50 protein-coding genes and 12 pseudogenes (2 of these 62 cut by a window edge) are annotated in these 57190 nt (G+C 60.5%); 26 read left to right on the forward strand and 36 right to left on the reverse strand.

Features of this window, described 5'->3' with window-relative positions:
* Window positions 1-165: the 3' end of a TetR/AcrR family transcriptional regulator gene (locus tag OKW28_RS19700; RefSeq protein WP_429448175.1), read on the forward strand. The gene continues 417 nt to the left of window position 1, outside the view; the window shows 165 of its 582 coding nt (coding positions 418-582); the start codon falls outside the window, past its left edge; its stop codon occupies window positions 163-165.
* Between the two features lie 129 nt (window positions 166-294).
* Window positions 295-801: pseudogene (locus tag OKW28_RS19705) on the forward strand (transposase); the annotation flags it as partial.
* Between the two features lie 133 nt (window positions 802-934).
* Here the strand turns inward: OKW28_RS19705 and OKW28_RS19710 are convergent.
* The 3 genes and pseudogenes from OKW28_RS19710 to OKW28_RS19720 form a co-directional block, all read right to left on the reverse strand.
* On the reverse strand, window positions 935-1318 hold the full coding sequence (locus OKW28_RS19710; RefSeq protein ID WP_429448177.1) for an MFS transporter: 384 nt from the start codon (window positions 1316-1318) through the stop codon (window positions 935-937).
* Window positions 1203-2180: an MFS transporter gene (locus OKW28_RS19715; RefSeq protein WP_429448179.1), complete on the reverse strand. Its 978-nt coding sequence runs from the start codon at window positions 2178-2180 to the stop codon at window positions 1203-1205. The genes OKW28_RS19710 and OKW28_RS19715 overlap by 116 nt, the downstream gene beginning before the upstream one ends.
* A 34-nt stretch (window positions 2181-2214) precedes the next feature.
* Window positions 2215-2421: pseudogene (locus OKW28_RS19720) on the reverse strand (transposase domain-containing protein); the annotation flags it as partial.
* Window positions 2422-2438: 17 nt separating this feature from the next.
* Between OKW28_RS19720 and OKW28_RS19725 the strand changes: the two are divergent.
* Window positions 2439-2657 (forward strand): annotated as a pseudogene (locus tag OKW28_RS19725) (transposase domain-containing protein); the annotation flags it as partial.
* 7 nt (window positions 2658-2664) lie between these two features.
* Here OKW28_RS19725 and OKW28_RS19730 read toward each other — a convergent pair.
* From OKW28_RS19730 to OKW28_RS19750, 5 genes are all read right to left on the reverse strand, one after another.
* Window positions 2665-3390 (reverse strand): response regulator transcription factor, encoded by a 726-nt coding sequence (locus tag OKW28_RS19730; protein ID WP_429448181.1) that lies wholly within the window; start codon window positions 3388-3390, stop codon window positions 2665-2667.
* Between the two features lie 10 nt (window positions 3391-3400).
* Window positions 3401-3754, reverse strand: a complete 354-nt coding sequence (locus OKW28_RS19735; RefSeq protein WP_429448810.1) for a MipA/OmpV family protein — start codon at window positions 3752-3754, stop codon at window positions 3401-3403.
* Window positions 3755-3766: 12 nt separating this feature from the next.
* Window positions 3767-4162: a hypothetical protein gene (locus OKW28_RS19740; protein WP_429448183.1), complete on the reverse strand. Its 396-nt coding sequence runs from the start codon at window positions 4160-4162 to the stop codon at window positions 3767-3769.
* A gap of 184 nt (window positions 4163-4346) precedes the next feature.
* A complete protein-coding gene (locus tag OKW28_RS19745; RefSeq protein ID WP_429448185.1) occupies window positions 4347-5129 on the reverse strand; it encodes an alpha/beta hydrolase in 783 nt (260 codons plus the stop codon).
* A 159-nt stretch (window positions 5130-5288) separates the two neighbouring features.
* Window positions 5289-5786 carry a hypothetical protein gene (locus tag OKW28_RS19750; RefSeq protein WP_429448187.1) on the reverse strand — a complete coding sequence of 166 codons (498 nt, stop codon included), beginning with the start codon at window positions 5784-5786 and terminating at the stop codon, window positions 5289-5291.
* A 141-nt stretch (window positions 5787-5927) separates the two neighbouring features.
* Here OKW28_RS19750 and OKW28_RS19755 point away from each other — a divergent pair, with 141 nt between their 5' ends.
* The gene (locus OKW28_RS19755; RefSeq protein WP_429448189.1) at window positions 5928-6824 is read left to right on the forward strand and encodes an AraC family transcriptional regulator; all 897 of its coding nucleotides are present in this window, start codon (window positions 5928-5930) and stop codon (window positions 6822-6824) included.
* 84 nt (window positions 6825-6908) lie between these two features.
* Here OKW28_RS19755 and OKW28_RS19760 read toward each other — a convergent pair whose 3' ends face one another.
* Entirely contained in the window at window positions 6909-7646 is a 738-nt protein-coding gene (locus tag OKW28_RS19760) for an IS6 family transposase (protein WP_429448191.1), read from the reverse strand.
* 30 nt (window positions 7647-7676) lie between these two features.
* Between OKW28_RS19760 and OKW28_RS19765 the strand changes: the two genes are divergently transcribed.
* From OKW28_RS19765 to OKW28_RS19775, 3 genes are all read left to right on the forward strand, one after another.
* Window positions 7677-10406 (forward strand): hypothetical protein, encoded by a 2730-nt coding sequence (locus OKW28_RS19765; protein WP_429448192.1) that lies wholly within the window; start codon window positions 7677-7679, stop codon window positions 10404-10406.
* A gap of 153 nt (window positions 10407-10559) precedes the next feature.
* Window positions 10560-11996 (forward strand): helix-turn-helix transcriptional regulator, encoded by a 1437-nt coding sequence (locus OKW28_RS19770; RefSeq protein ID WP_429448194.1) that lies wholly within the window; start codon window positions 10560-10562, stop codon window positions 11994-11996.
* A gap of 309 nt (window positions 11997-12305) precedes the next feature.
* Window positions 12306-12746, forward strand: coding sequence for a lytic transglycosylase domain-containing protein (locus OKW28_RS19775; protein ID WP_429448812.1), 441 nt, complete (start codon window positions 12306-12308; stop codon window positions 12744-12746).
* Between the two features lie 174 nt (window positions 12747-12920).
* On the opposite strand, the gene OKW28_RS19780 is transcribed toward OKW28_RS19775, so the two are convergent.
* Window positions 12921-13493 carry a hypothetical protein gene (locus OKW28_RS19780; protein ID WP_429448195.1) on the reverse strand — a complete coding sequence of 191 codons (573 nt, stop codon included), beginning with the start codon at window positions 13491-13493 and terminating at the stop codon, window positions 12921-12923.
* 385 nt (window positions 13494-13878) lie between these two features.
* Here OKW28_RS19780 and OKW28_RS19785 point away from each other — a divergent pair, with 385 nt between their 5' ends.
* Window positions 13879-14760, forward strand: coding sequence for a phage tail tip lysozyme (locus tag OKW28_RS19785; RefSeq protein WP_429448197.1), 882 nt, complete (start codon window positions 13879-13881; stop codon window positions 14758-14760).
* Window positions 14761-14785: 25 nt separating this feature from the next.
* Here OKW28_RS19785 and OKW28_RS19790 read toward each other — a convergent pair whose 3' ends face one another.
* From OKW28_RS19790 to OKW28_RS19815, 6 genes and pseudogenes are all read right to left on the reverse strand, one after another.
* Window positions 14786-15169 (reverse strand): LysR substrate-binding domain-containing protein, encoded by a 384-nt coding sequence (locus OKW28_RS19790; protein ID WP_429448198.1) that lies wholly within the window; start codon window positions 15167-15169, stop codon window positions 14786-14788.
* Between the two features lie 12 nt (window positions 15170-15181).
* A pseudogene (locus OKW28_RS19795) lies at window positions 15182-15349 on the reverse strand (IS6 family transposase); the annotation flags it as partial.
* Between the two features lie 90 nt (window positions 15350-15439).
* On the reverse strand, window positions 15440-15757 hold the full coding sequence (locus tag OKW28_RS19800) for a CcdB family protein (RefSeq protein WP_429448200.1): 318 nt from the start codon (window positions 15755-15757) through the stop codon (window positions 15440-15442).
* Complete coding sequence (locus tag OKW28_RS19805; RefSeq protein WP_429448202.1) at window positions 15757-15999, reverse strand: type II toxin-antitoxin system CcdA family antitoxin; 243 nt, start codon at window positions 15997-15999, stop codon at window positions 15757-15759. The genes OKW28_RS19800 and OKW28_RS19805 overlap by 1 nt, the downstream gene beginning before the upstream one ends.
* Window positions 16000-16227: 228 nt before the next feature.
* Window positions 16228-16383: pseudogene (locus OKW28_RS19810) on the reverse strand (transposase); the annotation flags it as partial.
* A gap of 79 nt (window positions 16384-16462) precedes the next feature.
* Window positions 16463-17001: pseudogene (locus OKW28_RS19815) on the reverse strand (IS630 family transposase); the annotation flags it as partial.
* 100 nt (window positions 17002-17101) lie between these two features.
* On the opposite strand from OKW28_RS19815, the gene OKW28_RS19820 reads away from it, so the two are divergent.
* Window positions 17102-17296, forward strand: a complete 195-nt coding sequence (locus tag OKW28_RS19820) for a hypothetical protein (protein WP_429448203.1) — start codon at window positions 17102-17104, stop codon at window positions 17294-17296.
* A 672-nt stretch (window positions 17297-17968) separates the two neighbouring features.
* Entirely contained in the window at window positions 17969-20419 is a 2451-nt protein-coding gene (locus OKW28_RS19825) for a glycoside hydrolase family 15 protein (protein WP_429448204.1), read from the forward strand.
* A 391-nt stretch (window positions 20420-20810) separates the two neighbouring features.
* On the opposite strand, the gene OKW28_RS19830 is transcribed toward OKW28_RS19825, so the two are convergent.
* The 3 genes from OKW28_RS19830 to OKW28_RS19840 form a co-directional block, all read right to left on the reverse strand.
* Complete coding sequence (locus OKW28_RS19830; RefSeq protein ID WP_184012647.1) at window positions 20811-21614, reverse strand: transglutaminase-like domain-containing protein; 804 nt, start codon at window positions 21612-21614, stop codon at window positions 20811-20813.
* 309 nt (window positions 21615-21923) lie between these two features.
* Window positions 21924-22160, reverse strand: a complete 237-nt coding sequence (locus OKW28_RS19835; protein WP_429448205.1) for a hypothetical protein — start codon at window positions 22158-22160, stop codon at window positions 21924-21926.
* A 523-nt stretch (window positions 22161-22683) separates the two neighbouring features.
* Entirely contained in the window at window positions 22684-23583 is a 900-nt protein-coding gene (locus tag OKW28_RS19840; protein ID WP_429448207.1) for a LysR family transcriptional regulator, read from the reverse strand.
* A gap of 101 nt (window positions 23584-23684) precedes the next feature.
* On the opposite strand from OKW28_RS19840, the gene OKW28_RS19845 reads away from it, so the two are divergent.
* From OKW28_RS19845 to OKW28_RS19855, 3 genes and pseudogenes are all read left to right on the forward strand, one after another.
* Window positions 23685-24548: an SDR family oxidoreductase gene (locus OKW28_RS19845; protein WP_429448209.1), complete on the forward strand. Its 864-nt coding sequence runs from the start codon at window positions 23685-23687 to the stop codon at window positions 24546-24548.
* Window positions 24549-24797: 249 nt separating this feature from the next.
* A pseudogene (locus OKW28_RS19850) lies at window positions 24798-24986 on the forward strand (IS110 family transposase); the annotation flags it as partial.
* Window positions 24987-25241: 255 nt separating this feature from the next.
* Window positions 25242-26717: an ATP-binding protein gene (locus OKW28_RS19855; protein ID WP_429448211.1), complete on the forward strand. Its 1476-nt coding sequence runs from the start codon at window positions 25242-25244 to the stop codon at window positions 26715-26717.
* A gap of 468 nt (window positions 26718-27185) precedes the next feature.
* Here the strand turns inward: OKW28_RS19855 and OKW28_RS19860 are convergent, their stop codons facing one another.
* Window positions 27186-30212: an ankyrin repeat domain-containing protein gene (locus OKW28_RS19860; RefSeq protein ID WP_429448213.1), complete on the reverse strand. Its 3027-nt coding sequence runs from the start codon at window positions 30210-30212 to the stop codon at window positions 27186-27188.
* A gap of 300 nt (window positions 30213-30512) precedes the next feature.
* The gene (locus OKW28_RS19865; RefSeq protein ID WP_429448215.1) at window positions 30513-30935 is read right to left on the reverse strand and encodes a TonB family protein; all 423 of its coding nucleotides are present in this window, start codon (window positions 30933-30935) and stop codon (window positions 30513-30515) included.
* A 385-nt stretch (window positions 30936-31320) separates the two neighbouring features.
* Here OKW28_RS19865 and OKW28_RS19870 point away from each other — a divergent pair, with 385 nt between their 5' ends.
* From OKW28_RS19870 to OKW28_RS19895, 6 genes and pseudogenes are all read left to right on the forward strand, one after another.
* Entirely contained in the window at window positions 31321-31539 is a 219-nt protein-coding gene (locus OKW28_RS19870; protein ID WP_090811471.1) for a hypothetical protein, read from the forward strand.
* A gap of 196 nt (window positions 31540-31735) precedes the next feature.
* The gene (locus OKW28_RS19875) at window positions 31736-32044 is read left to right on the forward strand and encodes a hypothetical protein (protein ID WP_429448216.1); all 309 of its coding nucleotides are present in this window, start codon (window positions 31736-31738) and stop codon (window positions 32042-32044) included.
* Window positions 32045-32628: 584 nt separating this feature from the next.
* On the forward strand, window positions 32629-33426 hold the full coding sequence (locus OKW28_RS19880) for an alpha/beta hydrolase (RefSeq protein ID WP_429448218.1): 798 nt from the start codon (window positions 32629-32631) through the stop codon (window positions 33424-33426).
* Between the two features lie 3 nt (window positions 33427-33429).
* Window positions 33430-33801, forward strand: a complete 372-nt coding sequence (locus OKW28_RS19885) for a hypothetical protein (protein ID WP_429448220.1) — start codon at window positions 33430-33432, stop codon at window positions 33799-33801.
* A gap of 71 nt (window positions 33802-33872) precedes the next feature.
* A complete protein-coding gene (locus tag OKW28_RS19890) occupies window positions 33873-35252 on the forward strand; it encodes an IS4 family transposase (RefSeq protein WP_429443705.1) in 1380 nt (459 codons plus the stop codon).
* Between the two features lie 214 nt (window positions 35253-35466).
* A pseudogene (locus OKW28_RS19895) lies at window positions 35467-35572 on the forward strand (DDE-type integrase/transposase/recombinase); the annotation flags it as partial.
* Between the two features lie 1003 nt (window positions 35573-36575).
* Here OKW28_RS19895 and OKW28_RS19900 read toward each other — a convergent pair.
* On the reverse strand, window positions 36576-37196 hold the full coding sequence (locus OKW28_RS19900; RefSeq protein WP_429448222.1) for a phosphatase PAP2 family protein: 621 nt from the start codon (window positions 37194-37196) through the stop codon (window positions 36576-36578).
* Between the two features lie 955 nt (window positions 37197-38151).
* Here OKW28_RS19900 and tnpC point away from each other — a divergent pair.
* Window positions 38152-39027 (forward strand): annotated as a pseudogene (gene tnpC / locus OKW28_RS19905) (IS66 family transposase); the annotation flags it as partial.
* A 100-nt stretch (window positions 39028-39127) separates the two neighbouring features.
* On the opposite strand, the gene nirD reads toward tnpC, so the two are convergent.
* Genes nirD through OKW28_RS19945 form a run of 8 tightly spaced genes read right to left on the reverse strand, consistent with a single transcriptional unit; the run spans window position 39128 to window position 45615 of the window.
* On the reverse strand, window positions 39128-39448 hold the full coding sequence (gene nirD, locus OKW28_RS19910; RefSeq protein WP_090811477.1) for a nitrite reductase small subunit NirD: 321 nt from the start codon (window positions 39446-39448) through the stop codon (window positions 39128-39130).
* 1 nt (window position 39449) lies between these two features.
* The gene (locus tag OKW28_RS19915) at window positions 39450-39818 is read right to left on the reverse strand and encodes an SUF system Fe-S cluster assembly protein (protein WP_429448223.1); all 369 of its coding nucleotides are present in this window, start codon (window positions 39816-39818) and stop codon (window positions 39450-39452) included.
* An 8-nt stretch (window positions 39819-39826) separates the two neighbouring features.
* Window positions 39827-40282, reverse strand: a complete 456-nt coding sequence (gene sufU, locus OKW28_RS19920) for a Fe-S cluster assembly sulfur transfer protein SufU (protein ID WP_429448225.1) — start codon at window positions 40280-40282, stop codon at window positions 39827-39829.
* Window positions 40279-41532 (reverse strand): SufS family cysteine desulfurase, encoded by a 1254-nt coding sequence (locus tag OKW28_RS19925; protein ID WP_429448226.1) that lies wholly within the window; start codon window positions 41530-41532, stop codon window positions 40279-40281. The genes sufU and OKW28_RS19925 overlap by 4 nt, the downstream gene beginning before the upstream one ends.
* Window positions 41529-42851 carry a Fe-S cluster assembly protein SufD gene (gene sufD, locus OKW28_RS19930; protein WP_429448228.1) on the reverse strand — a complete coding sequence of 441 codons (1323 nt, stop codon included), beginning with the start codon at window positions 42849-42851 and terminating at the stop codon, window positions 41529-41531. The genes OKW28_RS19925 and sufD overlap by 4 nt, the downstream gene beginning before the upstream one ends.
* Window positions 42848-43639, reverse strand: coding sequence for a Fe-S cluster assembly ATPase SufC (sufC, locus tag OKW28_RS19935; RefSeq protein ID WP_429448230.1), 792 nt, complete (start codon window positions 43637-43639; stop codon window positions 42848-42850). The genes sufD and sufC overlap by 4 nt, the downstream gene beginning before the upstream one ends.
* Before the next feature lie 27 nt (window positions 43640-43666).
* Window positions 43667-45115: a Fe-S cluster assembly protein SufB gene (gene sufB, locus OKW28_RS19940; RefSeq protein ID WP_429448231.1), complete on the reverse strand. Its 1449-nt coding sequence runs from the start codon at window positions 45113-45115 to the stop codon at window positions 43667-43669.
* Window positions 45112-45615 (reverse strand): SUF system Fe-S cluster assembly regulator, encoded by a 504-nt coding sequence (locus OKW28_RS19945; RefSeq protein WP_429448233.1) that lies wholly within the window; start codon window positions 45613-45615, stop codon window positions 45112-45114. Before OKW28_RS19945 ends, sufB begins: the two co-directional genes overlap by 4 nt.
* 261 nt (window positions 45616-45876) lie before the next feature.
* Between OKW28_RS19945 and OKW28_RS19950 the strand changes: the two are divergent.
* The 3 genes and pseudogenes from OKW28_RS19950 to OKW28_RS19960 all read left to right on the forward strand — a co-directional run.
* Window positions 45877-46569: pseudogene (locus tag OKW28_RS19950) on the forward strand (transposase); the annotation flags it as partial.
* 664 nt (window positions 46570-47233) lie between these two features.
* Window positions 47234-47656, forward strand: coding sequence for a DUF4148 domain-containing protein (locus OKW28_RS19955; RefSeq protein ID WP_429448235.1), 423 nt, complete (start codon window positions 47234-47236; stop codon window positions 47654-47656).
* Between the two features lie 155 nt (window positions 47657-47811).
* The gene (locus tag OKW28_RS19960; RefSeq protein ID WP_429448237.1) at window positions 47812-48210 is read left to right on the forward strand and encodes an RcnB family protein; all 399 of its coding nucleotides are present in this window, start codon (window positions 47812-47814) and stop codon (window positions 48208-48210) included.
* A gap of 208 nt (window positions 48211-48418) precedes the next feature.
* On the opposite strand, the pseudogene OKW28_RS19965 reads toward OKW28_RS19960, so the two are convergent.
* From OKW28_RS19965 to OKW28_RS19990, 6 genes and pseudogenes are all read right to left on the reverse strand, one after another.
* A pseudogene (locus OKW28_RS19965) lies at window positions 48419-48844 on the reverse strand (IS6 family transposase); the annotation flags it as partial.
* A gap of 95 nt (window positions 48845-48939) precedes the next feature.
* Window positions 48940-49212: a group II intron maturase-specific domain-containing protein gene (locus OKW28_RS19970; protein ID WP_429448239.1), complete on the reverse strand. Its 273-nt coding sequence runs from the start codon at window positions 49210-49212 to the stop codon at window positions 48940-48942.
* A gap of 41 nt (window positions 49213-49253) precedes the next feature.
* Complete coding sequence (locus OKW28_RS19975; RefSeq protein WP_429448241.1) at window positions 49254-49586, reverse strand: reverse transcriptase domain-containing protein; 333 nt, start codon at window positions 49584-49586, stop codon at window positions 49254-49256.
* Between the two features lie 192 nt (window positions 49587-49778).
* Window positions 49779-50195 (reverse strand): hypothetical protein, encoded by a 417-nt coding sequence (locus OKW28_RS19980; protein WP_429448243.1) that lies wholly within the window; start codon window positions 50193-50195, stop codon window positions 49779-49781.
* A 369-nt stretch (window positions 50196-50564) separates the two neighbouring features.
* Window positions 50565-50819: pseudogene (locus OKW28_RS19985) on the reverse strand (IS6 family transposase); the annotation flags it as partial.
* A gap of 217 nt (window positions 50820-51036) precedes the next feature.
* On the reverse strand, window positions 51037-51969 hold the full coding sequence (locus tag OKW28_RS19990; RefSeq protein ID WP_429448244.1) for a LysR family transcriptional regulator: 933 nt from the start codon (window positions 51967-51969) through the stop codon (window positions 51037-51039).
* A 189-nt stretch (window positions 51970-52158) separates the two neighbouring features.
* Between OKW28_RS19990 and OKW28_RS19995 the strand changes: the two genes are divergently transcribed.
* From OKW28_RS19995 to OKW28_RS20005, 3 genes are all read left to right on the forward strand, one after another.
* Window positions 52159-52959 carry a putative hydro-lyase gene (locus OKW28_RS19995; RefSeq protein WP_429448245.1) on the forward strand — a complete coding sequence of 267 codons (801 nt, stop codon included), beginning with the start codon at window positions 52159-52161 and terminating at the stop codon, window positions 52957-52959.
* Window positions 52960-53109: 150 nt separating this feature from the next.
* Window positions 53110-54417, forward strand: a complete 1308-nt coding sequence (locus OKW28_RS20000; protein WP_429448246.1) for an MFS transporter — start codon at window positions 53110-53112, stop codon at window positions 54415-54417.
* A gap of 50 nt (window positions 54418-54467) precedes the next feature.
* On the forward strand, window positions 54468-57190 hold the 5' portion of the coding sequence (locus OKW28_RS20005) for a hydantoinase B/oxoprolinase family protein (protein ID WP_429448248.1). It continues 910 nt past the right edge of the window; only the first 2723 of its 3633 coding nucleotides appear in the window; its start codon is at window positions 54468-54470; its stop codon lies beyond the right edge, outside the window.

The following is a 57190-nucleotide window of genomic DNA, read 5'->3' on the forward strand; positions in this document are numbered from 1 at the left end:
TTCACGGGGTGCGGTTTCGCTTCCGCGCGCGCGTCCTCTACCGCAGCCGCATTGGTGGCCGCCCTCGAAGGCGCGCGGACGATCGCCCGCCTGGAACGCTCGCCGGCTGTATTTGAGGCACTGGCAAAGGTTAGTGCCCAAAGGTGGACTGCCCCCGAGGGATGATCCGGTCCGATGTTCTCGGTCGGACGAGAATGGCAGCGATCACCCTATGACGAGCGTCGGTCTTTCACGTGTGGTCGGCTGAAAAAAGTGGACGCCAACATTCCGTAGAATTGAGGAATGGAGGCGTTGATGAACCGAATCCCCAAAGCCGTATCCACGAAAGGAATTTCGTGAAGAAGCAGTCAAGCTGGCAGTGACTGACGGCGTGGGCGTGTCTGAAGCTGCATGTCGACTGTATATTTCGATGAAGACGTTGGCGAACTGGGTTCGCGCGGCAAAGGACGGCAAGCCGGAGAACGTCGGGCGAACCCAGAAACCACTGACAGAGATCGAGCCGGAGCGGGGGGCGGTTCAAGCGACGGTTGGCAGAAGCGAAGATGGAGCGCGATCTGTTAAAAAGTCTTCGGCGTACTTCGCTAAGGACTCGCGGCGAAGTACGGCGTTATCGAACAGATGCGACAGTATTACCCCATGCCGCCGATGTGCCGGTTCCCGGGCGTGTCCATCAGCGGCTACTATGCCTGCCGCACACGGCCGCTGTCGCTACACGCTGAGCAAGAGCTTCAACTCGAAGCACAGGTGCGCGCAGCTCACGGGCTGACCCGACAAACCTTCGGCGCGGAACGGCTACAAAAATCACATCATAAAACTGTTAATCAGTCAGCGAGCAGCCGTTCGTCTCCTTCATACGCCAGACCGTCACGAGTGTGATGAATGATCCGACCGACACATAAATCAGGAAGTAGTTGTCATGATGGACGGATTGCAGCTACGCCATCAGGAAAGGTGTGGTGCCGCCAAGAACCGCAATGACGATGTTGATCGGCAGGCCAATACCCACGGTGCGGATCTCCGTCTTGAACATTTCCGAAAGGACTGCGGGGACGACGGACGAAAAAAACGCATAGAGCACCAGACCGAAAATCTCGATGCCTGCAATTGACCAGAAGGTCGAATGCACAGACAGCACCACTGGGTATAAGAACAGCGTATAGCAGCCCGCACACACGAACATCTGCGGGCGACGGCCAAACTGGTCAGAAAACATGCCGAAGAACGGGTGCACCGCGGTGTAGATCGCGAGCGAAAACGAACTTGCCGCGTAGGCCGTGGACGGTGCAGCACCTGCGCGCTGGATCGCATAGACCGGCACGTAGACGGCGAACAGATAGAAACGCAAACGTGTCGCAGATGGAGACGCCGATCAGCGTAAAGACTGACCTACGGTGCGTCGTGAATAGTGCGCGGACCGAACCCATCTCCCGTTTGCCCTCAGCGCGCGCCTTTTCGAAGATCGCGGTTTCCGCGACGCGACGGCGCAGCCACCAAGCATAGATGCCGCTAAGCGTAGCGATGACAAACGGGACACGCCAACCGTATGCAATCATCTGACCGTACGTCAGGAATTCGTTAAGTAGCCACACAATGCCGGATGCGCACATCAGGCCGATGCCGGTGCCGAAAAACAGGAAGCTGCCATGCAGGCCGCGCTTGTTCGAGGGTGCCGTTTCGCCAAGGAAGGTAATGGCCGCGCCGAACTCACCGCCCGTGGACAGCCCTTGCATCAGGCGTGCAATTGTCGCAATAACCGGCGCGGCAAAGCCGATTCTGTCATAGGTAGGCACGACGACGAGCAACAGAGAGCCGAGCGCCATTAGTTGCACGGACAGAGACAGCGCCGCTCGTCGTCCATGACGATCTGCAAGCACACCGAGAAGCCCGCCCCCCAACGGGCGCATTATGAAACCGAGTGCGTAGACGCCAAAGGCTGCAAGCAGCTTTGCACCTTTGCTGTCGCCAGTCACGGCGAGTAGAGCAATCTTGAAGTGCGAACTGTCCGGGGTGAATACATTGCCCCCTAGCGTCGCCTGCCTATCTCGCGTGCCATTCGTGTGCCAGGCAACCACTTCGTTTTCATTGATCCTTGTCCGGCCTCGGTCGCAGCCAGTGTGGCACTGATCTGCCGGGATGCGCCCGGGATCGATCGTGTGGAGATTCATCGCCAGATCGACCATGAGGTCGTGGATTTCCTACGCGCAAATCTATAACTCATCCAAGCTGAGCTGGCATGCCCCCAGGGAAGCAGCGCAGCGTAGTGGTCGACAGTCTTGCCAGAGGCAATCGCTGGAACAGCAAGGTGAGGTAACGGTACGGATCGATTCGACAGGCTTTGCAGGTTTCGACGAGAGAGTAAAAATTGGCGCTCGCAGTCGCGCCGCCGACAGTGTCCGCGAACAGCCAGCCGCCCCTGTTTAGAGAAGCATTTGCATCAAAGGTCCTCCTGGATGTTCAGCGATACAGTCGCTGGCGCGAAAACCCGTGCAATGGTCTACAGTCTGATGCTCACGTGCCGCGCCTGCAACGTCGAGCCGTGTGCCTATCTCCTGCACGTACTCACCGAACTGCCGCAGCGCTCCCCGGATGCCGATATCACCGATCTGCTGCCATTCAACTTCGCGAAGCTCTCGCCTGCAGCACCTCACCCAGTCTGATCCATAACTATTGCATTCGTGCGGATTCGTCGATCGCTGCGGTGTGCTGAATTGCGCGCTTACAAATGACCAACCTTTTGGCACCTTGTTGTGGCAAATTGCAAGACAAAGCGGCCGACGCCAGCAGCACAAAGCCCACTCCTCGGATGCTCGCGAGCTGATGCTTCGTGCCTACTGAGGCCAGCTTCTTGCGTAAGCGACGCATTGCAACCGCCAACGCGCTCTCTGTAACGACTTCGCCCGGCCCCGACGCCGCGCGCCTGAGCATTGCATAGCGAACGGTCCGGCCGCCCGCCTTCATCACGCACAGCATGATTTGCAACACGGCCCGCGCGAGTTGCACTGAGCGGTGTGCGCAACGCATTGCGTGCTGCCGAGAATCGATAGTGATGTCTCCGGCCTCGGTGACAGGCGCTGAGAGCGATACCGCTCGACGAACAGCTTGCGCACACGTGCCAAAGCTCGTGCATGGCGAATGGTTTTGACAAAACGTGGTCGACGCCGCTTCCCAGGCAATCCGACCAGCGGTGCGCAAGGTCCGCAGAACAGTAAGACCTTCGCCGTTCGGCAGTCCGCGCTCGACGATCAGCGCTGCGTATTTGCTGGCGTCAATTCCAGAACCGGCTTCAGAAGCGCTACGGAACACGTCAGACTCGATTCCCGCATCTGCAAGAGCCCGATGTATGGTCTTTGCACGCACCACCTTGTCTTCGACGATCGCTACCCGGAACATGACGGCGCGCTCATTCGAACTGGTAAGCATAACCGAGCGCTAGTGCAGGCAGGTACCGCCGCCCCACGATGGGACTTTCAGTGATACCGTCTGTGAAATGCTTTGCAGCGACATCCAGCGTGACTTTCTGCTTACGCGTGAGGCTGTAGTTGATTCGCGTACCGATCGACACGGCGTACGCGGACGAAGCCGTATACTCGAGGCGTCCTGCACGAGCTTCCGATGCCCGCACGCCATAGTAGTAGTTGATGTAGTCGTTGCTGAACCATTCCACGCTGCCGTACGGTTCCACTGAGAACTTGCCAAAGTCAAACGATCGGCTGTAGTCGATCTTAGCCCGTTCGCCGCGATTACCACCCAGCAGATAGTCAGCCGACTATGTGCCAAATCCAGTCTTCCAGGCGAGTGCCGTACCATACCAGAAGGCGGGGTTGCGGTTCTGCATTCCGCTCAGGATGGGAGCATCATCGTTTCTGTTGCCATCGGCGAGCGCGTAGTAACCACGCAGTGCGACGCTAATGTTGCTCCAGTTGCCGATTTTCAGGTCGATCGTTGTGCCGTACGCGTGAACCCATTTATCATCAAAATAAATGAGCGGTATCGGTGTGTATTTGGTGTCGCCGCTGACATACGGCGAACCCGCAATGCCAACGCCTGCACATAGGCCCCAATGTGTCACGTTGGTTGCGCTGCTAAGGACCGTAAGGCCGGAATCATCGGCGCCAGATTCGGCTTCTACGCTGTCTGCCCACACATCAGTCGAGATGTACAAGAACGGATGCGGCTACTATCAGAAAAGAATGTCGTAGATAAAACGTTTGCTTCACAGGCGATCCAAAAATGATAAGCGTGGTGTGTACAAAGGCCAGCACGATGTACCGAGCCGGGCCCGGGGCCACGGAGGCGGTATCTCTTCACGAATCTATCTCGTAGCGCAACGCGAGACGATTACAAGCCTACTTCTGCGCATTGGTCGCTTCGAGAATCAGATCTGCGACCTCGGTCGGATGCGATATCAGCACAATATGGCTCGCCTTGACCTCGATCGTGTGTGCGTGCATGCGATTTGCCATGAAGCGCTCCAGATCCGAGTTGATGGTGCGATCTTCCGTCGACACCACGTACCACGTTGGCTTGTCGCGCCATGCGGCGACCGTTGTCTTTGCCATTGTGATGGCCTTGCCCATCGGCTGTTGAACGGCGTAATACGTTTCGGCTTCTGACTTCGGCAGGTCGCCCGCGAAGTCGTTAATGAAGGTCTGCTCGGAGAGTTTGCCGTAGCCGTCATCCGACCACTGCAATCCTGCCGATGCCGGCGCCGGCGGGAATTTCTTTGTCAGCGCCGAATAATCCTCGCCCGCATCGGGCGCACGCGCAGCAACGTATACGAGCCCGGCCACTTTGGGATCGTCGCCTGCCTGGCTGATCACCATACCGCCATACGAGTGCGCGACGAGCAGCGTCGGGCCATCCTGTTGTGCCAGCACGCGCTTCACGGCGGCAACGTCAGCCTGAAGCGACGTAGTGGGATTCTGTACCGCGGTGACGCGCAAGCCTTTCGTCTGCAATAGCGGAATCACCTTTTGCCAACTGGATCCGTCGGCAAAGAGACCGTGCACCAACACGACATTTTTGATGGGAGCAGAAGGAGCTACGCTCTGGTCTTTCGCCAACGATAGCGCGGTGCCGAAAAGTGCGCCGCAAGCAATTCCTGCAAAGACAAACGCATTCAACTTCATCAGACTTCTCCAGAAAGCGTATGGGATCAGATTGGCAACTTCGTTAATGGGTTCGGGAATCGATCAATCAATCTCTGGCAGTCATCCGTGCGGTCGGTTCGCTGCAGACGGTACTACCACGGCAGATAATGAAGACGGAAAGACGGTCTCCAGGCAAACCTATGCTTGTGTCGAACGACGTGCGAGGGATTTTCCGTGCAGGCAGTAGGCTTGAGCTATCAGGCCCAGGATGAGCCCAGCCACAAGCACACCATGCGCACCGATAAGTAGAGGCGACTTAAGATTGGTCACCAATGGATGTCCGTTAGGCACGCGCTTTAAAGTTTCGGTAACCGTAGGAAACATCAACACAAAGGCGGTCAGTGTCAGACAGAAGGTTTCGGCATAGACACCGATTCGACCGGGCAACGGTATGCGCCCGACGCCATAACCGGCGAATAGCAACACAAGTGCAGCGACACCGATTACGTAACTGATGCTTTGATGTGCGACGAGAAACACGGTCAGAGAACCGATCAGCATGGCAAAGAAGTACACCGCTCCCGGAATCGAGCGGGGCACGATTCGACCATGACGGACGAACATATACACGGCCACGGGGATCGCAGGTAGACTGCCAAGCGTGTGAACCCAGCCCAGCGACGAAATTCCAAACATAGTCAAATCCTTCTTGCATGAAAGGCAGATAAGATGGCCAGGCTAGGCTAGGCCAATCCGTGGGCCGGATTAGCCATACAATCCACGTACAGTTCTCTTGTTGACCGAGGCTTACTTTAGGCTCACGAAGCTCAAATTGACATGACCGAACTTGGGAAAAATTTGTCCATTCTTCCGGAATTGGCACTTGCTGGCCTAGCTAATGGCGATCTCCTGTCGCAGGTGCTCGCGCGCATGCGTATGACCGGTGACTGTGCCTATTCATATAAATTGCCGCCGCTCGCCCAGCTGGAAATGTCAGCGCGGAGCCCGTACGCGTGCGCAGTCACCGAAGGCATCGTAAAAATTGCAGGTGATCATGTAACCTCTTCCGAAATTCAATCGGGCGAGTTGGTATTGTTACCGCGTGGGCCTTGCGACTTACGAATCGCGGCTTGCAATGAACCGGCGACCGTAGTCGTCTGCAGTTTCTGGTTTGATCCTGGCAGTCTGCAGGATTTACTTTTCGGGCTGCCTTCCCTGATCCACCTTCGACACACGGAGACAGAGGGATGGCTCGACAACCTCATGAAGTTTCTTCTGCATGAAGCCGGCAATGACCAACCAGGCTCCGCGCTGATGGTCTCGCGAATGATCGATCTCTTTGTTGTTCGCGCGTTGCGGGCTTGGGTTCATCACGGTCACGCATCCAGCTGGCTGGGCGGATTGGCAGATCAGCGCATCGCTCGGGCTTTAAAGGCAATCCATGAGCAGCCCCCGCGAGGGCTGACTATTGATGGGCTCGCCGCTGTCGCTGGAATGTCCCGTTCGAGTTTTTGCGAACGCTTCACGGCGCTTGTGGGCAAATCCCCGCTGCGTTACCGCAACGAATTTCGTCTCACCGTCGCCCGGGACATGTTGGCCAAAGGCAATGCGCGTGTGGGAGAGGTTGGCATGTCTGTTGGCTACGAGTCCGAGGCCGCTTTCAGTCGCGCGTACAAGACGTTTTTCGGCCACACACCTCGAGACGCGAGACCGACGACCGCAGTGCCTCAATAATTTCCAAGACACCTTGGCGAGAACTGGGCAGGGCGCTGTCACGTTACTGTCCCCTGACGAGATATCGGCAAGGACAGTCGTGTCTCAGAACACGGTGGACGGAGCTTGGGCAATGCCAGTGAAGAGACGCCAGGTTTCAAATCGCGCGGCGAGCTGTTTGCGATAGAGCGAGGCGCGTAGCAGATGACGCTTGAGCGCGAAGTGCTGGCGGATCGGACCGAAGCACGACAGGAATGACTGCGTGCGTTCTGGCAAGCAAAAACCTCGCATCCGGCGCTCGCGTGCACGCGTGGGTTGATGGCTGTTTTCAGCGCGGTTGTTCACGCGTGCGCAGGCCTTGACGAATACGTGCTTCACATTTGCGAGCTCAGGGATCTCTGTTTTCGCGGCCGGGTAGCTGCGCAACCGGTCAGTGACGATTTTCTTCGGCGCGACAGAACAGGCCGCCAACACCCGTTTGAAGAAGCGTTTGGCCGCGGCCTTGTCGCGCCGCTTCTGAAGCAGGATGTCGAGTTCAATGCCGTGCTCATCGACTGCACGCCACAGCAGCCAGGGCTCGCCGCGTAGTGTCACGAACATTTCGTCGAGGTGCCATGTGCTGCCCGGCTTGCGCCGGGCAGTCCTGACCTGATGCGCAAAACCGGCGCCGAACTTGTCCGTCCACCGCCGGATCGATTCATGGCTGACAACCACGCCGCGCTCGAACAGTAACTCCTCGATATCGCGCAGGCTAAGTTGAAAGCGGAAATACCACCGAACGGCGCGGCTGATGACTGACGCCGGGAATCGATGGCCATGGAAGAGCGATTTCGTCTTTTTCATCACTTCATCTTAGCCGACCAGCCCGCGAACGTGACAACGCCGAGCAAGGATACCTTCGAGAAGGCCTTCGACGCGTTCCTCGGCCGCGCCTTCCGTACCGGCGAGGGCGAGGCCGGACCCGCGCACCTCGATCGCGCCCGCGATCTGGCCACGCAGCTCGATGCACTCGCAACGGAGCTGGGCAACGGCGGCCGCGTCACCACGGTGCCCGATGCCACGGTGGCGAAGATGAACCGCATGATCCAGGCCGCGTCGAAATCGATCCGGGTCGCGACGACAGCCGCCGAGGCGGGCGAGCCGATCAACTTCGCGATGCAGGACGTGCGCAACCGGCTGCGCGATGTGCAGGCGCTGATCCTGCAATCGCAATACCAGGTCGGCGGACCGGACGGCGCACTGGCCGACGAACGCGTGATGCGCGCCGGCGTTCAGCTTGCGCCGGTGTTCGCCGCGCTGCGCCAGTTCGACCGCATGTCGGCGGCCAACGGCTTCGTCGACAAGCTGGTCCAGCACAGCATCGGCAAGGCGAGCGCGCAGCAGGTCGGCGCGTCGTTCGACCCGACCGGACGCCGCAACCTGCTCGTCAAGGACGTGATGATCCGCCTCGCCGGCCGCATGCAGGCCGCGCCGGACGATGCCGACAAGCTGCGCACGGAGCTGGATCGCGTGATCGACGAATCGCTGAAGCCCGGCACGCCGCCGGACCGCAGCGGCGCGAAGCTGCTGATTCTCGCGAACGTGCTGTCCGGACAGAGCCGCCCTGGCGAAGAGCCGGAAGCCGACGAGCAGCAACTGGCACACCGCCTCGTGCTCGGCTTCGCGAACGTCGCCGATCCGGCCGTGCTGAAAGACAAGATGAACTATTTCGTCAACGCGTTCCGCGAAGGCCGCGTGACGATCAACGCGCTGCAAAAAGAGCTGGACCGTGCGGGCGAAATCGAATACGACCCGACTCTCACGATGCCGGGCGCGATGCCGCTCGCGACGCTCGCGCACGATGACGACGACCTCGAAGCGGGCCGCTCGACGCGCGCGTATCGCGAAGCGGTGGCCGGTTTCAGGAAGGCAGTCGGTCCCGCGTTCCTCGCGGCGCTGGCCGAGGAAAGCACGCTGCGAGCGGAGGCGGTGCCGAGTGCGGACGGCGCCAACCCCGGCGAGGCGCAGGTGAAGGAAATGGTCCTGGCGATGTGGCGTGATGCGGAGAACATGCCCGAAGTCCATCGCGGCCTGATGGCGGGCGCGATGAGCCTGAAGATCCGCATTCCCCACCTCCCGAAGTATCTGACGCATGACGCGCACTTCCATCCGACCAGCTATTCGGGGCGCGTCAACTCGCTCAGTCATCTCGTCGAATTCATGAAAGCGAGCGGCGTCGAGCGCACCAACCTCGCCGGCATTCCGTCGCAGCAGCGCAATCCGCGGCCGGATCGCAAGTACTACGCGAACTCGGAAGAAGACATCTACTACCGCGACCACGACAAGCCGCTGATGGATCAGTACCGCGAACTGTCGCCCGAGCAGAAGGCCCGCTTCGACCTCAGCATGACCGGCTTCGACGTGACCGACGGCAACACCATCGGCGACGAAATGGACAGCCGCATGCGCACCGACCCCGGCGCGTACAAGGCCGTCGGCGAGGTTACGTGGAAGAAGGAGATCGTCAGCGGCAAGAATCCGCGCGAACCGGATCTCGACAGCCCGGCCACCGCGCAGCTGCTGGAAGGCGCCGCGCAGCGCGGGCTGCCGGTGATCCTGCACTGCGACCGCGGCACGCCGGAAGACAAGAACCGCTACGCGCAGCAGGTGATGAACAACATCCGCAACGCGGTGAAGTCGCTCAACTGGCAGCAGAACGACATCCTGCGCCAGAAGGGCATTCTCGACGCGCCGAAAATCAAGCCGCGCTTCATCTGGGCGCACGGCGCGGGCATCTCGCGCTTCACCGCGGAATCGACCGATCACACGCGCAGCCTCGATTCGCTGCTGTCCGAAGAGGATCTGAAGGACGTGTTGTCGCTCGATCTGTCGTGGGACTTCATCGGCCACGACATCATCGAGAACGTGCACGATTCGCTCAAGCGCCGCAATCTCGCGCCGGAGTTGTGCGACGGCCTGCAGAACCTGCTGCGGACCTACAAGGCGTTCGCCGAGGAAGGCGGCCGCGCCGACAAGTGCGACGACATGGGCGATCTGAATCTCGCGTCGGTGCACCGGGTGGCGGCGGAAAACATCCGCCAGACCTATCTGCTCGCGCTGCGGGACTTCGAGCACCGGCTTGGCAAAGCGCTCGACGACGAGGCGACGCGCGATGCGTTCTACGAGCTGATGGACAACCACGGCAACGACAACAACAACTGGCTCTATCTGTTCAACAAGCATCAGGACCGTCTGCTGTTCGGTACCGACGCGCTCGCCATCGGCATCAAGGCGCACGGCGACGCGGCGTATGCGATGAACGTGCGCGTGCTGAACCCGCTCTACATGCTCTGCGACGAACTCGGCAAGCGCGCGCAGACCGACGGGCATCCGGACAGCTACTCGGGCATCAGCGAGAAGATCACGCTGCGCAACTACGAGCAGGTTTTCGACGACAAGGACGTGAAAGCCCGCCGCGACAGCTACGAGCGTTATCTGCGCACCGAGAAAAAGGCCGATCACTCGACGAACCGCGTGCCGGATCCGCTGTTCATGACGGTCAGCGAAGAGCGGCCTTCGCAGCTGCGTCGACGGTTGCCGACCGAGGCCGACCTGGACGCGTAACGGCAGCTCGCGGCGCGCCGGCATCGGCGCGCCGCCCCAGAACGTAACAAACCATCACAAAACGGCGTCAGGCGCGGCGGCGAATGAAAAGATTCACTCACCGCTTCACAAGTTCGTATCGCCTAACGCCCCCTTCTGGGTCAGGAGCTTGCCATGTTCTCGACGATTTACTTCGCTGCGTCTTCGGTTCTCTCGTCTGCCGGCCTTCCCGCCGAGCTTGTCACCCGCGTGCTGGACGGCCGCCTGCAGGAAGCCGCTCAACGCGCCGCCCACCTCGTCGAAGGCGACGACGTCGCCCCCGACCACGCCGCGCTGCAGATTCACGGCGACCTCGAACTGGTGCTCGGCCGCGACGAGGAAGCGGAGGAGATCTACCGCCGCGCGCAGAAAGCGATTCGTCACTCGCGCGACGCGATCCGAATCGTCTCGTGCCGCAATACCGGCTGGCAGGCGATCTTCCGCAGCCAGTTCAACGTCGCGCTGACCTGCTTCAAGCGCGTCGCCGAAGACAAGGCCATCACGCCGAACGGGCGTCTCGATGCGCTCGTCGGCACCGCGCTCGTGCTGTTCCACCTCGGCTGCGTGCAGGCCGCGTGGGACCGCGTCGCCGAACTGACGACGCTCGCGCGAGCAAGCGGCGACCCGCGCTGGATCTATCTCGTCGACGCGCTGCGCCGCGACCTGCTCGCGCAGCACCAACTGCAAGGCGCCGAATTGTTGGCGGACCACATCTACTGGCGTTCGGTGACGGTCGACGCGCTGCCGCGCGACGAACGCTCGCAGCCGGCGCTGCCCGCACACGCGGTGCTGCCGCTGCTGGCGTCTCGCCTCGACTATCTGCGCGAACTGCTCGCCTTCGCGGGCGGCAACGGCAACGGCAACGCGGCGCAGGCGCTGCGCGAGTACGCGAACGACTTCCGGAAGATCGGCCTGCTTGCGTATCACCGCGGCCTGTGCCTCGAAATCGCGCTCGCCGGCATCGCCGGGCGGGCGACGCTCGTCGCCGAGCAGATGCTCGAAGCGTCGAGCGCCGCCGCCGGTCACGGCAGCCAGCATGCGCGCTGGTATCTCGACTACCTGTACTGCCGCGCGAAGATCATGCAGCAGCAAATGCGCGTGCAGGAGTTCGCGCAACTCTATGGACGCTACGCGCTGGCGTCGATCCAGCACGTGCGCGCCGACAACGTGTCGATGCCGATCGTCGTCTCCGATCTCGTGCAGCCGGCTGCTTCGCAGCAGCGCAGCGACGACGTCAGCGCGCGTTTGCCCGCCCGCTACCGTCGCGCGTACCGATATCTGATGGACAACCTCGACCAGAAGGATCTGTCGGTGCGCGAGGTGGCTTCGCACGTCGGCGTGACCGAGCGCGCGATGCAGGCGGCCTTCAAGAACCACCTCGGGCTGTCGCCGAGCGAGCTGATCCGCCGCCAGCGCATGGAGCGCATCCGCGACGACCTGCTCGACGACGACGCGCCGGTCGCACACGTGCTCGACGTCGCGAAGAAATGGGGCGTGCAGCACCGTTCGACGCTGATCAACGGCTATCGCCGCGTGTTTCACGAGGCACCGTCGGCCACGCTGGGCCGCTGAGCGGCGACTGGCTGTGCGCGAGCTGCGCTGCGCGAAGTTCGAGTTGCGTCGTCTTCAGTAGGACGCAGGTTCACACCTTCCCCTGTTGCGCCGGCCTCGACTGGCGCTTTTCCGGCCGTCCGCGGCGTCTTCGCCAGCCGGACGGCGCTTTGTTTGCGCGCGCGTGCCCGCCGGCCGCGCGCTGCGGAGCCGATCGCGATGTTTTCCCTGCCCCGCCAGCGCACACTGCGTTGTCCGCACACTCCGCTGTTGCGCGTCGCGCGTGCGCGGCCGGCACGTTTCGTTGCGTCGCCGACTTCCCGTCAAGCGATGCTGGCGCTTGCGCTCGCCGTCGCCTGCCTGGCGCCAACCGACGCGCACGCCGACACCGACTGCTTTCTTGCGGCGGCGGCCTATCAGCATGTGAGCCCGGTGGTGCTCAGGGCGATCGCGTGGCAGGAATCGCACGGCAATGCCAACGCGGTTCGTCGCAACCGAAACGGCTCGATCGACTACGGCATGATGCAGATAAACTCGGTTCATCTGCCGGCGCTGTCGCGCTACGGCGTGTCCGCCGCGGATCTGATGAACCCTTGCTCGAGCGTCTATGTGGCCGCGTGGCATCTGCATCGGATGATGATCAAGTATGGCAACACGTGGCAGGCGGTCGGCGCGTACCACTCCGAAACGCCGGACGAACGCGATCGCTACGCACGCGCGATCGAAGCGCTGGTAGATAGGATGATGGCTCCCCTCGTCACCCCGCGCTAGTCGCGCAAGCGGTATCGCAGCGACGACTGGTCGCCTTGCGGCGTGCGTTGGCGCGTGTCGCTGCGTACAGCTTCGTCTCGCCGCGCAAACAAAGCGGGCGGCATGTCGATCGACATGCCGCCCGATATCGTTGACGCGACTGCGCGTGGGCCGTTACCCGTCCCCCGCCGACGCTTACTTGTCGAACATTTGCTTGATGGTGTCCCAGGCCTTGACGTTCATGTTGGCCATGATGTCATTGAACTTCACCTGCGTCTGGATACGCGATGCTGCATTCGTCAGCTGCATGTTCTGATCGGCGGAGCTCTGCAGTTGCGATAGGTCCATCGCGTCCTCCGCGTTGTTCAGCAACTCGTTGGTGCCCTGCGTCGCCGCGTGCTGCGCGATGTTACCCATCTGGCCGAGCGTGCTCGTCGGCCCCAGATGATTGAGCGCCGCGTTCGCGACGGTCGAAACCGCCATGCCGACCGGCGACGTCTTGCCGAATAGGGACATCGCCGCTTCAGCCGGCTTCGCAAACGGATTGTTGCTGCGCAGGCCCGGCAACTGCGCGCCAAAGCGCAAGCCCTGCGATTCGCCTCCGGTCGCCGCTTTCGCCATGTTCTTCAAGTCGCCGAACATGCCGTTGCGAAACGGATTGGTATCTTTGGCGACCTTGGGTGCGTCGGCGGGTTTGGCGGTTTCCTGGGTTTGCTCAAATGGATTGACGCCGCCGACGCCTAATCCTTTGCCTAATTCGACAGTCATCGTTACCTCCTGAATGAATGGTCCGGGAGCCCGCTTGCCGCGAAGCATCTGCCACAGCCAGCAACACGCGGCGCGGTACCGGTCCGCCTTGCGTCACCGGATCGATACGCTGTCACGTTACGCGCCCGGCGTGGCCGACGTGCGTCGTGACGCGACGAGACGGCCTGTTTTGCGAACCGGCACGAAGCGCGCACGCAAAAACGGATGCGCATGCAAGGGCCGCATGCGCCGCGCGCGCCTTGCTTCGTCATTCGGAGAACAACTTCGCGTTCACGTCATGCGGCCCCCACGCCCGCACTACAGTGGCGACGAAAGATCATCGCCGGCGCCCCCCCGAAACGACAGACGGGTCGACGCCGCGACCAACGCCCCCACGGAGAACACGATGTCCGGAACCATGATCCAGAACGGCTTTGCGAGCAGCAACCTCGGCTACATGAACGGCGTCGACGGAACCGACAACGGTAGCGGCAATTCGCAGATTCAGGCTATGGAAGAGATCCTGCAGGAACTCATTCAGGAGTTGCAGCAGATCCTCGCGTCGCAGAGCGGTTCGGACTCCGATTCGGATGGCGGCGGCGGCGGTTCGGGCGGCGTCGGCGGTCCAGGCAGCGTCGGTAGCGGTTCGGGCAGTTCGCCAAGCCCGGTCAGTTATGCGGCTACCCCAGCGGCCACTCCGCCGGGCACCCCGCCGGCCAGCAGCCCGGCACCGGGCAGTTCGGGCACGAGCGGTCCCGCGCCGACGACTTCGACGGACGAAAGCACGGCCCCGGGCGGACTGAGCACCGCGCCGCAGACGCAACCGCTCACCCAGCAGCAGGGCCAGCAGGTGGCCGCGCAATACGTCGCCAATCTGCAGCAGGACTTCGGCCTGACCAAGCCGCAGGCCGAAGGCATCGTCGCGAATCTGTGGCACGAGAGCGGCGGCATGAACTCCGGCATCAACCAGGGCGGACAGATCGGCGAGCCGAGTTCGAACATGGCCGACGACAACGCGAACGGCTACGGGATCGCGCAATGGGGCGGCTCGCGCAAACAAGGGCTGATCGACTACGCGCAGCAGCACGGCCTCGACCCGTCGAGCCAGGCCGCCAACTATGGCTATCTGAAACAGGAACTCGAAACCACGCAGTCGGGCGCGATCGCGGCGGTCAAGGGCACCACCACGGCCGGGCAGGCGACCGAGGCGTTCTGCAACGCGTTCGAAAAGCCGAGCGATCCGCAAATGGCGTCGCGTCTGTCGGATTTGTCGCTCGTGCAGGGTTGATGGATCGGGAGAGCGCCAGCGGCGTTCACCCCCGCGCGCGCAGCACTTCTTCAGAACACCCGATCATCCCGCGTATCAGCCGGCTGCGCTGCGAGGCGCGCGACCACAGCATCCTGAAGCGGCGCGGCTTCGTGCTCTTCGGCAGTTCGAGCCGCGCGAGCCGCAATCCTTTCGTGAGCGGCGTGCCGATATCGGGCACGAGCGACACGCCGAGGCCGCGATCCACCATCAGCGCAATCGCCATCAGCGAATTCAGTTCGAACAGTTCACGCGGCGCAATCTTCGCGCGCCGCAAATACTGGTCTGCCAGCTTGCCGCCGCCGAGCGCGCGGTCGTAGCGGATGAACGGCGCGTTCCTCCTCGTGACGGTTGTGGTGCAAATTCGGCAGGCAGGCGAGAAATCGCCCATTTTTCAGGGACCTCAACGAGCTGAAAGAACCGCCATCCAGATCGAGGGCGAAGTGATATCTTTGAGGTGCACGCCGGTGAGATCAAACTGGCCTTTGCGAATGCGATGCATCAGTTCGATGCCGGAGCGGGTAACGACCGCGTTCCGGAACCGCTTGAACCCGAGCATCACGTTCAGTCGTCAAAATTTCAAGCGTAACAGACCGACGCACCGGAATTGCACCACAACCGCGGGAATGTCCTGCCCCGGCGTGTCTACCGTCCAGAATAATCAGTAAGCGCCCAGGAGGCGATCCAGCGCGGCCGTGATCCGGTCACGGTGTTCGACAAGCGAACCGGTCTTCGGCCCCAGTTCGCTTAAGGGCACGGTCGCGACAAACGCCGGATGCAGGATGCACCGGATGCCGCCGATATCGAATGATGGCGTGAAGTCCGCCGGGAGCTTCCCGGGCGGAAAAGCATCAGCCTGAATCAGCGGTACAACGACGCGGGTCGACAGACCTTCTAGAAAGTCGCTTTGCACGTCGACAAGATACGGTGTACTGGCGCGGCCTCTACCGCTGTTGGCATAGACGTCGAATCGCGCCATCAGAACGTCCGGTATTGCGCCAAGGGTAGTCCGTTCTCTTCGACCCACTGGTTCGTGTGCCTGATGAACTCGGCGTGTTCCTCAGCCCAGCGACGGCCTTCTTCGGCCTGAATCGCCTCGCGCAAGGCCTGCTCGCAGGTGCGGGAAAAGTTGATGCCGAGATTTCTCGCCCGTTCATACACGTCCACGGGCAGCGTGACATTCGTCGCCTTGCGCGCCCCGCCTGTTGATGCACGTGCCATGGGTGAATTCTCCGTGCGAACAATGCGCATGTTTATCCACATAATAACCCACATCTGGCAGTTGGTGCCGTCGCGTCGAGAAGGCTGCGGTCACATGCGCAGGCAAGCTCTCTCTTTCGTGCGCAACGCCTGTCGGCACAAGGTGCAGGCTTGATCCTATAGGAATGTGAAGCGCCGCCATGCGAACCACCCGGCAAATGAGCATCACGCTTCCGAACGAAATCGCCACTACGGGCGGACCTGTCCTAGCGAACGCATGCGCATGAGGTTGTATGCGGCCATGTTCAACACGAACATCTGGTCGACTTTCTTCAACCCGCGCACCATTACCTGCCGCATGCGCCCTACGGTCTTCGCCCATCCAAATCCCTGTTCGATGATCCGGTCGCGAGTATCGACGCCTTTGCCAGCAGCACCAGGAGCAGCGCACGACGCTTGAGGGGAGAATCGGCGGTGGCAAGTTCGGGCGCTCGCTGATGCCGGACTCGTCCACGAAGACAATCAGCCGCCCTTCTCGTCGGGCTTTTTTTTAAAGGCCGGCCAGGTGCGGCGCTTCCAGTTGCGCACGGCATCCTCGTTGCGCTCGATGGCCCGCTTCTCGGGCTTTTGCGGGCTAACGCCCAGTGAGCCCAGGATGCGCCAAACCTGCGTCTGGCCAAAGCGAACGCCGTGCATGCGTTCGATGACCGCGCCCACACGCTTGAGAGTCCACAGTTCAGTGCCAAATCCATGCTCGACGGGGCTTTGCAGCAGGGCGGCGCGAACAGCCGCCAACTGTTGCTCATCGAGTTGGGCCGGGCGCCCTCGCTCGCGCACCTTTCGCAGCGCATCGATGCCGCCTTCATCGAGCAGCCGCTTCCATGTGTACACCGTCTGCCGAGCCACACCCACCGCCAACGCCACCTCGGCGCAGCCCTTGCCCGCCAGCAGCAGCCGACCCGCCGTCAATCGCTTCTTTGCTGCTTCGCTCGTTCGCCTTTGCGCCAGCCAACTTGTCTCCATGACCGTCCTGAAAATATAACGCTTGAGACGCTCAAACTTGTCATGATTTACGGAAAAATCAATTACCACCGGAGAAACTCTGTGGACCCACAGACAAACCATGGTCTACTCGCCGCAAGCCGCGAACGCAGGTAACCCGATTGCGACGTTGATCGCAGCGGCGATCGCTAAGGCGAAGCCGAACTACGTTCCTTTGGCTCAGCAGGCAAACGCGATCTCGGTCAACAAAGCCGGACAGGGCTTGCCGGCCGGCCCTTACGACGGTCAGTACAAGTCTGACGTCGCAAGCTTCTGAGTCGGTCGCTGCAGTTCGAGATCGAATGTTCCCGCGAAAGAAAACGCGGGAACGATTGCCAGGGGGCGAGAACGGCTACCCTCTCCCGACGCAGATGCGATACATCCGCGAAGTTGTTGCGGGACGACCTAACCCATGACGCCGTTGACCTAAGTCGCGCCAACCACGGTGCCGGTAGGCCGAGAAAGCAAGGTGCGTGTCCGGCGGTTGAATGGCCGCTTAGCGGGCGCATGCCACTGCTATGTGTCCGGTTACCGGTCGGGGCGAATGACGCCTCTTGGCCGAACCCGGAAGTACGCGACTTCACCAGTTCCCTCCTTATTCCACCCTGCTGTCGTCCGCCGTAGAGGCTTCTTAGGCGAAGTTTTCAGTTTCGCGTCCGCCTCGTGGCCGATGCCCCGACTCCCCGAGGCCGCTGAACGACGCGGCGGATCCGTAGCCAGCGTAATCACGATCACACGCCGCACTTAGAAACGACTTCTACATGCTTGTGATGGAGGGCGCGCCTGGCACGCGTCCCTCCGAACCGTCGCTGATTGAGCGGCCTCACGTGTCCCTCTCCATGCACGTCAAAAGCGCTATCCTCGATAGCTACAATGCGTAGCATGCCCGCTCTTCTGCTCATCAAGTGGATTTCTGATCGATCTAAGCAAAGATATGGAGTGAGATGCGATGGCAAATCTGCTTGAATCGAATCCGGCTCCGGGCGCACCTGGCAATCCGCTGAACTGGAGCCGCGCAGACAAAGACGCCGTCGGAACGGCGTACTCGCTGTCGAGCCAGGTCTGGTACACGACAGCAGGCGGCATCCTCACGGAAATCTACTTCCCGGATGTCGACACCCCTCAGGTACGAGACTTCCAGCTGATCATTACCGACGGGTCGACCTTCTATCACGACGCGCAGAAGGACTTCGACCATCGATGCGAATGGCCGGAGCCGCCCGCCTTGTCCTGCCGGCTCACATCCCAGGCGAAAGGGCAACCCTACACCGTCGTGCAGGACGTGATCGCCGAGAAGGGTTCGGCCTGCGTGCTGGTTCGCACGACACTGCAGGGGGACCAGGATTTCCTTAACAAACTGCACGTCTATGCCTTGTTGACGCCTCACATGGCGGGATACGGCGCCGGCAACACCGCGCATCGTGTCAGCACCGCAAATGGCGATCGCCTGGTCGCGACGCGTGACCATTACTGGCTCGCGCTGGGCGCCGACTGCGGCTTCGGCACGACGAGTTGCGGCTTCGTGGGAGTGAACGATGGCTGGACCGACATCATCGCAAACAAGCGCTTGCCGGTCTGGAACTACGACGCAGCAAAGGACGGATACGTCGCCGTGACGGCAGAGATCAACCGCGCAGGGCAGAATCAATTCGTTCTGGCACTGGCGTTTTGCGTCGACGAACCGACGCCGATTACGCAGAGCACGCCCAACAAGGCGCTGACCGCCGTATCCGAGGCGCTGGCCTACCCCTTCGACGGACCCGCCGACCCATACAGCCACAAGCAAGCGTTCATCCAGGGCTGGAACGACGCTGTTCGCGACCCGTTCCAGCCCAAGGCGAACATTACGGGCGATGGCAATGCGCTTTTCAACATGAGCCGCAACGTGTTGCTCGCGCATGAGGACAAGACGGCCGACGGCGCATTGGTGGCTTCATTGAGCATCCCGTGGGGACAGACGATGCGGGACCTCGCTGCCGGCTACCACATGGTCTGGCCGCGTGACATGTGCCAAAGCGCACTCGCGCTGCTGGCCGCGGGCGCGCAGGATGCGCCCCTACGCGGGCTGATGTTTCTCGCTGCGTCGCAACTGGCGGATGGTAGCTTTCCGCAAAAGTTTTTCATTGACGGCGAGCCGTGGCGGGACAATGCCTCGCAGCTCGACGAATATTCCTTTCCAATCATTCTGGCCTATCACTTGAGCGAAGCCGGTCTGCTGCGTCAGTTCGATCCCACCGGCATGGTGCTGGCCGCAGCAGGAGCATTGATCAAGAACGGCCCCATGACTCAGCAGGAACGATGGGAAGAACTCGAAGGATACTCCCCTTCGACACTGGCATCGAACATCGCGGCGCTAGTCTGTGCGGCTACTAAATGGGCGGACGCCAGCACCGCCCAGTTCCTGCTCGAATACGCGGATTTTCTGGAATCGCATCTAGAGACATGGTGCGTCGCTGCGGAAGGCTCACCGGTTCCGGGCGTGACGAAGCACTACATTCGAATCTTGCCGACGCACGTCAATGGCGTCTTCAATTTTCCAGAAGATCCAAATACCGCCCAAGTAACCGTCTGGAAGAAAGACTACAACGCAAACACCATCGTGGACGCGGGTTTTCTCGAACTGGTACGCTATGGAATTCGCGCCGCGAACGATCCGATCATCGTCAACTCGGTCAAGGTAGTCGATGCAGTAATCAGAAAAATTCTGCCGCAGGGGCCTGCCTTTTACCGATACAACCACGACGGTTATGGTCAAGGCAATCTCGGCGAGGACTGGTACGACGGCGCTACCTTCGGCGTTGGTCGACCCTGGCCGCTGCTCACTGGCGAACGCGGTCATTACGAATTGGCCGCTGGTGGCGACTCCACATCCTACATCCGCGCTCTCGAGGCGTTCGCCGGAACGCGCGGTCTGCTTCCCGAGCAAGTGTGGGATCTGCCCGATCTGGCAAACCCGCCCTTCGTCACTGGCGGGCCGACTGGCTCTGCCATGCCGCTCGCGTGGGCCCACGCCGAATACATCAAGCTCGTTCGCTCCGCTTCGGACGGTCAGGTCTTTAACCACCTGAAGGTCGTCGCCGATCGTTATCAGTCTCAGCCCGGCCACGCGCCGCGCGCTCGCAGCAATATCGAAATCTGGAACTTCAACCGCCCGCTGCCGTCGATTCCGGCCGCCACGACAATTCGGATCCCTTTGGCTGCGCCTTTCCGCCTGCGCTGGACGATCGACGACTGGGCCACCTCGGAGGACAGCGAAGCCACCGCAACGGCGGTCGGCATCTACTACGTCGATCTGGTCACGCAAGCAGCCCAGGCCGGTTCATCGCTTGCATTCACCTTCTTCTGGACCTCGAGTCAGACGTGGCAAGGGCAGAATTTTTCCGTCGCCCTCCAATCCTAAGCGATGCGTCGCCAACGGCAGACAATTGCTTCTGTGATGGAGAAACACACGACTTCATCTGGGCTTGCGATGGGCGCCGCGTCGCTCAAGGTCATGTTTTTCAGGTTCAAAGCTTTCCGCTTGCTCGCTTCACACGCTTTTGTCAGCGATACATCGCCTCGTACCGACGATAGTGGAACGCCCAGTGGGGCACGCCGAATGGTCACCCCTCGCAATTCGACCGTCTGAATGCCGCTGTCGTTGGGTGGATTGGCGTGCGGTCCGGGAAAACCTTCGTACGCGGTGACGCTCAGGCGCGCAATCAATTAGGCCAGCGCGGTCCAAATGCTTACGTTACCGGGAGGGGATTCAAAAATTCCCCGTCGGCTCAGCAATGGCCAATTGTGCGCGGTTATTCCTGATCGCAATGCACCTTGAAGTGCGTTAGCACGGCGGCCCCAAACGCATTGCTTATCGCAACATCGGCGGCGTCGCGACCGTATGCCATCAAAACGCGCCCGATGCGCGGTGCGTTGTTACGCGGATCGAAGGTTTGCCAGCTACCCCCTACGTAGGCCTCAAACCACGCCGCGAAATCCATCGGCGCTGCGACGGGGGGCAAACCGACATCGCTGATATAACCGGTGCAGTAACGAGCCGGAATATTCATGGCGCGGCATAGCGTGATGCCCAGATGGGCGAAGTCCCGGCAGACGCCCCTTCGTTCGCGGTAAACGTCCACTGCGGTTTTGGTCGGCCGCGCGTGCCGGTAATCAAATGCGATATGCCGGTGCACGAAGTCGCAGATTGCGAGAACAGTCTCGCGGCCCGGCGCGCACTGTCCAAAAACCTTCCACGCGACGTCGACCATCAAATCGGTTTCACAATAGCGGCTACCCAATAGGAAAACGAGCGTATCGTCGGGCAACTGCTCGACTGGATGGCCCCGACCGTCTTTCGGACGCGTTTCCATCGCATTTGGCACATTCAGAAGCGCGGTCGTGCTCAAGCCAACACGCCCGGCGGGCGCGATTATCCGCGTGCACAGGTTGCCGAACAAGTCGCGGTACTGCCTCGTCGCCACCGGCGGATCGGTAACGAGCAGATCTGCCTCGACAATATCCTTTGCATGCGAAAAGTGCGTGTTCAGCATCAGCATCATCGGCGTCGGTTGTGAGCACTCGTACGACAGTTCGTATCCGACGCGAAGCTTCATATATTTATCCTGTTCGTCTGATCCCGTAGGTTGGGGCCGGCAACTCAAAGGCGTGCGGCCCGAGACAGCCACAACAGATGATCCCACGACGCCGGGCTTCACGCTCGCATTCAAAAACAATCGCCGCTACCTGGCCTGAGCTGCCCTGTGGTCTGTTGAAATGAAATGAACGCCGTCTCCCGGTGGGAGATTGGGCCCGACGCCAATGCTCTCAACGGCGACGACCGTCGTGCGTGCGACGTCGAACGCAGCTAGTGACCGTACTCGGCGGGACGAGTGAGTGTGTCGAGGCGGCGAAACAGGAATGGATCAGCTAGTCGGGCCAAGCAGCAGGTCGATTGCGGCTTGTCCGGCGACTTCCCCAACCAGGTAGGCCCATCGTTCAGTAAAAGGGCCGTTGCGCAGCGCGATCCGGCCCCCCCGCGCGCCGAGCACTTCGAGGTTGGTACCGCCTTTGATCTGGACAGTCACGTTGAACGTGTCCTCCGCAGCCGGAGTCAACTCGACGTGAATCTCGAAGCCACGATAGGTGATCATTCGTTGCATGAAAGCCTCCATGTCGTTATCGGAGACTAACACGCGAACGTTGCATGGCTCATACGGCTACAGGCGCTGATCCCGTACGAGGTACCGGCGTCGTAATTCTGCTTGCAGAGGCGTTCGAGACGGCAATTGCCTATTGGTTGAACTGCGCCCCGAGTACTGATGGTCCTGACAGACGTGCCGAGCGTCGGGAAGGGACCGGGTGCCGCGAGATGCGTTCTTTCCGGCTGCACCGGATGCTTCAAGATTCCCCGCCCCTTCGACCGTGAGCCGCTGGTACCTGAATTCGCAATTCCCGACTTTCGCTTGAACTCTTCAGCGGCTGTTATGCGCTGCCGAGCCGCCGCCCGAACGACCGATGAGTTCGCCCCGTGAAGGGCGGCTTGATGGCCGACTTGTGCCCCATGGCCCGGTGCTGGGAAGCCCATGCCTTGCCGCGCGCTTCCCGATGACACGAGATGGTCATACGCGGCGGCGCGCAGCCGTTAGCACTCAACGTAAAAGCGACCTGTGGTCCGCACCGGTCTCACGGTTCCGATCCTATAAATCCAGCCAATTCCTCGGGTCTTCCCAAGGGGAATGCTTCCTTAATGTGATCGAGAAAGGCGGAAACGCGAGGGCTTAGCAAGCGCCGCGAAGGATAAAGCGCCCATAGTGCGATGTCAGGGCCATCCAGGTCACCCCAATGCGTAAGCCTGCCGGCTGCGATGTCATGGCTCACAAGCGACAGCGGCAGGCTAGCGGCACCCACGCCGAGACGGACCGTATCGCGGACCATGATCAACGACGACAGGTAAGCAACCGCCTTGATCGATATGCGCGATTTCCCCTTCAGGCCTGTGACATCCCACGAAGCAATCCGATCATGCCCTCCGCGAAGGACAGCCGGAACACTCGACTCGTCCTCCGGTCGCGCCAAGCCCGGGTTAGCCACGACGACCAGCCGGTCGCGCAGGAATACCCGGCCGATCAGGCTCTCGTCAGGATCGGGGTTGACCCGAATCACCAGGTCGTACCCTTCCTCGACCATATCGACGGGGCGATCTTCCGTCGTCACTTCCAGTCGAATCTCGGGATATTTCAGCGCGAACGTGGCGACCAGCTTACCCATTGCGATCTGAGAAAAGAGCGCCGGCGCGCTGATGCGCAGTCGACCGCGCGGTTGTTCGCTACCGGATGTGATGGCAGCGGCGCTCTCGTTAAGCTCGGCGAGGAGCGCACCGGTCCGCTCGTAAAGGGCACGTCCTTCCTGCGTGAGTTTCAATCCGCGCGGTCCGCGTTCAAACAGCCTGAGACGAAGGCTGTTTTCGAGTTCGCTGACCCTGCGCGAGAGCGTGGCCTTCGGACGCTCCGTCGCACGAGCGGCCTCGCCGAAGCTCCCGTGACGGGCGACCAGGTTGAAATCAGCGAGAGCAAGCAGATCCATGCGTTCCACCAGTGAGATACCCTGTCTCCTTATAGCATCTTCCGGACCGGACCTGGATCACTTACCTTGGAGGCATCCCAACCAACCCAGGGAGTAACACCATGACTATCCTCGTTACCGGCGCGACCGGCCGTGTCGGCCGCCAGGTCGTCAATCAGCTTGCCACCCGCGGAGCCGACGTGCGCGTGCTCGTGCGCGATCCTTCGAAGGCCGACTTTCCTGCCGGAGTGGCTGTCGTACAGGGCGACATGCTCGATATCGACTCCCTGCGCAGAGCGTTCGCCGGCGCCCGCACACTGTTCCTGCTTAACGCCGTGGCAGGCGACGAATTCACCCAGGCGCTCATCACGCTCAACGTTGCTCGCGAGTCCGGCGTCGAGCGCGTGGTCTACCTGTCGGTCATGCACGCCGAGCGCTTCGTGAACGTGCCGCATTTTGCAGTGAAGTCCGGCGCCGAGCGAATGATCGAACAGATGGGCTTCAGCGCCACTATCCTGCGTCCGGCGTACTTCATGGATAACGAGCTGATGATCAAGGACGTTGTCGTCAATCATGGCGTCTACCCGATGCCCATTGGCGGCAAGGGAGTCGCGATGGTCGACACCCGCGACATTGCGGAGGTCGCGGCGATCGAACTGCTGCGTCGGGATCAGGCGCCGGGCAAACTGCCTGTCGAAGTCATCAACCTCGTTGGACCTGACACGTTGACGGGTTCGGAACTGGCCTCCATCTGGTCAGAGCTTCTTGGCCGTGCGGTTGCCTACGGCGGGGACGATCCCGCCCAATTCGAGCAGAATCTGGCGAACTTCCTGCCAAAGTGGATGGCGTATGAAATGCGCCTGATGGCCGAGCGCTACGTCAGCGACGGCATGGTGCCGGAGGCCGGCGATGTCGAGCGACTCGTCAGCATTCTGGGCCGCCCGCTGCACTCGTACCGCGATTTCGTCGCCAGGCTCGCTGGCTGAGCTTCGAACCCCCGTCCTTGGCTGAGCCATATTAGACGAGGATTGGAACGGCATCGGAACGGGGTGTCCTGGAGGCGGACGTCAGTGTCGCACGGGTGCGAATGTGCTACTGCGCCCGATATTCGGGCGAGTTAAGTACGAGCCCTGATCGAGTCGGGTTCCTTCGGCACCTCGTCGCCTGGCCGGAAATCGGCGGCTTTCATGTTCTCGTGCAGATGGGCAACGGACGACGCGCCCGAAATCTGCACGATGTGCGGGGATCGATGTGGCAGCTACGTGAGCGCGACGTACATCGGCGTCGCATTCGATCGTCTATTCTTGGCCCGTCACTGGGTCGAACCGGAGACCGGTGAAGTCTTCAACAGGTCGATCAAGCGCGCAGCGTTCCTCGAACACTTCGCGAATCGCGCGCCTTGTTTGATTGGGATGGAGATGTGCAGCAGACAGGCATGATGTTCGAGCGAAGTCAGGGGAACGGTCCGCTCGCCGGCGGACAGCCCTGATGATAGATCAGGATTGACAGGACGGTCCTCCCCAATGAAAGTAGGGCTAGGGTGAACGCCGAGGTGTTGCCGAGCGCCAGCACGCCCAGACTTTGCGAGTACCGCGTCCGACGAGCACATGGCTTGCCGTGTCCCTTGACCGAGAGGGCGAGTCAGCGCTTCGACTTGCCGTTCAAAGGGGAAAAACCGAATGAAGGATCTCCTTGCGAACGGTGGCTGGCGGGGGATGCACGCAACCAGAACGACCAAAGGGATCGTTCAATCGCGCTCCGTTGCCGCGATCCTGTTCGCCGGCGCTATCAGCATAGCGATCGCGACCTGGGTATGCTTTCGCTTGGGAGCCGGCGTCGCGGTAGTTGGGTTCGCCTACCTGATCGAGGTCTTGCTGGTGTCACTGATGGGCAGCCTCGTTTCATCGGTAGCTATCTCGGTGATCGCTGTTGGTTGCCTCAACTTTTTCTTTACACAGCCACTATTTACCTTCCGGGTAGATGCCCAGCAGGACATCGTAGTGTTGACTGCCTTTTTTGTGACATCGTTCGTTGTCACCTTTCTCGTGCATAGGACTCGCCAACTGGCAGCGGTCCATCGTGAGCAGGCACAGCTTCTCGACCTTACCCACGACAGCGTGGTAGCTCGCGATATGGACGATGTAATTACCTACTGGAACAGCGGCGCGGAAGCGCTTTATGGGTGGAAGAAACACGAGGCGCTCTGCCACGTTGCCGACCGTCTGCTTCACACGCGTTTTCCTGCAGCACCCGAGGACATCAAAAAAACTTTGATTGAAACGGGCCGTTGGGAAGGCGAGATCGTCAATACCCGGCGCGACGGGTCGGAAGCCGCAGTGGCCAGCCGTTGGGCCCTGGTGCGAGACGAACGGGGGCGACCGATCGCGACCCTCGAAACGGGTACCGACATCACCGAGCGCAAGCGGGTCGAAGAGGCGCTGCAACAGGTGTCTCGTTTGACGTCGATCGGCGAATTGGGCGCGTCGGTGGCCCACGAAATCGCCCAGCCTCTCGCAGCGGTCGCCACCCATGGTGCCGCGTGCCTGCGATGGATTGACCGGGACGTACCCGACCTTGAAAAAGTGCGAGCCTCCGTGCAACGCATGCTTACTGATGTACAACGCGCGACCGAGATCGTCAGACACGTCCGCATGCTCGCCAAGCGGATTGCCCCTGAGATGACGCGACTCGAAATCAACGAGCTGATCAGTGACGTCATGGTACTGCTCCAGCGCGAGGTCTTGAAGCACAATGTAGCACTGCGCGCGACGCTTGCTTCGAAACTGCCGGCGGTGCTTGGCGATCGGATCCAACTGGCACAAGTCATCACGAATCTGATTACAAACGGTATCCAGGCAATGAGCACGATCGAAGACCGGCCGCGCGAACTGACGATCAAGTCGTGGCGCAGCGACGACGGCTATGTGATCGTCTCGGTGCAAGATTCCGGGACAGGAATTGACCTGCAGCACGCCGATCGGCTATTCGAACCGTTCTTCACTACGAAGCCCGAAGGTATGGGTGTGGGGCTTTCTATTTGCCGTTCGATTATCGATGCCCATGGTGGGCGGGTGTGGGCAGAGAACAATGCCGGATACGGCGCGACTTTTCGGTTCACTATTCCCGTGATCGGCGATAGCGGATCGGGGGAATAACCGGTTGCGGCCCCAGAATTGCAGGTTCGGCCTGCACTCAGAGGTACGACGCAAGCAGTGTCACCGCAATCGCCGCACAACCCAGCAACAACAGCGCGCGGACGTCGGCCGGCCCGATCTTGAAGAGGCGGTGGTGCCGGCGAGAGAGGTATCTCAAGCGACGGCTTTGGGCCTTGAACCGGCCGTCCGGCGACCGGCTATGGATGTCCGAGACGGGTCGGCAAGACTCATCCATCCATGACTTAGCTGACATTCATCGGCACCCGGTTGCGAAGGTCAGCAAAGCGACCTGCTGCCGCCGCACGCTGCCCGATCGGCAACCGACCGCTATGGCCGATGATGGGTCCAACAAAATGTTGGACGAAACGTCCCTTAACTGAGCGAAGCGGATCTTCGAATGTCCGCCCGAATCGCTGAGCGAACGACAGTTGATCGGCCGAAAGCCTCCCCAAAAGAAATATCGGCAAGTCACCCCTTCTTTCGTCTTTCGATTTCTTGTTTCACACGTTCGATTTCAAGCCGTTCGGCTTCCTTTGTTCCCCATCGTGGCGCTGTGTTCTGGGTGGCTTCGGCGGCTGCACGAATGCGTGCTTTGGCAGCAAGTTGATTGGCTCTGCGTTCGTCCAACTCCCTTATTTTGGCCGCTTGCCGCTCGGCGAAGCGTTCAGCCGCGATGGGTGTGGTTCGTTCAGGTAGTCCGGCAAGGACCACAAGCTTGTCGATATTGTCCCAGGTGCTGATCCAGCCGTCGTTGTAGGCAAACTCGCTAATCAACGGGAGGTTGAGTGCCGTGTAGATCGGGACCCAGTTTTCTTCTTCGCCCTGGCGGCGACGCACAGCGAGTTTGGGATTGAACTGGTAGCGCCCGGTGGATACGCGCAGAAACAGGGATCTATTGTAGGCATAGTCTCTGTCGATTTCGTTCCTCGCCAGCACGCCAGAAAGATGCTGGCGCTTGTTGCGCTCCGGCCGCGCGATGTTAGCGGGTAAGTGTTGCCAGGCATCGAGGATGATTTGGGTCTGGAACGCGCTGTCTGCATTGCCTCGTATCTTGCTGAATCGGGCTTTGAACAATACCCACAAGGTCTGAAACAGAAAGTATTCAGACAGATGCCGGTCGATGCGGACCAGGCGATCGCCCACTCTGACATCAATGCAGGGCGGAGCCAGGCATTCATAGATTGCCGCCAGCGGGCCAGCAGCGAACTTTGCATCGCCAAATGCCTGACGCAAAGCCCAGTGCAGGGCATTGTGACCATAGTGATCGACGGCATCGCGGTCGGCACCGCGCTCCAGCAGGGCTTCCACCAGCGCCACATTTCCTGCAGCAGCTGCGGCCATCAGCGGCGTCTGGTTCATTGGCAGACGATGATCGACGCCATGCTGGTCACACTGCCTGAGGATGTCCTTGAAGCGGTTGGCGAAGAAAGGGACGTAGCTCTTGCGGGCGAACACCGGGCGCTGCTGATCAAAGGTTCGTGCCTGCTCGAATTTCGCCTCGACTGCCAGCCACTCGGCGAGCTGCGGTTCATCGAAGCAGGTGGCATAGTCAAAGAGTTGCTGCTTGCCCTTGTTGCCCGGAGACTGCTCGCGGAAGACCTTGATCAGCAGTTCCCTGACCTTGGCCTCATCGAACACCGGCCACGGCACCGGGACCTGCTTCAAGATGGTGCGGCGGATGGCCTCCGCCTGCTCCTGCTTGCCCTGCAGTTCAAGTTTGCGTGCTTCCTTCTGCCAGTCTTCGAGCGTGGATTGCCTGGCCTCGATCCTGGTCTGGCCGACGATCAGATCCAGCAACCCGAACAGATCATGCCCTGTGTCCGACTCGATCATGTAGATGTTCTTGATGGCGCGCGTCAGCGCTACATACAGGGCATTGACGAAGAATTTATAGACTTCGAGCGACTTGTCACTCTTGTCTTTGGCGCGTTTGTAATCCAGTGTCTCGACCGCCAGATCGGTCTTGGCGATGCCCTCGACAATGTCGTTGAACTCGCCCCGGTGATCCGAGATGAAACGGTAGAGCACGATGTTCTCGTATTCGAGACCCTTGGCTTCGTGGATCGAGAACAACAGTGGCGTGGCAAAGTGCTTGCGGGCGTCGGCCTTGTCCTCATCGCGCATTACCAGGACGGCGAACTGGGCGGATTGGCGAATCTTCTGGTCCAGTTCGCGCTTGGTGGCGTCCTTGTCGGGTATCAGCGTCACTTGGCCGGTCTCGCCGCCGACGGCCTGGACCAGGAAGTTGCTCTCCCGGTCGATGGAGCCGAAGCGCCGCTGCTTGATCTTGAGCAACTGATTGGCGACGCGAGTGGCCTCCAGGCCGTTGCGAAAGTTGGCCATTAGCACGCGTAATTCCTGCCGCTCGGCCAGTTTCGGGTCCTTCCAGAACAGGCTCTTGACTTGGCTCCAGGAAAAAAAATTGGGATGGACAATCTGGTTGGAATCCCCGCAGAGCATGAAATGGCCAGGCCTCTTCATGGTTTTCAGCACGAGCGCGAGTTGCACGGTGGTGATGTCCTGCACCTCGTCAATAACCACGAAGTCGTAGCGCGGCGCAGCCAGCGCTTGCCAGTCCTGGGCAACCAGATTCAGGTCGTAGAGCTTTGCCTCGGCCAGCCAGGCGCGATACTTCTCAAACAGATTGTAGAGTTGGTCGCGCCGTTCTATGGGAAAGATCGATTGACGCACCCCCAGTGCTTGATACTCGTCGCGCGACAGGACACCGCCCGACCCGGCGGCAATCACGCCGCGAATCTCCTCGAAAGCCTGGTGGGCATCGACATCCTTGAAGTTCTGCCGTATACGCGAGTACCAGCCCGCAAAGTCGCGCCAGCTAGCCTCGCGTCCTGCCGGAACGCGGATCGACTCGACAAACTCCCGGTAGGACAGAAATACGGCATCCTGACCGCCATGCTCGAATCCGTTGGCGTAATAAAGGTCACGGGCGCTCTGCGCCAGGAAGGCGGAGTGAGTGACGTAGAGGACCTCACCTTCGGCATGCTTGAGCTTTTCAAGCGTCAGTGCGGTCTTGCCGCTGCCAGCGCTGCCGACGACAACCAAGGGAGGTGGCTGTCGGTAAATGGTCTCCTGCGTGTCATCAAACGAGATCGGTTTGTCGAGCAGGTGAATGCCGGTACGTTCGGGATGAAGGTAGCGTAGAGCTTGCGCCTCCCTGATGGCGTCATCAGCGCTGATGTCTGGAATTTTGCTCTCGTCAATCGCCGCGCCGCGCAGGAAACGTGACTTATCGTAGGCGTGATTGGCGATCACTTCCAGCATCAGTGCGCAGACTTCATCCCCGTGGCGCACCAGCGAGAACAACAGCCGGTCGGCGTCATCCAGCTTCGCCCGGTAGAACTTGCCGTGGGTCAGATTGGCGAGCTTCTTGACTTGGGCAGCACGGAAGTCGTGGCGGGCGATGGCCACGGACACCTTGTCGTAGCTGGCCTTGACGCGTGAGGTGTCGAGGCCTGTGTATTCGAGAATCTTCATGAGGCGATGAGGACAAGTGCAAGAGCAAGAATTCTCTCATGACCGTCTGGCCTGCCAGCCTCTATAGCAAGTTTTCCGGTCATTCCTGAACGGCAGTTATCCGACCTGGACCGAACGCCCTATGACAGAGTATTTCCTCATGCTGAATGACTGGTTCGGGCCGTCTACTGCCCGATACGCTTGACGGATTGACTCAGGGCGTGAAACAGCCCCTCACTGAACCGCTTAGCAGACGTTCCAAATTTGCGTCTGCATCAGAAAGACGCCGTGGACGGCTACCCGTGCGACACGATCCTCGGTTCAGTTCGCATGGACGGGCCTGTAGACCCAATCGCGAATACGGTGAAAGGTGCGAACAACAAGATTCAATCTCAACGGCATACCTTGGGGAGGTTTGGGCAATCCCACATTTTTTATCGCTTCCATGCAATCATTATCGTACCTTGAATCACCACTTGAGGTCTTCACGGTAATTGATAACACGTTACCTTCGGCGTCGATCTCCACGGGAAAAACAGCGTCAGTGGCTTTGTCGCCGTCAGTCACCAAGGCATTCGTGACGGGCAATATCCGCTTCCGAACCGCGAGCGCGTACTCCGACATGGCCGCTGCGGAAGGTTGCGAGGCGCCATGCTGCGGTACCGATCCATCAGGTTCAATTGGGCGGCAAGGACCGCTTAGCAGCATCGCGGTAATCGCGAGCAGGACTGATTCTTTTCTCACGACTATCTGTTCTCTTTCCAGTCAATACTTGATGGTGGCGTCTCGCCAGATGGAACGTTGCATCGGGCCCGCTTTGTGGTGTTTCGGAAGAGATATTACCCCGAGCACTGGCCCTATATTCGTTGAGACAACACGATTGGCAATCGATGCGCACCCGTATTCGGATGGAGCGTTCCCATGCGAATTCTCGTTGCTGTCCTGCTCTCGCTGGTCAGCGAGCCTTGCTGTTACTGCCTACGATGTACATATCATTCTTAAAGCGTTTTGGGCCGAAGAGTCGCAGCCCCAATTCATCTTGGCGGAGTGACAGAGCGACCTTGGCGGTGACAACGAGGTCCACCTCGTCCAACGCGACGACGATTAGGGCAATCGTTTGGAGACAGCCATGCATTTCGACTACCAACAATTCCACATCGACGCGTCACCTCTTGATGAAGGCGGCCGCTATTACGCTCGCGCAAAGATCTACCGGCGTGCCTCGGCGAGTGGCGATGCCGTCGAGGTAAAGTATTCGGGTGACCTCGGCGATTATCCCTCCGACGCGGATGCTATTGAGGCGGCGCAGCGTTGGGCGATTCAGTGGTGCGACGAGAACTCCGCTTAGGCTTCACTATCCAGGTCCAGGCTGTCCCGGAGTATTCGCCGCACCCAGCAGACATCCGGTTCGGGGGCACGCGTCAGGCGAGAGCGATACGTGCAGCAAGGGCTGACAACGGCCCTCACGACCGATCCTGCTGATCCCCGGCAAAAGAAGCGGCGCATAATGCACACATCCCTTTGTCAGGACGATGGAGGTAGACGTGACAACTTTTGCTATCGACGCCGTTCGCATCAACCCGACGAACGACAGGTTTACCCATGTGCGCTGGGCTCCCGTCGATCCGTCGACGCGTGAATGGCTGTCCCCCCCTGCGATTGTGGAGGTGGTCGAAGTCGTCGCCGCGATCCGTCGGGGAGATGTTGTTTGGTCCCTTTTTACGCTTGGTGGCACACGGTATCTCGGGCCAAAAATTGTGTCTGTCTCTCACACCGACGGACACGCCGGCATCGACACGGATCTCCCTGGCGATCATGTCGAAAAATGCATTGACGATTTGCCGCACCTTTGACGGCATACCTTTGAGGCCGTCGGCGATCATCGTGCGCATCGTTTCTCGGCAAGCGAAAATTCCCGGGGACTGTGAAAGGTCTGGATCGGGTCGGTAAGACTCGTTGATGGACAGAGAGAGCTGACATTCGCCGACGCCAGTTTGTAAAAGTCAGCAAAGCGACCTGCTGCCGCCGCACGCTGCCCGATCGGCAACCGACCGCTATGGCCGACGTGTACGCGACGATTATCAGGCAGGTCTTCTGGAGAACCAGCCATCCGGATGACGGCTTTGAGGATAAGGGGTCCGGATTCGCCCGATGAGAGGTGCGCCAAAAAGCGGGCGCACGAGCCGGGACGTAGCATTGTTTCGCACGGCTAGCGTCGATCGCACTCGATTTCAGTCTGTTCTGGGCTGCTTCGTACGGACCAACCCCGCGCCTGGTCGCGTCGCTCGGAAAATATCGAGGGTACAAGGCAGAGAGATACTCTCCGTACCATAACTTAGACGCCCACATCCTGACGACACGCCTGAATATGAGCGGTGGCGACTGCGCGCTAAACTGGGTGTGCTAGCGACAAGATCGGTGGGTCGAGCTCAAGACGATGAATTTCACCCGGATGATGGTCCGCTTCGCCTTCGTGTGCATGATCGTGCTAGCCGGAGTCGCCATCTTGCAGGATCGTTTTCTCTACTTCCCTCAGAAAGCCACCATCGAGGAGGCCGCCTCCGGCGGACTGCGCGCCTGGCCAACACCTGAGGCATTCCGGGGCCTCGTGGCGGAGCCGGCCGGGTCCGCGCGCGCCACGGTCATCGTCTTTCATGGCAACGCGGGGCATGCCGGCCACCGCTGGTTCTATGCCGCGGCGCTCACCCGACTCGGGCTGCGCGTGATTCTCGCCGAATATCCAGGCTACGGGCCGCGCACCGGTGCATTAGGCGAAGCGAGTCTGGTCGACGATGCTCAACAAACCATCGCGCTCGCCCATCGCCTCTATGGAGCGCCGCTGCTGCTCATCGGCGAATCGCTTGGGGCCGGCGTGGTGGCTGCGGCCGGCTCGCGTGAACGCGACAAGATCGCAGGCATGATGCTCATCACGCCATGGGATCGGCTCGAGCACGTCGCCGCTTATCACTTTCCGTGGCTGCCCGTGAGGTGGCTGCTGCGCGACCGATACGACAGCGTGACCCATCTGGCGTCGTTCGGCCGGCCGGTTCTCGTCGTGGTTGCGGAACGCGACAGCATCGTCCCTACGCGCTACGGTGAGGCGCTTTACAACTCGCTTTCCGCACCGAGAAAACTCATGGTGGTGAAGGCGGCTGACCATAACGACTGGATTGGCCACGTCGACGAAACCTGGTGGCGGGAGGCGACCGACTTCCTTCTCACGCCTTTGCATTGAAATATGAAGACGCCACCGGTCTCGTTTAGCTCGGAGCGCATCTATGTTCTCGATGCGAAGAACAGGCCTGTCGAGGTGTTCGACCACGGCGCGTGGTCGCGCTGGATGACGGAAAACGAACTGATCTTCCGCCGCACACTGCTGGACGACTACGGTGTAACGGTCACGACCCGCTTCCGTGGTGTGTCCAAACCGAAAACCGGGGAGGCTTTGCTGTTCGTGACGCGCGTCGCCGGAATGCAGGCGCAAGACAACAGGAGCTCCGGAGCAAGTACGCTCGATGAGGCGCTGGAGCAGCATGAGCGCATCGTGCAGAAAATCCTCCGGATAATGACCTCAGGATTACCCATAAGTCGCTCGCGACTGTGCGATTGAAGGGCGATGGCTTGTAAACGGTGACGACCGATGTTAACTTTGATCCGGTTCGTGATCTGTGATGTCGGGCATTGTCGGACACATCTGACCTTGATGATTGGGCAAATGAAGAGTTTGGCGCCGCCGAGCTCGGCGACGCTCGCCTGACCAGACGGCTCGTGACGCTGGCACGCAAGCTTTCGTTGGGCCCACATTGCTCTTTTCCGCAGTCGTTCAATGGTTCGGAGCTGAAGGCGGCATATCGTTTTTTCGACAACCCGCACGTGGATGTCGATGGCGTGCTGGGTGGGCACATCGGTCAAACGCTGTGTCGTATGCAACAGGTGCCAGTCGTCCTTGCTGTTCAGGACACCACCGAGTTCAATTTGTCTCATCTGCGGGCAACCGAAGGTCTGGGATATGGCTCCGATCCACATGTGCGTGGTTTCCTGATACACAGTCTGCTTGCGCTCACGCCAGAGGGGCTGCCACTCGGGGTGATCGGGATGAAGACCTGGATACGCAGGCACGAGGAGTTGGGCAAGAAACATCTGCGTGGGCAACGAACCGTACAACAGAAAGAGAGCGCGAAATGGCTCGAAGGCATCGAGCAACTGGGCGTACTCAAGACGCACTGTCCGTGCACGCATGTCATCGGCGTGAGCGACCGTGAAGGCGATGTCTATGACGTGTTCCTGGCGCAGCGGCCTGCCGGTGTCGACTGGTTGGTGCGCGCGTCGTGGAACCGACGCGTTGCTCACCCCGATCGATATTTGTGGGAAACCGTGCTGGCCTCGCCAGTGCTTGGAGAGGCGCAACTGCAGGTGCCTGCACGCGAAAACCGCCAGGCACGCACCGCACGGCTGGTTGTGCGCTGCATGCCCGTACGCCTTCGTCCGCCGCAAAATCGTCGTCGCGAGAAGCTTCCCGAAATTGAAGTGTTTGCAATTCATGCACAGGAAACGAACTTAGACGAAGGAGCAGAGCCATTGGAATGGCTTCTACTGACTTCGGTGCCTACGCAAACACACGCAGAGGCCCTCGAGCGTCTTGCATGGTATGCGCGCCGATGGACGATTGAATCGTGGCATCGTGTGCTTAAAAGTGGCTGTCGCATTGAAGCCCGCCAATTTGGCAATCTCGATCGATTCGTCCGCGCCACCGCATTGTTCGCCGTCGTAAGCTGGAGGATCCTGTACTCCATGTTGCTTGCCAGGCTTGATGGCAACCTGCCATGCGAAGTATTGCTGCAGCCAATCGAGTGGCGAGCCCTCTACTGTCGTACGCATGGCAGTACCGAAATACCTGATAAACCGCCGTCACTCGCGCAGGTCATCTTGTGGATCGCCAGACTCGGCGGATATCTCGCTCGAAAGCATGATCGTCCACCTGGTCCTACCGTCATCTGGCGTGGATTTCTTGTCCTGCACGAAATCACGATGATGTACCGAATATTCAGGCAAAACGAATAGCACCATCACATTACTTGTGGGTAATCCTGAGGGATAATGACAGGGCGGTGACCATCACAGCACGACGATTATGCGGAACCGTAACCCCAGGGAGTCGTCCATACATGGTGCGAACGGCGCAAGCGAATCGGTTAGAGTGTCCTGCTGAACGAATAGAGAGCCGTCGTGGTGTGTCGATGAAACGTAGCTGAAGATCCGCGGCAGGTGAGTGTAGCTCTGCCGGGCGGTGAATCGGGCCGGCCAGACAGTTGACTTCGTGCTACGTGCAAAGCGCGACGTGAAGGCGGCCAAAGCCTTTTTCAGGAAAGCTCTCAAACATCAGGGCAAGCCGCCGAAGACCATCCCACTGGATGGCTATGCCGCCTCACAACGCGGTGCGTGAGATGAAGGTTCGATCCTCGAAAAATCTCAATAACCTGATTGAACAGGACCTACCTGTCTAGCCGTGAGGAAACCGATGAGCGGCGAATTATCTGTGGGCTTTACGAACCCTCATTGTCCGATGACGTCGAAACGCTCCTCGGCGAAATGAACTTGGGGAAAACTTCAAGAAGGTCTTGTACATAACCGCTGCAGGAAAAGCAGTCGATCACACGACCCCGGGCTTCGATCGCGCTTATTCGGCCGCAATGGACATTTCCCGACAAACTTTTGCATTGAAGGCGCGCGTGGCCGAACGGGCGCGCCATTATCGATCGGTTGGCTGATTCATCATCGGTCCTCGTCGCGCTGAGCGCTTAGCCTTGTTTAGCGCCGCCGTTTACATAAGATCAAATCCACTGTGACGAGGGGCATACCATGGCAATCACGCAAGCAGGCGTCGGCGCGAATGCCGGATGAACGGTTATCGCCGCCATCCGCCTGCCTGGGTTCCGCCCGCGCGTCCCGGGTTCATCCCCGACAACCCACTGCCACCTGTCACCCCGTCCGGGCTTCCGAGTGGCGACCAGAGCAGTGCGGACATCCAGGCCGGCGTCTTAAGGACAGTAGGTCGGCCATAGCTGACATTCAGGAGTGGGCCTTGGTCGGTCAGCTTCAGGACACTCTCCGGCCGTTCGCTCCTCAGCGGTCGTGAGCGACTCGTCTCGCCGTCGCCAACGCGTACTTCCGACCCCTTTCGGTCCTTCGACGCAACGTGGTTAAATCGTCAGGTCTGGAGGGCGGATTCAAACGGCCATTCCATCGCGATGACGGTTCGCGATGCTGGATACGGGTGGTTGCGAGCAACTCTCCGCGTCGAGCTTACGGAGCGTTGTTCAAACGAGGTCAGGACGTCGCCGTGCCGACACCTGCACGCCAGTCACGTCCGTTTCGCAACCAGACCTAGAACCGCTTCGCGAAGCCTACCGTTAAACCGTGCGGGAGAATCTGCACGAACAGGGGTGTCTGCCATGTCGTGCTCAAGTATCCTACCGCCGTGCCCAGCGCCCAACCGGCGAGAACGTCGGTCTGCCAATGCGCCTGGCTTTTCACGCGCGCGATCGAATCATAGAGCGGCAACACCTCGAGTGCCCAAACCCACGGATCACGCCGGCCATAGTTGACGATGAACGGCGTTACGAAACTCGCCTGAAGGGTGACTTCACCACTGGGAAAACTCTTTCCGCCGCTGAACCATTGGTTCGGTCCCTGGCCAGCGCTGGGCCGCTGGCGACCGAACGCATACTTCATGCCTTGAGCAGCAACCGCCGATATCGCCGTAGCGTCGGCCGTTTGCCAGAATGTATGGCCCAGTTCGTTGTCGTTCCCAAGCCACAGAGCCCCACCCGCCGTCGTGGCTATCACGGCGTATTCAAGTGCGAGTTGAACATTGCGGTTCCATATGCCGCTCTGATCTAGCGCGACTTCGTGATCGATCCCGCCGGCATACGCGCCCGAAAAAGTGAGCGCCGTGATTGCGGCGGCTCCACACCGTCTCCCTGTCACCCTGATTCCAGAAGTCATCGATCTCATTTTCGCCCTCGCGCAACAGTGTGGCGAAAGGTTCGCGTAACCAACTTTCTGCAGTTACTTTAAGACGCAACGCGAACGACGATCGCGGCCCGCACCATGATCGCCATGGATCATGGTGGCGACGATCGAAGGCAACTTCAGTCCGCCCCGGATCTATTCAAACCTTCCGATGCTTCACTTGGCGCCTCGATGCGTAACCGCCCGCAGGAGGAACTGCCGTCAGCGTACCAACGTGACGGGATGCGCAGCATGGTGGTCGAATACGGTGAAACACATGTTGCACAAGATCGTACTAGACCGATCTGAAGGAAACGTTAAGACCCGAAACGTTTCCAATACTTAGGGGGCTAAGCCATGTCACGTCAGCATCGAATTGATCGTGCCGGGCATATTCTCGCGATGGAACCAGAGGCGGCTTGAAAGGTCCTGTTAGCGCGGCACTTAACAACATGTCGAACCAATGTCGTCGGGTCCGGATCTCTGGTTTACCCAGGCCTGTAGCTGCCTATGAAATCCCCAAATCCATGAACAGGATGGCCTGTCAGCATGAGTGCTTACGCCGCTAGACCGGCCTCAAGAGAAATGGCTGGTGTTGAAATGGAAGAGACATTCGAGTGGACCGGTCGCCGAATGGCCCAATGACGGGAGATGGCCGGTCACTGCTACATGCAATTGACATACGCAGCCCCAACTTCGCAAGGCTGCGGCCGGCAGCGCGCGTTAAGAATGGAATCAACGTCCCCACCCGCCAGTGGGATGACACAGGTAGCGAATCCGCGCAGGCGGACGGTCCCAGAGATACCCAACCGGGAGAAGATGACACCTTCCCGCGGCAAACCGGAGGATCCGAGATGAGCTATACAACGGTCGGAGTAGATATCGTGAAGAATGTGATGCAGATGCACTGGCTCGAATCAGAAACCGGTGAAGTCATCAATAGGTCGATCAAACGCTGCGCCGCTATACGGTGGCCGCCACCAAACTGCACGCGGATGACACGCCGATCCAAGTACTCTCGCCGGGCAACAGGAAGACCCGCACCGGTCGACTGTGGGTCTACGTGCGCGACGATCATCGCTCCGGCTCGAGGCAACCGGCTGCGGTCTGGTTCGCCTACTCGCCGAATCGGCAAGGCATCCATCCTCTGACCCATCTGGCCGACTTCAAAGGGATCCTGCAAGCGGACGCTTACGCGGGCTTCGACGAACTGTTCCGCGATGGCTCGATACGCGAGGCGGCATGCCATGCCCACGCGAGAAGAAAGTTCTACGAGATCCACGTGCGCACGCCGTCCGACACAACGCAAAAGGCGCTCGAATATATTGGCGGGCTCTATGATATCGAGGCCTCCATTCGCGGCAAGCCAGCGGCCGAACGGCTGCGAATACGGCAGGAGAGAGCCAGGCCACTGCTTCAAATCTACGAGGCGTGGCTCAGGGCAAAGCTCGAAACGCTGTCGTCCAAGTCCGATGCAGCCAGGGCAATCAACTACTCGCTGAACCAGTGGAGCGCACTGACGCTGTATTGCGAAGACGGTACGCTCGAAATCGACAACAACATCGCGGAGAACGCGCTGCGTTGTGTCAGCCCGGGTCGGAAAAATTTTTTATTCGCCGGCTCAGACAGCGGCGGCGAACGGGTAGCCGCGATGTACGCACTGATCGGAACTTGCGCACTGAATGACATCGATCCGCGCGCCTATCTGGACTACGTGCTAATCCACATCGCCGATCACAAAATCAATTGCATCGACGAGCTCCTGCCTTGGTGTGTGGCCAACAAACTGCACACGCGAGCCAGTCCGCCGAATCCCGCCACCTGACCGCCAGCTCCAGTTCGCCATCATGCCTCACACGCGCGCGAATGGACGAACGGCCCAGCTGAGCCGCTTACTGAGAACGAGAGCCGGTCGACAGCGCACCTCAATCCCACCGCTCGTCACGCACCTGAACGACGCCCGCCTCGATCCGCACCGGAAACGCCACCACATCCTCATATGCCGGCGGCGCCAGCACCTTTCCGGTCCTGATGCAAAATCGTGCACCGTGGCGCGGACAGACGACCACGTCGCCTTCCACCACACCGCCAGTCAGGATGCCGCCGTCGTGCGGGCAGACATCCTCGATTGCGTAACAGGTGCCGTCGACGTTGAACACAGCAACCTGCGCGCCATCGACCTCGACGCTGCGAACAGACCCGGCCGGAAAATCCCCGATCGCGGCCACATCGACCCAGTCGGACATGTCAAAGCATCCCCAATTGCAGGCGCGCCGCATCCGACATCCGGTCTCTCGACCACGGCGGATCCCACACCAGTTCAACGTGCACGTCGTTCACTCCGCTCACCGAGAACACCGCATCCTCCACCGTCGCCGGGAAGGTCTGCGCGACCGGGCAGCCGGGCGCGGTCAGCGTCATGCGGATCCCAACGCGGCCTTCGGCTTCGTCCACGTCAAGACCGTAAACAAGCCCCAGATCGTAGATGTTGACCGGAATCTCCGGGTCGAACACGGTGCGCAGTGCATCGATCACGCGTTCTTCAAGACCTTCTGTTGTCGTGCCACTGCCGGGTTGTGCGGCCTCGGTGCGCTTCAGCCAGTCGAATGTGCTCATCGTCTGCCTCACTCTGTCGAAACGGGGCGATGCTCGTCGTGCAGCGCGGCGTGGAGCGTATGCCAGGCCAGCGTCGCGCACTTCACACGCTCGGGAAATTCACGTACACCGGACAGCACCGCCAGCTTGCCCATCTCCGGCGCGGCTGTCGCCTGCCCTGCAGCGGGTGTTGTCACCATGTCGTGAAAGCGCCCGAACAGCGCTTCGGCCTCTGCTTCCGTTTTGCCTTTCAGCGCCTCGGTCATCAGCGACGCTGATGCTGTCGCAATTGCGCAGCCCGCGCCTTCGAAACTCGCTTCTTTGACGATGCCGTCCTCGATTCGCAGATAAAGCGTAATCCGGTCGCCGCACAGCGGGTTATAGCCCTCAGCCGTGTGATTGGCGCCGGACAGTCCATGACAGTTACGCGGCCGCCGGTAGTGGTCGAAGATGACTTCCTGATACAGGTCGCGCAGATCGCTCATTTTCCGAATATCTCCCTGACCTTTCCGAGACCTTCGATCAGCGCGTCGATATCCTGGTGCGTGTTGTAGAGGGCGAGCGACGCGCGCACGGTCGCCGGTACGCCGAAGCGCTGCATCACCGGCATCGCGCAATGATGGCCCGCACGCACCGCAATGCCGTGATGATCGAGAATCGTGCCGACATCATGGGCATGCACGCCGTCGAGCACGAACGACAGAATGCCTGCCTTGTCGCGTGCGCTACCGATAAAACGCAAGCCCGGTATCACCCGCAGGGCGGCCGTCGCATAGGCGAGCAGTTCGTTCTCGTGCGCGGCGATTACTTCCATGCCGATGCTGTCGACATAGTCGAGCGCCGCGCCCAGCGCAATCGCGCCGGCAATGTTCGGCGTACCCGCCTCGAACTTCCACGGAATCGCGTTGTATTCCGTTTTCTCGAATGTTACCGATCGGATCATGTCGCCGCCGCCCTGCCATGGCGGCATCGCTTCAAGCAGTGCGGCCTTGGCGTATAGCACGCCAATGCCAGTCGGTCCGTACACCTTATGCCCGGACAACGCGTAGAAATCGCAATCTATCGCGCGGACGTCGACCGGCAGATGCGTGATTGCCTGTGCACCATCCAGCAACACCGGCACGCCCCGCGCGTGTGCCGCTGCAACGATGCGCTCCACCGGATTGATGCTGCCGAGCGCGTTGGCCAGATGAGTCATCGCGACCAGCCGCGTACGTTCACTCAACAAACGCTCATACGCGTCGGCATCGAGCGCGCCCGTATCGTCGATCGGCACGACTTTCAGCGCCGCGCCCGTCTGCTCGCAGACGAGCTGCCACGGCACAATGTTCGAATGGTGCTCCATCGCGCTAATCAGGATTTCGTCGCCGGGCTTGATTTGCGGGCGAGCATAGCTCTGGGCGACGAGATTGATCGCTTCGGTCGTGCCACGCACGAACACGATCTCCTCCGGACGCTGCGCATTGATGAAGCGTGCAATCTTCGCGCGTGCGGCCTCGAATGAATCGGTCGCGCGCTGCGACAGCAGATGCACGCCGCGGTGCACATTGGCGTTGCTATGCCGGTAGTAAGCGTTTTCTACGTAGATGACCGAGGCGGGCTTTTGCGTTGTGGCGCCATTGTCGAGATAGACCAATGGCCGGCCATGCACGCGCTCGCCCAGAATCGGAAAATCGGCTCTCCAGTGCTCGACATTGCGCGGATCGGGCGTCTGCATCTGTTCGATCGGCTTCATAGCAGCTCCCTGATGCGCTCGCCTTCCGGGGTGCGCGCGAACAGCAGGTTTTCGAGCCGGCCACGCAGCGAATCGATGCGCACACGTTCGACAATGTCGCGCGCAAATGCGTATGTCAGTAGCGCCCGCGCCATGCGCTCTTCGACGCCTCGTGCACGTAAATAGAACAGCTGGTTGTCGTCCAGTTGACCGACCGTCGCGCCGTGTGTGCATTTCACGTCGTCGGCGTAGATCTCGAGTTGCGGCTTCGTGTCGATCTCCGCATCGCGTGACAGCAGCAGGTTGTGATTCGCCTGATGCGTGTCCGTTTGCTGCGCATCGCGATGCACGATGACGCGTCCGTTGAACACGCCGCGCGCAGCGCCGTCGAGCACGCCGCGATAGTATTCGCGACTCGTGCCGTGCGGCTCAGTATGATCGATGCGCGTGTGGTGATCGACGTGCTGCCGGCCCCCGACGAAATAGAGACCGTTCAACGTCGCTTGCGCGTTCGCGGCGTTCAGGCTTGTGCCGATACCAGTGCGCGACAACGCGGCGCCGAACGCGAACGCATGTGAGGTAAAACAGCTGCCCCGTTGCTGCGCAGCGGCGACCGACGCGATATGAAAAGCCTTCTGGCCCTCTTGCTGCAACCGGTAGTGCTGCACGTCCGCCTGCTCGTCTGCGACGATGCGGGTAACCGCATTGGTCCAGTACGCGTCGCCGCTCAGCCCTACAAAATGCTCGACGATCGTGCAGCCCGAGCGTGCTCCTGCAAGCACGACATTGAACGGCTGCACCGCAAGACCCGCTTCGTCGGTCAGGAACAGGATCTGCAGCGGTTGATCGATGACCTCGCCAGGCGGCAGCACGATGGCAAACCCATCCGTCATAAACGCCGTATTTAGCGCGGCAAAGCCATCTGAATACGCCTGCGAGGTGAATGCCGATTCCAGTTGTTGTGGCATTTCTCTCAACGCCCGTGTGAGCGAGCCCACAAATACCCCGTGTGGCAAACCATTCAGTTTCGACGGCCGCGGCACATGCCGACCGTTGACAAAGACCAGTCGATTCGCGGCAGGGTCCAGCTTGAGTTCATCGATGACGTGCCGCACGTCGCTATCGTCCGTGCGTTGTGCCTTGAAATGCCAGGGACGCTTGCCAATCGCCGACACGTTCGTGTATTTCCAGTCCTCGTGCCGCGTGGTCGGCAAACCCAGCGCGTCGAACTGGTCGAACGCGCTTCGGCGCGCGGCACACAGCCATGGAAACTCAACGCCGGGCAACGTCTTCGCGAGTTGCCCAAACTGATGGAAATAGTCGAGAGATTCGTTTTTCATGGATGTCCCGCACTTTCCTGGCTCGCTCTCTTTTCTGGTTGCACCGCTTCATCGTCGATCCAACCATAGCCTTTACGCTCCAGCTCCAGCGCCAGTTCACGGGACCCCGACTTCACGATCCGGCCATTCGCCAGCACATGCACGCGATCCGGCACGACGTAGTCCAATAGCCGCTGATAGTGCGTCACGAGCACGATCGCCCGTTCTGGACTGCGCATGCTGTTGACGCCCTGCGCGACAATCTGCAATGCGTCGATGTCGAGTCCGGAATCCGTTTCGTCGAGAATGGCGAGCCGGGGCTCCAGCACGACCATCTGCAGAATCTCGTTGCGTTTCTTCTCTCCGCCGGAAAACCCTTCGTTCACGGCGCGATACAGCAGACTCTCGTCCATCTGCATCAGCGTTATCCTCTCCTTGACCCGTTGCAGAAACTCCATCGCATCGAACTCCGGCTCGCCACGATACCGCCGCTGCGCGTTCAGCGCCGCCTTCAGCAGATAAATGTTGCTCACGCCGGGTATCTCGACGGGATACTGGAACGCGAGAAACAGTCCTTGGTGCGCGCGCTGCTCGGGTGCAAGCGCCAGCAGATCGCGGCCGAGATACGAGACCTCGCCGCCCGTGACAGCAAAGCCCTCGCGCCCGGCCAGCACCTGGGCAAGCGTGCTCTTGCCCGAGCCGTTCGGGCCCATGATCGCGTGCACCTCGCCGGCCTTTACACTCAGATCGATGCCATGCAGAATTTTCTTGCCGTCGACTTCGACCTGCAGATTGCTGATTTCGAGCATGTTCCGAATCCTTCGAATCGCTGTGGGTTATCCCACGGCGCCTTCCAGACTGACGCCGAGCAGCTTTTGCGCCTCGACAGCAAACTCCATCGGCAGCTCCTTGAAGACCTCCTTGCAGAAGCCGTTCACGATCATCGACACCGCATCTTCCTGCGACAACCCACGCTGCCGGCAATAGAACAACTGGTCTTCGCCGATGCGTGATGTCGATGCTTCGTGTTCGACCTTCGCGGTCGGGTTCTTGACCTCGATGTAGGGGAATGTGTGAGCGCTGCAACGGTTTCCGAGCAAAAGCGAATCGCACTGCGTGTAGTTGCGCGCGCCTTCCGCTGCACGGCCAACCTTCACGAGGCCGCGATACGCGTTCTTTCCGCGGCCAGCCGAAATGCCTTTCGACAGAATCGTGCTGCGCGTATTGCGGCCGACGTGAACCATCTTCGTCCCGGTATCGGCCTGCTGATAGTGGTTGGTCAGCGCCACCGAATAGAATTCGCCGACCGAGTTATCGCCCTGCAGGATCACGCTCGGATACTTCCACGTAATCGCCGAGCCGGTTTCCACCTGAGTCCATGAAATCTTCGAATTGGCCTCGCGGCAGTCGCCACGTTTGGTCACGAAGTTGTAGATGCCGCCCTTGCCCGACGCATCGCCCGGATACCAGTTCTGCACCGTCGAATAGCGGATCTGTGCACCTTCCAGCGCGACCAGTTCGACCACAGCGGCATGCAGCTGGTTTTCGTCACGCATCGGCGCGGTGCAGCCTTCCAGATAGCTCACGTACGCGCCTTTGTCCGCGACGATCAGCGTGCGCTCGAACTGCCCGGTATTCTGTGCGTTGATACGAAAGTAGGTCGACAGTTCCATCGGGCAGCGCACGCCCGGCGGGATGTAGCAGAACGACCCATCGCTGAACACGGCGGAATTGAGCGCAGCAAAGAAATTGTCGGTGTGCGGCACGACCGAGCCGAGATACTTTCGCACCAGTTCGGGATGATGCTGTACGGCATCCGAGAACGAACAGAACACAATGCCGAGTTCCGCCAATTTTTCGCGGAACGTAGTCGCTACCGACACGCTGTCAAATACCGCATCCACCGCTACGCCCGCCAGCAGTTCGCGCTCCCTCAGCGGCACACCCAGCTTTTCGTAGGTACGCAGCAGCTCCGGATCGACTTCATCGAGACTCTTCGGACGATTCTTCTGCGTCATCGGCGCGGAATAATAGATAATGTTCTGATAATCGATCGCCGGGTGTTCGACCGTCGCCCAATGCGGCTCGGCCATCGTGAGCCAGTGTCGATAGGCCGCGAGTCGCCATTCGAGCATGAACGCCGGCTCGTCTTTCTTCACCGATATGAGCCGGACCACATCCTCGCTCAGCCCGCGCGGAAGCGCATCGGCCTGCAGATCAGTCACGAAACCGTGCTGGTATTCGCGTCTGATCAGTTCTTCGAAACCGGTTGCGGATGCGCTCATGCGTGGCCTCGGTCAATCGACTTGCGCGCAGGCGTCGCGCCCGCGCGATGGGTGGGGATACTACGCGCGCGGATCGCGTTGATATCGACCGCGCGCAAGGTGGGGCCCGCCATGTCCGCCAGCGTGACCTGCTGCAACGCTTCGTAAATCAGGCGATTGACCTTCTGCCAGTTGGCGCGCACTGCGCACGCCGCCTCCTGGATACACAGGCCTGGCGTAGTGCTGCATTCGGTCATCCCGATCGGGCCGTCGACGACGGCGATCACCTCCGCCAGCGTGATCCGCGCGGGCGGCCGCGGCAGCAGGTAGCCGCCGTTTGTGCCGCGCAGCGACTCCACGACACCACCGCGCGTCAGGACTTTCAGCACCTTTGACACCGTAGGCCTCGCGACGCCGGTCGTCGCAGCAATGCTGCTTGCGCTGTGGACGGCATCGGGATCGCGCGCCATCGCGGTCATGATCACCGTGCCGTAATCGGCAAGTTTGCTCATGCGCAACATCGGAACATCTCCCGTTTTAATCAGGACCCATTTGGTCCAGATTACATCGAAACGAAAACCGCACGTTTGGAGTGAGCGACACTGTCCTGTGTGGGGATTCCTGGCCACGTCGCGAATCGCTTTCCGTTTGGGGAGAAGTATTTCGCGAACGGCCCAACGCCGATTTCATTCTAGACCTGTATATATAACCTTGTCAGTGTATTGGTCTTCGTGACGGACCGCTCTGGCGAGCCACGCTCCATCGACCGCAAGCAAGAAGTGATGGAAGTGTTGACGGGACCGGAACGCCGGCGGCGGTGGTCAGCGGAAGAGAAGCTGGCGATGGTGAGAGAGAGTTTCGAGCCGGGCAAGTCGGTCTCGATGGTTGCACGCCAGCACGGCGTGAATCCGAACCAGCTGTTTCACTGGCGCACGCTGTATCAGGATGGCAGCCTGTCGGCTGTCAGTACCGGCGAGGAAGTCGTACCAGCGTCGGAGCTGAGCGATGCGCTGAAGCAAATCAGGGAACTCCAGCGACTGCTCGGCAAAAAGACAATGGAGAACGAGATTCTCCGTGAGGTGGTGGAGGTGGCGAAGTCGCGAAATGGATTGCGCGCTCACCCTCATTGCCGGGGGACGAGCAGTGAAGCAGGTCTGCGACGTTCTGTAGCGCGCTCAAACGTGGCGGCAAGGCTTGCACGTCCAGCCGACTGGCAGGATGGACGCAGCGCCAGGAAGATGGACGATGCCGGGCTGGTCGAAGAAATACGGCTGACCGTCACTGACCTGCCGAGCTATGGTTATCGCCGGGTCTGGGGTATGTTGCGTCGGCAGCGGGAGAACCAGAGCGCGGCCCCCGTCAATGCCAAACGGGTGTACCGGGTAATGCGCGTTCACGGCCTCCTGCTACAGCGCAAAGCGCTCCCTCCACGCCCGCAGCGCCGGCATGATGGCAAGGTCGCGGTGGCGAAGAGCATTACAACGAGCAGCACCCTCATAGCGCGCTGAAGTACCGCTCGCCACGCGAGTTCAGGCGCAGGACCGATTCATCAACTCAGGTGTGAGGCGGTGTCCGGAGGTACAGGGGCAAACCAATCCAGAATATCGAAAACTGATTTAAAAGCCGGAATCCGCGTGAAGGATGCGCGATGTGCATCGCCTATCTCGGCAGAGGCCCGCCGCATAGTACTTTGGGCTGTTGTGGCATCCGGACCCATTGGGGCTACTGCCCGATCTTTCTGGCGATTGTGGTTGTGTGGAGTGTTGAGCAGGATGCGCGGACTGAATGTCGAACGCGCCCATTGCCCTCGGCCTACGTGTTCAGCGCATACATGAAAGCCCGGAATCCACGGTCACCGTTGCCAGTTGTCGCTGTCGGATGAATAAACCCCGTCAAGTTTCGGACGTTTACCGCTAACGATGACAGCCCCTTTCGTCCGTGCCTGCGTGAGATTGCCCTTCAAGGCGTACAGGCAATCAACAATTTTGCGCCGATAAATTCTGATTATTTCATTTTCAGAAAAAGTATTTTACAAAGTAGGCGTTTACCCTAATTTACTATCTCATTACACTTGTCTTACGGATTGAAAGCGCGCGCAAACTTATAGCGCCCAACCGACAAACCAAGGAGGTAGTAACCATGAAACCCTTCGTTAAACTCGCCGCCTTTGTGGCTGCCATCGCCTTCGCTGCGCCGATTACGGTTTTTGCCGCCGCAAACGTGGCAGCAAACCATCCACTGACCCGCGCGGAAGTCCGTGAGCAACTGGTCGAGATCGAAGCGGCGGGCTATAACCCGGCCCGTGCAAACCCGCGCGAATATCCGGCGGACATCCAGGCTGCTGAAGCCAAGGTTGCTGCCCACCACGGGGGCCCGTCCGGAGTAAACGGCAGTCACCCGGTGACCGTCGTGGCAATCAGTGAAGAAGTGATTGAGATCGATAGCGCTGGCAACACGTCCGGAGTGGGTGGCGTCCTAAGCGGCTCGTCCGCAGCGGGCGGGCATGCCTACAAGAGCGAAGCAGCTCGCACCGGCCCGGGCTCGGTCTACTTCGGTCACTAACCGGCTGACAGGCGACTGACCCACCGTCCGCCTGTCTTTCCATAGAAGTGCGCAGAAACACTGCGCGACCCACATCTACACCAACTGGCTCGGGAAACATAGTCGCCGTCAAACGCGACTGTTTCATTTCAATCACTTCTTCTGTCGAAGCAGCCATGAAATCAAAATTACTCGCACACTTCATGATCGCCGCCCTCCTTGGTGCGTCGATCCCCGCTTTCGCCCAGCCTCACGACAATCAGCACCACAATGACTGGTCGGCGCACGGCCCGCAACAACACGACATGCGTCCGCCGCCCGGTCACAATCATGGTCCCATGCCGCACGAGGCCTATAGCGGCCGGCCGGGCGGCCCGATGCCGCATGCCGACTGGCGCCACGGCGATCGGCTTCCGCCTGAATACCGCGATCACAACTACGTCGTCGACGACTGGCGCGGCCACGGACTGCAACCGCCGCCGCGAGGCTATCACTGGGTTGGGGTGAACGGAGATTACGTGCTCGCCGCTATCGCAACTGGCATCATTGCCGACGTCCTGTTCTCCGGCCACTAACACCGGCGGCAACAATATCAACGGGTTCGATTCATCCACGCAGGCGGCGGCCGCGCACTATTTCGACGAGCAGCCGCGATTCACGCCGTTCAATTGGGTTCGCTCTACTACGCGCCACGCTGCATGATTACCCCAATATGCGCTACGGGGCGGGTTCTGTCGCGATAACGATTACAGCTTGAACAAAGCGTGATATCAGTAGGACTATTTACGCTGCCAACGAATTGAATTGCTCGGCTGCAGTTTTGATGTCGCGCTCGTCCTGCATCTGCCCTTTGCGAATCATGTGCATCAGCTCGATGAAGGACAGAATAATGCGCGCGCACCGGAAACCCTTGAAACCCATCAACGGCGTGACAATGCGCTTGACGGCTCGATGGTCCTGCTCGATGACGTTGTTCAGGTACTTGTTCTGCCGGATCTTGATTGGCGTTGGCCGGTCTGCGTTGAGCGCTTCGAGCGCGGCCAGATTGGCACCACTCTTGTCCACGGTGACAGTCTCAGGTTCACCATTCCGGGCAATTGCCTTCTCGAAATACCGGCGCGCAGCGGCCTTGTCACGATGGGCGCACAACAGGAAATCGACCGTGTTGCCCTCCCCGTCGACGGCCCGGTACAAGTATTTCCAGTGGCCTTAGATCTTGATATAAGGGTGAGTAGACCCAGGGGAATTGCGCCCCGAGTCTCTCGCAGAACCGTGCGTAAACCCCTCGATTTACACGGCTCCCGTTATCCAACCTGTCCCCCCGGATACTGCCAGTGCGCGAACTCTCGCGGGTACGCCTTCTTCATCTTGCGCAACCACTCTTCACTGCACCGTTTGTGCCGTCGCAGTGTTTTGTACTTGCGCCGAACCCAGCGCACAAGCTTTCGGTCGAGATACCGACTCAACTCATGCATGGCTGTCCGATAGAAAGCCCCGTAGTAGTTCCACCAGCCACATATCGTGGGATTACATTGCTGGGCGAGTTCGAACAGTGATTTCGACGTTTGGCGCTGCAACCGCCACCCCCCGCGCCACCTGTCTCATCCGTTTCAGGGCGTCAGAACTGACGCCAGGTACAAAGCTGGTCGAGACCTGCCCGTGCCTGGTCAACACCCTTCGCGCACGAAACTGAAAGCCCAGAAATGTGAAGGTCACATTCGCTAGGTTTGGGTGCGACTTCTGTCCTTGCAATACACGATCTTTGACCCTTTTCAGGATGCATCGTCAGCCCACACTCCGTCAGCCGCGAGGCTATGGCGTGCATGACCTCTTGTGCCTGCTCCTGGCTGCGGCAATGGACTACCGCATCATCGGCATAGCGTGCAAAGGGACATTTCGGGAAGTGACGCTGCATCCAGGCGTCAAACGCATAGTGCATGAACAGATTCATCAGGATCGGACTGACCACTCCCCCTTGCGGGGTACCGCGATCCCGCCCCGCTGCAAGCGGGTACCCTGTGCAGTTTCGAATGGTGCAGTCAGCCACCGCTCGATGTACATCAGGATCCAATCCTCTTCGATGTGCTTGCGTACCGCCTTTAGCAAGAGGCCATGATCGATTTGATCGAAAGCCGCCTTGATATCAAACTCCACCAGCCAGTCGTACTTCCAGCACCGTTGTCGGGTGATGGCGACCGCCTGTTTGGCCGATTTCCCAGGCCGGTCGGTATCCATACGAATCTGCATGGAATACAGGGTCGAGAATCGGTTCAATGAGGAGCTTGACGGCGGTCTGCCCCACACGGTCACTCACGGTGGGCACGCCCAACTTACGAATACCGCCCGATGCCTTTGGAATCTCCACTTGCTTGACCGCCGGCGGGAAGTACGACCCCGACGACATTCGGTTCCATAGCTTGTACAGATTCTTCGACAGGTCCTGTTCGAACATCGCGATGGTTTCATCATCGATGCCGGCAGCACCTCGGTTGGCCTTCACTCGCTGGTACGCCTCCCAGATCGTTCGCTTGGCAATGTCATAAGGTTTCGTTGATGTCATGTCACTCCTCCCCGACAAGCGGGTTGGTGACCTTCGTCAACCGGGTAACGCTGCCCCTTCGCTCCACCCTCATTACAAGGGCTTCAACACTACTACGGGCAGCTCCGCCCCTCGTTGCAGCATCGGTATTCTTCCTCATGGTGTTAGCCATTTGTCATTTCCCTTTCCATCCGCAACAAGGTTCTCACGTTCCATACCGAAGCCTGTATGAGCTCATGCCGCCTCTACGCCGGCGTTCCCACATCAATGCCTTCTGGCTTTCGCTGTAATAGATCCGGCGCCTCTGTTTCATTTGCAACACTCCCGCCGCTCATGCGACGTTCATTGTGTTGCATCGACCGGTTGAATCCGCCCTTGTGTTCATGACACACTCTCGTCGACTCGCCACGACTGACCGGCTGTCGTGGCCAACCGATTCCAGCGTTTGACGAACTCCGGCGTGAAGCGCTTCACCCAACGCATGATCGTCGTGTGCGCCATCGACAGACCGCGCTCATCCATCATTTCAGCGAGATCTCGAAAACTGAGCTTGTAACATAGGTACCAGCGCACGCAAAGGACACTAACTTCGCGATCGAAGTCGCGCCCGTTGAACAATCCGTCAATGTCTTTCAGCTTACGCATTGGCTCGCGCTCGTCAAAAACTCGAGCGTAACAGACCAGCGCATCCCAATTGCACCACTACCTCTCAATGCAGAGAGCGACTTGTGCGACTGGCCTGAAGGGCTCAGACTGCTCCATTTATTGGACCAGGATCGACGAAGTCGTCAACGATCTGGAGCGCGGGGTCGAATGACTCCTTGGGTCGCTTGCCGCCTCCAGAGTCCGCAAGAGCCGGGCTCTATAGCCGCTCGATCAAGCGTCGGTCTCCCTGCTCGCAGTATTCATGACACGCCGCACGTGCCGCGTTCGCTGCGCCGTGCACGAACAGCGGCGCATCCGCGCGTCGGGACATCGACACGACGATGGACGGCGGCGAGGGCTGCAGCGGCAGTTCGACCACCTCGCCTCGCGCGATCAGATCATCGACGAACAGACGCGGAATTGCCGCCACGCCGAAGCCATCGCGCACGAGTTGCACGATCACCGAAATCGATGGCGAACCCGTAATGCGCGTATCCGCGAGCGGCACGCCGTTGGCGAGTGCGAGCTTGCTGACGATGTCCTCCAGCGCGCGATGAGGCGCCGTCCCGCGCCCGAATGTGAGGATCGGATGACGCAGCACGCGTTTCGCCAGTCCGCTGCGCGAAGGCGGTAGCAGCCCCGCGCGCGCAATCCAGTGCACCGGATAGTTCGCGAGCGCATCGCAGACGATCGATTCCTCGTCGCTGCCTTCCACGCGAACGATGAGATCGAGTTCGCCCGCCATCAGACGCCGCTGCAGCACCACGCTCACGTCCACCGCAAGCTCCACTTCGAGCTGCGGATAGTCCTTCGAGAGCCGCCGCATATAGTCGGCAAGCCAGCTATGCACGACCGTCTCGATCACGCCGAGTCGCAACCTGCCGCGCATCGCGCCTTCATGTGACGCGGCGGCCTGCAACTGGCGCGTCGCCTCGACCACGGCCTTCGCGTAGCCGAGCAGATATTCGCCGTTCGGCGTGAGCCGAAATTCCCGGCTCTCGCGATCGACGAGCACGGTATGCAATTCGTCTTCCAGTGCCTTCAGGCGCTGCGAGATCGCCGCCGGCGTGGCGTGAAGCGCGGTCGCCGTAGTGCGGAAACTGCGCAGCTTGGCAAGCGTGACGAAAGTTTCGAGGAAGCGCGTATTCATCAGTCAAAGGTGGGCAGTGCAACGGGAGCAAACCGCTCCAAAAATCTCAACGTGACTCGGGAAAACCCGCGATTCCGTTAAGAAATTCTATTCACCTGGCGCAAAGAAAACTAGCTGGCGTCAAATTTTCTTCTTTTCTATGCTTCGCCTGACGGTAGGCAAGACGCATCGCCCACCGCAGACAGTCCGATGCAACCGCCAGAGCACGCCAAGACCATGACTCCATCCGAATTCCGCCAGGCCGTCCGTCACCGCGACTTCCGTGGCCCGACGGCCGGCCATTGCGGCGACTACGCGCAAGCCAATCTCGCGATCCTGCCCGCTGCGCACGCGCACGATTTCCTGCGCTTTTGCCATGCGAATCCAAAGCCATGTCCGCTGCTCGGCGTGGGCGAGCCTGGCGAGTTCCGCGTGCCGATGCTCGGGCGCGACATCGACATCCGCACCGACGTGCCCGCGTACAACGTCTATCGCGACGGCAACCTGAGCGAGCGCGTCGAATCGATCGAAGCGCTCTGGCAGGACGATTTCGTCGTATTTGCAATTGGCTGTTCGTTCTCGTTCGAGCACATGCTCGCGAAGGAAGGCATCGGCCTGCGCCACGTCGAAGAAGGCCGCAACGTGCCGATGTACCGCACCCGCATCCCCAACCAGCGGGCGGGCGTGTTCGGCGGCGAACTCGTCGTGTCGATGCGGCCGCTGCGCGGCGCCGACGCGATCCGTGCCGTGCAGATCACGAGCCGCTTTCCGGACGTGCATGGCGCGCCCGTGCATATTGGCGATCCAGCGGAACTCGGCATCGTCGATCTCGCGCGCCCCGAGTTCGGCGAGCCGGTGACGATCCGCGCGGGCGAACTGCCTGTCTACTGGGCTTGCGGCGTGACGCCGCAAACGGCACTGATGGCCGCGAAGCTGCCGCTCGCGGTTGCGCACGCGCCGGGCCACATGCTGATGACGGATATCACTAACGCGTCGCTGGCTATTTTCTAACCGTCCCGGCGGCGCGCCGCGCCGTCGTGCAACAAGCGATTCACAGCACCTTGAAGCCATCGGGCCGCGCGGCCCGGAGGGAATGACGCATCCCCTACGTTCGTGCGTGGCTTCGATCGTTTCCCATGCGTCTATCCATAGGAGCAGCAGATGGACAGCAAGACACTCACGGCGAGCGTCGACGATGCCGCCGACATGAAGTCAAGAACGGGAAGCCCGCAGCTTTCCTGGTATGCCGAAGCCGGTCCGCACGCGCGTCGCGCGTTCTGGAGTTGCAAGGTCGGCTACATGCTCGACGGCATGGACACGCAGATGCTTTCCTTCGTCATCCCGACGCTCGTCGCTACCTGGGGCATCTCGCTCGCGGACGCCGGCTTTATCGGCACGTTGACGCTGCTGTCCTCTGCGCTCGGCGGCTGGATTGCCGGCATTCTTTCCGATCGCATCGGCCGTGTGCGCACGTTGCAGCTCACCGTCTTGTGGTTCGCCGTGTTCACCGGCCTATGCGGCCTCGCGCAGAACTATGGCCAGTTGCTCGCGGCTCGCGCGTTGATGGGCTTCGGCTTCGGCGGCGAGTGGACGGCGGGCGCGGTGCTGATCGGCGAGGTGATCCGCGCGCGCGACCGCGGCAAGGCGGTCGGTCTCGTGCAGTCGGGCTGGGCGCTCGGCTGGGGCATGGCGGCGCTGCTCTACGCGGTGCTGTTCTCCGTGGTGGCGCCTGAAATCGCGTGGCGCGCATTGTTCCTGATCGGACTCGTCCCTGCCCTGCTCGTGCTCGCGATCCGCCGCTATGTGAAGGAACCTGAAGTATTCGAACAGGCCAGGGTTCAGCAGTACGACACTCAAGACACGCCGCGCTTCACTGAGATCTTCTCTCCCAGGCTGCTTTCGACGACACTGCGCGCCGCACTGCTTACGACGGGCGCACAGGGCGGCTACTACGCGATCACGACATGGCTGCCGACTTTCCTCAAGACCGAACGTCATCTCACGGTGATGGGCACGGGCGGCTATCTGGCGACGATCATCGCGGGCTCGTACGCGGGCTATCTGTGCAGCGCATGGCTCACGGACCGCATCGGCCGCAAGCCGAACTTCATTTTGTTCGCGCTGGGCTCGATGGCGATTGCCTTCGCGTATACCTCGTTGCCGCTCACGAATGCATCGATGCTGTGGCTCGGCCTTCCGCTCGGCTTTTTCGCGTCGGGCATTTTTTCCGGCATGGGCGCGTTTCTCACCGAACTGTTTCCGACCCGTGTGCGCGGCTCGGGCCAGGGGTTTTGCTACAACGTCGGCCGCGCGATCGGGGCGCTGTTTCCGGTGCTGATCGGCGTGCTGTCGAGCCGCTTCGGCCTGGGCACGAGCATCGGGATTTTCGCCGTGGCCGCGTATGGCGTACTGATCATCGCCGCGCTTACGCTGCCCGAGACGCGCGGTCGCGAACTCGAATCGGCCTGATTTTCACCTTGCGCACACCACTACCACTTTCGCATCACGACCACGACACCATGAAGCACGATCACGCCTCCGATGATTGCACGCCGTCCCGCTGGCAGTTCTGGATCGACCGCGGCGGCACGTTCACCGATATCGTCGCGCGCCGCCCGGATGGCACGCTCACCACGCACAAACTGCTTTCCGAACACCCGGAGCAGTATCGCGATGCGGCTGTCGCCGGGATTCGCCATTTGCTTGGCCTGCGAGCCGGAGAACCCATTACGTCGAGCGACGTCGAGATGGTCAAAATGGGCACGACGGTCGCGACCAACGCGCTGCTCGAACGCAAGGGCGAGCCGGTAGCGCTCGTCACCACGCGAGGCTTCCGCGATGTGTTGCGGATCGCGTATCAGAACCGCCCCCGCCTGTTCGATCTCGACATCGCGTTGCCGGAAGCGCTCTATGAGAGCGTGGTGGAAATCGACGAACGCGTGAGCGCGCAAGGCGAAGTGGTCGCGACGCTCGATCACGCGGCAGCGGGGCGCGCACTGCGCGAGGTCTACCACAAGGGCATCCGCGCGCTCGCAATCGTGCTGATCCACGGTTATCGCCACACGTCGCATGAAAGCGAGCTTGCGGATCTGGCGCGCCGAATCGGCTTCACGCAGATCTCGGTTTCCCACGAAGTCTCGCCGCTGATGAAGATGGTCTCGCGCGGCGATACGACCGTGGTGGATGCCTATCTGTCGCCCATCCTGCGCCGATATGTGGATCAGGTCGCCAGCGAAATGCCGGGCGTGAACCTGCAGTTCATGCAAAGCAGCGGCGGACTGACACGCGCCGATGTATTTCAGGGCAAAGATGCGATTCTCTCCGGCCCGGCGGGCGGTATCGTCGGCATGGTGCGCGCGGCACAGGCAGCGGGCTTCGAGCGCGTGATCGGCTTCGACATGGGCGGCACGTCGACGGACGTCTCGCACTTCAACGGCGAGTTCGAGCGCGTATTCGAAACGCAGGTGGCAGGCGTGCGGATGCGCGCGCCGATGATGAGCATCCATACCGTGGCGGCAGGTGGCGGCTCGGTGCTCGGCTTCGACGGCGCCCGGCTGCGTGTCGGCCCCGACTCGGCGGGCGCCAATCCGGGTCCGGCGGCGTACCGGCGCGGCGGCCCGCTCGCGGTCACCGACTGCAACGTGATGCTCGGCAAGATTCAGCCCGACTATTTCCCGCGCGTCTTCGGTCCGAACGCGAACGAGTCGCTCGATCGCGAGGTCGTCGCTGAACGCTTTCGGACACTCGCCGATGAAATCTTCGCGGCTACGGGTCAGCGTCGCACACCAGAAGAGCTCGCTGAAGGTTACCTGGAGATCGCCATTGGCAGCATGGCTAACGCGATCAAGAAAATTTCAGTGCAACGCGGCCACGACGTCTCGCAGTATGTGCTGACGACTTTCGGCGGCGCGGGCGGCCAGCATGCGTGCGGTGTGGCCGACGCGCTCGGCATGACGCGGGTGTTCGCGCATCCACTTGCCGGTGTGCTCTCCGCTTACGGCATGGGCCTCGCGGATCAGACGGCGATGCGCGAGCGAGCGCTCGAAATCTCGCTCGACGACTCATCGCTTGCGACGCTGGAAGCCGCGCTCGATGCGCTCGCGGCCGATGCAACCGGCGCACTGCTCGAACAGGGCGTGGACGCCGCGCGTATCACGACTGAGCGACGTGTCCATCTGCGCTATCAGGGCACCGATTCATCGCTCGCAGTGCCAGCGGGCAGCGTCGATGCGATGCGCGCCGCTTTCGAAGCTGCGTATCGTCAACGCTATGCGTTCCTGATGGCAGATACGCCGCTCATCGCGGAACTCGCTTGCGTCGAATCGATCGGCCATTCCGACGCGCCAGTCGATGCCGGCAGCCTGCCGCAGCGCGCGGCAGGCGACGCGCCCCATGCGCAGTCGGTTGTGCGCATGTATTCGAGCGGTAGCTGGCACGACGCATCGCTCTACCAGCGCGAAACGCTGTGCGCAGGCGACACGCTCGACGGCCCGGCGATCATCGCCGAAAAGAACGGCACGACCGTGGTCGAGCCGGGGTGGCAGGCGGTGCTGACCGTTCAAGGCAACGTGGTGATGACCCGCGTGCAACCGCTGCCCACGCGCCGCTCGATCGGCACCGAGGCCGACCCTGTGCGCCTCGAGATATTCAACAATCTGTTCATGTCGATTGCCGAGCAGATGGGACTGCGTCTGCAAAACACGGCGTATTCGGTGAACATCAAGGAGCGCCTCGACTTCTCGTGCGCGATCTTCGATGCTGCGGGCAATCTGATCGCGAACGCGCCGCACATGCCCGTGCATCTGGGATCGATGGGCGAGAGCATCAAGACCGTCATCGAGCGAAATCGCGGCGCGATGCGCGACGGCGATGTGTTCATGCTCAACGACCCGTATCACGGCGGCACACATTTGCCCGACGTGACCGTCATCACGCCCGTGTTCGCAGACGGTTCGGCCGAGCCGCTCTTCTACGTCGGCTCGCGCGGTCACCATGCGGATATCGGCGGAATCACACCCGGTTCGATGCCAGCCGCCTCGTCGCATATCGAAGAAGAAGGCGTATTGGTCGATAACTGGCAGCTTGTTTCAGCGGGCGTGCTGCGCGACGCCGAAACACGCGCGCTGCTCGCATCGGGCCGCTATCCGGCACGCAACGTCGCACAGAACATGGCCGATCTGCGCGCGCAGATCGCAGCGAACCAGAAGGGCGTGGACGAGCTGCGCCGCATGGTCGCGCAATT

It is taken from the genome of Paraburkholderia sp. 40, from assembly GCF_050434105.1.
GTDB classification, from domain to species: domain Bacteria; phylum Pseudomonadota; class Gammaproteobacteria; order Burkholderiales; family Burkholderiaceae; genus Paraburkholderia; species Paraburkholderia tuberum.

Excerpts from the sequence above, each read along its gene's own strand:
- OKW28_RS19730 (WP_429448181.1), bottom strand. The coding sequence starts at position 3,390 with ATGTTCCGGGTAGCGATCGTCGAAGACAAGGTGGTGCGTGCAAAGACC.
- sufB (WP_429448231.1), bottom strand. The coding sequence starts at position 45,115 with ATGAGCGCATCCGCAACCGGTTTCGAAGAACTGATCAGACGCGAATAC.
- OKW28_RS19785 (WP_429448197.1), top strand. The coding sequence starts at position 13,879 with ATGTCCGGAACCATGATCCAGAACGGCTTTGCGAGCAGCAACCTCGGC.
- OKW28_RS19990 (WP_429448244.1), bottom strand. The coding sequence starts at position 51,969 with ATGAATACGCGCTTCCTCGAAACTTTCGTCACGCTTGCCAAGCTGCGC.
- OKW28_RS19800 (WP_429448200.1), bottom strand. The coding sequence starts at position 15,757 with ATGGCGCGATTCGACGTCTATGCCAACAGCGGTAGAGGCCGCGCCAGT.
- nirD (WP_090811477.1), bottom strand. The coding sequence starts at position 39,448 with ATGTCCGACTGGGTCGATGTGGCCGCGATCGGGGATTTTCCGGCCGGG.
- OKW28_RS19820 (WP_429448203.1), top strand. The coding sequence starts at position 17,102 with ATGGTCTACTCGCCGCAAGCCGCGAACGCAGGTAACCCGATTGCGACG.
- OKW28_RS19955 (WP_429448235.1), top strand. The coding sequence starts at position 47,234 with ATGAAACCCTTCGTTAAACTCGCCGCCTTTGTGGCTGCCATCGCCTTC.
- OKW28_RS19770 (WP_429448194.1), top strand. The coding sequence starts at position 10,560 with ATGTTCTCGACGATTTACTTCGCTGCGTCTTCGGTTCTCTCGTCTGCC.
- OKW28_RS19860 (WP_429448213.1), bottom strand. The coding sequence starts at position 30,212 with ATGAAGATTCTCGAATACACAGGCCTCGACACCTCACGCGTCAAGGCC.
- OKW28_RS19715 (WP_429448179.1), bottom strand. The coding sequence starts at position 2,180 with ATGGTCGATCTGGCGATGAATCTCCACACGATCGATCCCGGGCGCATC.
- OKW28_RS19880 (WP_429448218.1), top strand. The coding sequence starts at position 32,629 with ATGAATTTCACCCGGATGATGGTCCGCTTCGCCTTCGTGTGCATGATC.
- OKW28_RS19840 (WP_429448207.1), bottom strand. The coding sequence starts at position 23,583 with ATGGATCTGCTTGCTCTCGCTGATTTCAACCTGGTCGCCCGTCACGGG.
- OKW28_RS19855 (WP_429448211.1), top strand. The coding sequence starts at position 25,242 with ATGAAGGATCTCCTTGCGAACGGTGGCTGGCGGGGGATGCACGCAACC.
- OKW28_RS19835 (WP_429448205.1), bottom strand. The coding sequence starts at position 22,160 with ATGCAACGAATGATCACCTATCGTGGCTTCGAGATTCACGTCGAGTTG.
- OKW28_RS19760 (WP_429448191.1), bottom strand. The coding sequence starts at position 7,646 with ATGAAAAAGACGAAATCGCTCTTCCATGGCCATCGATTCCCGGCGTCA.
- OKW28_RS19925 (WP_429448226.1), bottom strand. The coding sequence starts at position 41,532 with ATGAAGCCGATCGAACAGATGCAGACGCCCGATCCGCGCAATGTCGAG.
- sufU (WP_429448225.1), bottom strand. The coding sequence starts at position 40,282 with ATGAGCGATCTGCGCGACCTGTATCAGGAAGTCATCTTCGACCACTAC.
- OKW28_RS19805 (WP_429448202.1), bottom strand. The coding sequence starts at position 15,999 with ATGGCACGTGCATCAACAGGCGGGGCGCGCAAGGCGACGAATGTCACG.
- OKW28_RS19845 (WP_429448209.1), top strand. The coding sequence starts at position 23,685 with ATGACTATCCTCGTTACCGGCGCGACCGGCCGTGTCGGCCGCCAGGTC.
- OKW28_RS19775 (WP_429448812.1), top strand. The coding sequence starts at position 12,306 with ATGCTGGCGCTTGCGCTCGCCGTCGCCTGCCTGGCGCCAACCGACGCG.
- OKW28_RS20000 (WP_429448246.1), top strand. The coding sequence starts at position 53,110 with ATGGACAGCAAGACACTCACGGCGAGCGTCGACGATGCCGCCGACATG.
- OKW28_RS19825 (WP_429448204.1), top strand. The coding sequence starts at position 17,969 with ATGGCAAATCTGCTTGAATCGAATCCGGCTCCGGGCGCACCTGGCAAT.
- OKW28_RS19790 (WP_429448198.1), bottom strand. The coding sequence starts at position 15,169 with ATGGGCGATTTCTCGCCTGCCTGCCGAATTTGCACCACAACCGTCACG.
- OKW28_RS19945 (WP_429448233.1), bottom strand. The coding sequence starts at position 45,615 with ATGTTGCGCATGAGCAAACTTGCCGATTACGGCACGGTGATCATGACC.
- OKW28_RS19780 (WP_429448195.1), bottom strand. The coding sequence starts at position 13,493 with ATGACTGTCGAATTAGGCAAAGGATTAGGCGTCGGCGGCGTCAATCCA.
- OKW28_RS19745 (WP_429448185.1), bottom strand. The coding sequence starts at position 5,129 with ATGAAGTTGAATGCGTTTGTCTTTGCAGGAATTGCTTGCGGCGCACTT.
- OKW28_RS19900 (WP_429448222.1), bottom strand. The coding sequence starts at position 37,196 with ATGACTTCTGGAATCAGGGTGACAGGGAGACGGTGTGGAGCCGCCGCA.
- OKW28_RS19975 (WP_429448241.1), bottom strand. The coding sequence starts at position 49,586 with ATGAATCTGTTCATGCACTATGCGTTTGACGCCTGGATGCAGCGTCAC.
- OKW28_RS19960 (WP_429448237.1), top strand. The coding sequence starts at position 47,812 with ATGAAATCAAAATTACTCGCACACTTCATGATCGCCGCCCTCCTTGGT.
- OKW28_RS19885 (WP_429448220.1), top strand. The coding sequence starts at position 33,430 with ATGAAGACGCCACCGGTCTCGTTTAGCTCGGAGCGCATCTATGTTCTC.
- OKW28_RS19830 (WP_184012647.1), bottom strand. The coding sequence starts at position 21,614 with ATGAAGCTTCGCGTCGGATACGAACTGTCGTACGAGTGCTCACAACCG.
- OKW28_RS19995 (WP_429448245.1), top strand. The coding sequence starts at position 52,159 with ATGCAACCGCCAGAGCACGCCAAGACCATGACTCCATCCGAATTCCGC.
- sufD (WP_429448228.1), bottom strand. The coding sequence starts at position 42,851 with ATGAAAAACGAATCTCTCGACTATTTCCATCAGTTTGGGCAACTCGCG.
- sufC (WP_429448230.1), bottom strand. The coding sequence starts at position 43,639 with ATGCTCGAAATCAGCAATCTGCAGGTCGAAGTCGACGGCAAGAAAATT.
- OKW28_RS19870 (WP_090811471.1), top strand. The coding sequence starts at position 31,321 with ATGCATTTCGACTACCAACAATTCCACATCGACGCGTCACCTCTTGAT.
- OKW28_RS19980 (WP_429448243.1), bottom strand. The coding sequence starts at position 50,195 with ATGACATCAACGAAACCTTATGACATTGCCAAGCGAACGATCTGGGAG.
- OKW28_RS19915 (WP_429448223.1), bottom strand. The coding sequence starts at position 39,818 with ATGAGCACATTCGACTGGCTGAAGCGCACCGAGGCCGCACAACCCGGC.
- OKW28_RS19755 (WP_429448189.1), top strand. The coding sequence starts at position 5,928 with ATGACCGAACTTGGGAAAAATTTGTCCATTCTTCCGGAATTGGCACTT.
- OKW28_RS19750 (WP_429448187.1), bottom strand. The coding sequence starts at position 5,786 with ATGTTTGGAATTTCGTCGCTGGGCTGGGTTCACACGCTTGGCAGTCTA.